Consider the following 49,523-nt stretch of genomic DNA (forward strand, 5'->3'; position numbering starts at 1 on the left):
TGCTATCTATCAATGATTGCTTTACGAGCTTCTCGCTTGCGGAGAGCGTTTTGGAACTCCTACGCGTAGGTGTCTATCAAAGAGTTCCCGTTTTTCTCATCCTGTTCTTTTACTTGCTTCATCCATCCTTCAGTCATGTCGATTGGATGTGAGAGTACCTTGCCGAGATCGATAATGTGCTGAAAGTTCAAAAGGCTGAGATTGGTTTTTCCTGAAAATTTTTTGGGGTCGTGGTCAACGAGGCTCATGATAAGCTTCGCACCTTGTCTGACCGAGCTTTTGAAGTCGACGTCGGAGTTGATGGCTCTGGTCAACCACTTCAAGTCGTCATCGCTTAGACTTTTTCCGGAGTCCAGTATTTTGATCTCCGCGTCGTCGCCAAGAGTGAAGCTGAAGCTTTTCTCTGCTAGGTCAGGCCGCGTATCTAAAATCTGTTCTTTGAAGTAGCAAAAAAATGAATATTGGTTGCTCAGTTCAATGCTAGCCTCCATGCGCGCAAAAGTTAAATACTGCTCTTTCGTCATCTCGCGCAGTTCGTTTTTTATTATGTTGTCCCCACAATTGACAAATTGTCCCTTCCAAGGCTCTTCCTCCTTTGTGTAAAACTCTTTTGCAAAAGCTTCTTTCTTTTGCTGATCCGTCATTACGTCGGATGGCACCTGTTTGGTCGTCTGAGGTATACGGTCAGGCGCTGGCATGTAAGGTTTCATGGTCATTGGAATAGCGCTGTTGATATTCATGTCTCGCTCCTTGCTGAGTGGATGACGCTTCCTTGATAACGGCAGTAGATTTAAAAGCTTGGCCTGATAACCCTGTAGGGCATTTCCGAAACGATGTTTCGTTGTGAAGCCTTTCTCAATTCAAACGTGAACATCCACCTGTGCGCCCTCCACGACCTCGCGTTTAGGGGCATTACGTTCGATCTGGTAGATGATGGTGTCCATGAAGTTGCCGATGGTGTTGCGGCTGAATACCTGGCCGTAATCGATAACCTTGCTGAAGCTTTCAAGATTGAGTGTGTGCTCGGTGCCGAATTTTTCCGGGTAATGGTCCAGCAGCGTCATGATGCTTTTGGCGTTGTTGACCAGCGCATCCTTGAGCGGCTGACGCTTGTTAAGCTCCTCGGTGAGGTAAGTATGCTCGGCGGGCGTCAATACACCGTCCGGGTCGGTCACCTTGATGTGTTCATCGAAGCCGAGTGTGAATCCATAGTGTTTTTTGGCAAGCTCCGGGTTCAGGTAGGAAAGCTGCTGCTTGAAATCGTGAAAGTCGTCGAACATTCTGCAGGCGGATTCTTGAAACCTCTTGATTTCCTCCTTCAGAAATTCTTGTCGGCTAACTTCGAAAAATTCACTGGAAATTTGCGTGAGGTAGTTGTCCATATCGCCTTGGGCGTGTTCGGTCAGCCAAGGCGCTTTTTCGTAACGGTAAAACTCCTCATTCGGGTCGCGGACAGCTTTGAGTGGCAGCATCAGATTTTCTGGGGGAATCGACATGGCGACGATATCCCGACTGATATTTCCTACCTCCCTATTCTGGAACGGTCTTTCGGACGTTAGTGTGCTTACATAGCTTGTCACGGTATTGATATTCAAGGCATTACCCTCCCGTTGAGTTCATACCGGATAACGGCCATGTCCAGAAAAACTTGGCCTGATAAAGCAGTAGGAAACTTCCGAGAGGGCTGTCGAGTGTGAGGCTGTTCTTACGTGGGCAACAGGCGGGGCGCTTTGTCGAAGCGTTTGTTGAGTTCGAGTCCGTTGGCCATGAGCATCATCAGTCCCAACCCGATCACTGCGGTGGTCAGTTGCATCGGCCAAGTATCACCCGCCAGGGCATTGGCCATGTCGGCCAGCGGTGCCAACAGTACGCCCAGGCAGAAGACTTCCAGTGAGTAGCGGCCCATGCGGCAGGTCTGGCGGGCGGGCCAGTTCTCGAGCCAGGTACTGGTGGTGGGCAGCAGGCGGGCAACCACATAGACGAGCGCCAGGAAGTGCAGCAGGCGAACCGGTGCGAGGTCGGTCTTGCTGATGGGGTAGAAGGTTTCCAGTTGCAGCGTCGAGATCAGCGTCGTATGCAGGTCCGGCCATTTTTCGCTGAAGGTCAGTGCGCCTGCGATCAGCACATAAACGGCAGATACGATGAATAACGGTTGCCGATGCAACGGGCGGCGTTTGTTGACGACGTGCGTTTCAGCCCGCAGCGCGCAGGCGCCCCCGAGCACGAACAGCAACTGCCAGGCGACCGGATTGAAGTACCAGACACCGCCGCCTTCGTAAGCGCGCAGGTTCCAGCCAAATAGCGGCACCATCATGTACAGCGCAATCGACAGCCCCACCGCCAGTTCCAGCTTGCGCAGCATCAACGGCAGAGTAAGGGGCAGGGTCAGCAGCAGGACGATGTAAAGCGGCAACGGGTCGGTCAGGTTGGGTTTGAAGCGCAGCAGAAGTTCGTCGGCCAATGCCTGTTGCGGATTGCCGACGAAATATTCGAGGCCCATTTGCTGCACCATGTCGCGGGTTTCGACGTGGTTGTTGGCGACGAACACGATGCCCATCAGCAGCGTCAGCAGAAAGATGTGCACCACATACAGCACCCAGGTGCGCCGCAGGATCCGCACGCCTGCAACCAGCAGGCCTTCGCGTCGGGCAATGCGCCCGTAGGCCAGAATGGCCGCATAGCCCGCCAGAAACACAAAGATCTCCGCTGCATCACTGAAGCCGAAATTGCGCACGGTCAGTTGGGCCAGAGGGTTGTCCGGCACGTGATCCCAGAAAATGAAGATCAGCGCCAGGCCTCGAAAGAAATCGATTCGATGATCGCGTCCGTTAGTCATAACGGTGGACTCTTGAAAGTTGCTAATAAGATGAGCCGCACAGGGCCGAGGTTCCGCGCCGCCAGTCTGTCTCTCTCGGCGGCGCGGCAGGGTGGCGTTAAATCATGCCAATTGCAAAATCAGGCTATTACAGAATGTCTCCAGATGCAGTACCTGGCCAAAGGCGAAGCCCTACGCCACTTCATCGGCCGGTTCGAAACTGTCGGCGCGGGCCATCCGCCACATCCTTGAATAGAAGCTGTCGTCTTGCACGCCGTTCAGCAACTGCCCCGGTTGCAGGAAGACGTGGGTTTGCGAGAACAGTTTGATTTCCGTGGCTGACATGCGTCGCACCAGGTGTTTGGCTTCCAGCTGTGAAGGGTTATCCAGGCCTGCGGCTGCAAGCATTTCGGCCAGCCCCTTGAGGGTGTTGCGATGGAAGTTGTACACCCGCTCGGCCTTGTCCGGCACCACCAGCGCCCGCTGACGCAGGGCGTCCTGAGTCGCAACGCCGGTCGGGCATTTGTTGGTGTGGCAACTTTGTGACTGGATGCAACCGATGGCGAACATGAAGCCTCGTGCGGAGTTTGCCCAGTCGGCGCCAATTGCCAACACGCTGGCGATGTCGAAAGCACTGACGATCTTGCCGCTGGCACCCAGACGAATCTGGCTGCGCAGGTTCAGGCCAACCAGCGTGTTATGCACGAATAACAGTGCCTCACGCATCGGTGTGCCCATGTGATCGGTGAATTCCACTGGCGCGGCGCCCGTTCCGCCCTCTGTCCCGTCGACGACGATGAAGTCCGGGTAGATTCCGGTGTCGAGCATGGCCTTGGCGATGCCCATGAACTCCCACGGATGACCCAGGCAGAACTTGAAGCCGACCGGCTTGCCGCCCGACAACTCACGCAGCTGTGCAATGAACTGCATCAGTTCGAAAGGTGTGGAGAACGCGCTGTGCCGGGACGGCGAAATGCAGTCCTCGCCCATGGGTATGCCGCGGGTATCTGCAATCTCCTGAGTCACTTTATGTTTGGGCAGGATGCCGCCATGACCGGGTTTCGCGCCCTGGCTCATCTTGATTTCGATCATGCGCACCTGCGGGTTAGTAGCCTGTGCCGCGAATTTCTCGGGGTCGAAGCGGCCATCCGCTGTGCGGCAACCGAAATAGCCGCTGCCCAGTTCCCAGGTCAGGTCGCCGCCGTGTTCGCGGTGATAAGGGCTGATGCTGCCTTCGCCGGTGTCATGGGCAAAGTTGCCCAGCTTCGCGCCTTTGTTCAGGGCGCGGATGGCGTTGGCGCTAAGTGAGCCGAAGCTCATGGCCGAGATATTGAAGATCGATGCCGAATAGGGCTGCGAGCACTGCGGACCGCCGATTGATACACGAAAGCTGTTGGGGTCGCTCAACGGAGCAGGGCGCATGGAGTGGCCGATGAATTCGAAACCGGTCTGATACACATCGATCAATGTGCCAAAGGGCTTGTCGGCCGATTCGTTCTTGGCGCGCGAGTACACCAGCGAGCGCTGGGCCCGCGAGAAGGGCAGGGCGTCGCTGTCGGACTCGAGCAGGTACTGGCGGATTTCAGGGCGTATCGCTTCGACGGCGTAGCGGATGTTGCCCAGGATCGGGTAATTGCGACGAACCGAGTGCCGCGACTGCAGCAGATCGATGATGCCCACGACACTCAGGACGGCGGTCAGCAGCGTGAACGGCCACAGCCACTCGTGGTGCCAGAGCGGCAGGCTGAACAGTGTGAAAAGTACGCATCCAACGAAAACGGCATAACGACTGAGTAGCGAGAGGCTCATACGACATCCTTGGACTAATGGCGGTTTTCTACGCTGGGCGCTCCGTCTTCGCCTGCCTGTGACGACTTGCAGGAATGCGGGGCTGCCGGAGTGTCTGCGCCCCGGCCTGCTCGCACGAGCGGGTCGACAGGGCGCACCCTTGGAATGTAGCGGATTGCCGCTATCGGTGTGAGCAGTAAATGACGTGCCGGTGATGGCTTTTGCCTGTGCCGCAGCGTTCGTTCAGCTTTCCAGCACGCGGGGTTTGAGATGTCGCAGACGTGCGTTCGCGGCATACACCTCTTCACGACCTTCAAGGCTGGTCCGGCGCAGGTGCTGGATGAGGGCCTGTTCGTTCAGGTCGAGCGCCACGAAACCTAGCTCATCTGCCTTGTGCATAAAGCGGTCGTGGGTCCGGTGGAGTGCTGGCCCTGATCACGTTCTGCAAGGCGTTCTGCAGCATCGAGACGTAACCAACAGCATCGCAGGGGTGCACAGGACGTCATTCCTGTTGACGTACCCAGCGAGCAATCGCAGTGAAACACGGGCCTTGATCAAGCCCGCCGATGCAGCGTATCGACAGGAATCATTATCATCTGTAAATATCGTTATGTTACTGTATAACGCTTGAATCACCTGCTGCCTGGAGGCATCCATGAAACCCGATATCCATCCCGCATACCGCACCGTGCTGTTCCACGACACTGCAGCCGACGCCTACTTTCTGATCGGTTCCACCGTCGACACAGAGCGCACGCAGCAGCACACCGATGGCAATACGTACCCCTACGTCGCTCTCGACGTGTCCAGTGCATCGCACCCGATGTACACCGGCCAGCAACGCAAGACCACCAGCGAAGGCCGGATCGCAGGCTTCAACAAGCGTTTTGCGACCTTTGGTTCCGGCAGCAAGAAAGACGCTTCGGCAGGTCAATGATCCATCACCCGTCCCGGTCAGGGGCCATCCGCACAGGATTGCCCTCGACCGGGATTTTTTTTGCCGGGAATGCGGGTTGCGACCACTCGTCCTCTGGACTATTGGCGGGAATTGCTTTTATCTTCGCGGCCTGAAAAACAGGAGTACCCGCTTTGAAAAAGTCAGTGGCCATCATTTTCGGTGGGCAATCCAGCGAACACGAAGTTTCGTTGCAGTCCGCGCGCAACGTGATCAACGCAATTGATCGTGAAAGCTACGCGCTGACCCTGATCGGCGTCGACAAACTGGGCAACTGGTTGCGGTTCGACGAAGGCGATTACCTGCTCAACGCGGGCGACCCTGCAAAGATCAGTCTCAGCACTGCAGGCAAGCGTCTGGCACTTCTGCCGGGCAGCACTGACGGGCAGTTCGTCGAGGTTGAGTCCGGTGAGCAACTGTCGCGTATCGACGTGGTGTTTCCGCTGATTCATGGCGCCTTTGGCGAAGATGGTTCGCTGCAAGGCCTGCTGCGCCTGTTGGCGATTCCGTTTGTAGGCCCTGACGTGCTCGGCTCGGCTGCCTGCATGGACAAGGACGTGACCAAGCGTCTGCTGCGCGATGCCGGGATTGCCGTCGCGCCGTTCGTGGTGCTGACCCGCGGTCAGACGATTCAGTTTGCTGAGGTGGCCGGTCAGTTGGGTCTGCCGATGTTTGTCAAACCGGCCAGCCAGGGCTCCTCGGTCGGTGTCAGCAAGGTCATGGACCAAGCTGGTTTCGATTCCGCGCTGGCGCTGGGTTTCCAGTTCGATCACAAACTGTTGATCGAGCAGGGCATTGTGGGCCGTGAAGTGGAATGTGCGGTGCTGGGCAACCGCGATCCGCAGGTCAGTGTGTGCGGTGAAGTGGTGGCCAACGACGAGTTCTACGCCTACGACACCAAGTACCTCAACGGCGATCAGGCACGCATCGCGATTCCGGCAGAGCTGGCCGTCGATCTGAGCGACGAGGTGCGCAATGTCGCGCTGACCGCTTACAAGGTGCTTGGTTGCGCGGGGCTGTCCCGGGTCGATTTCTTCGTTACCGAAGCGCGCGACATCATCATCAACGAGGTCAACACTATTCCAGGTTTCACCTCCATCAGCATGTACCCCAAGTTGTGGCAGGCCAGCGGTCTTTCCTACGCCGGGTTGATAGATCGTCTGATCACGCTGGCCCTGGAACGCGCCGACGAGTCGCGACTGCTGAAGACGGATATTTTTGCATGAAGATCATCACTATCGCGGCAGCTCTGCTGATCGCCCCCGATGGCAAGACCCTGCTGGTGCGCAAGCGCGGCACCCAGGCGTTCATGCAGCCGGGCGGCAAGATCGAGCCAGGCGAAGCCGCAGCCATGGCACTGGCCAGAGAACTGAAAGAAGAGCTGGGGCTGATCATTGATCCGCAACAGGCCGCGTTCCTCGGCGAGTTCACTGCGCCTGCCGCCAATGAGCCTGGCTTTGAGGTCCATTGCCATTTATTCGAGGTGATGACCGATGCGCAGACCATACCTGCTGCCGAGATCGAGGAAGTGATCTGGGTCGGCACGCAGACTGACGTGGAGCTGCATCTGGCGCCGCTGACCCGCGACCTGATTCTGCCGCTCTACAGGCAGCGGCAGGCCCAGGTCGTCTGAGTTGCAGGCAAGGTGTCAGCGAACCGCGCTGACACCGTCCAGCGTCGAGAACGACGTGTCCTTGGCGGTCAGCAGAAAATCGCGCATGTAGGGCGCGTCCAGCATGTCGGCGCGAATACCGGCATACAGCGTTGCGAACAATCCCTTCTCCCCCAGCCGCTTGCCTTTGACGTAGCCGCGCGAGCTGTACTCGTGCAGGGCCCAGTGCGGCATGCCGCATACGCCACGGCCGCTGGCGACCAGTTGCATCATCATCACGGTCAGTTCCGACGTCCTCACTTGTGCGGGCTCGATGTCGGCTGGCTCCAGAAAGCGCGTGAAGATATCCAGGCGGTCGCGCTCAACCGGATACGTGATCAGCGTTTCAGTCAGCAGGTCCTCAGGAACCACATAGGGTCTGCTCGCCAGTGCGTGTTGATTGGCCACCGCGAGCATCGCTTCGTAGGTGAACAGCGGCACGTAAGTGATGCCGGGTAACTCCAGCGGGTCCGAAGTCACCACCAGATCCAGATCGCCACGGGCCAGCGCGGGCAGCGGGGCGAACGAGAAACCCGAGGACAGATCCAGCTCCACCTCCGGCCAGGCATCACGGAACTGGTCGATGGTCGGCATCAGCCACTGAAAACAGCTGTGGCATTCGATGGCCATGTGCAGACGACCCGCCGTACCCCCCGCCAGTCGCGCAATGTCCCGCTCGGCAGCGCGAAGTTGAGGCAGCAGCGAGTCGGCCAGTTGCAGCAGGCGCAGTCCGGCACTGGTGAACCGAACGGGTTTGGTCTTGCGCACGAACAGCGGCATGCCCATGCGCTCTTCCAGTTCCTTGAACTGGTGCGAGAGCGCCGACTGGGTCAGATGCAGACGTTCCGCCGCCTCTACGAGGCTGTCGGCTTCGCGCAAGGCGTGGAGGGTTTTGAGGTGGCGTATCTCAAGCACGGTCAGTGCTCCATGAATAGTATTTGTGATCAACACGAAAAAAATGAGTTTGTCTCATGATGCTTCGGCTGTCGACAATGGCGCCATCTTTTATGGAGGACGCCTCATGGCTCTGGCACACACCCCTGACTCCCTGCGCATCGGCGCCGACCGTGAATTGCAACAGGCTCTGCAGGCGTGCTGGCAGCGTGATGAATCCTGTTCACACACGCCAGTCCAGTGGCTGGCCGAGCAGTTTTCTTCGCTGGTTCCCCACCTTATTCAGGAGCAACGTTTCCAGCCGGACTGGGAGCCGCTGCTCAAGGATGCTCAGGAAGCCGAAGCGCAGGGTCACAAAACCTCTGTCATCGGTCCGCTGACGTATCTGTGGTTCGCTCAGGCAGAACAGGGCCTCGACAAGCTCGACCTGCTGGAACGACTGCTGCCGGCCTATGGCGAGATTTTCGGTCGACTGGCTGCCAGAGGTGTCGAGTGGGTGCAGATCGATGAGCCGATCCTGACCCTGGACCTGCCGCTGGAGTGGCGCAACGCGTTCGAGCGCGCCTACCACATCCTTCAATACTCGCCGCTGAAAAAGCTGGTCGCGACCTACCGTGGCGACCTCAAGGACAATCTTGGTGTAGCCGCCTTGTTGCCGGTCACCGGCCTTCACATCGACAGCGTCAGCGTGCCTGAGCAACTGGCGCCCGTGTTTGATCGTCTGCCGACCTACAAGGTCCTGTCTCTTGGCAGCGCCAGCGATCAGCTCGAACTTGTTCAGGAGGCGCGCGCCCGGTTTGGTGACAACCTGCTGCTGGCCTGTGCCTGACCGGTTCGGTTCAGGTCCGTAAACGACCGTTGAGCACCCTTCATCAAATTGTCACGTAACTGTGGCAGCGCGCTTTGCAAAACATCATCAGACTCGTTGCCTACTGGGGATCTGTTTTTTGGTGTTTTTCATGCGGGTTTTAATTTTTCTGGCCGCGCTTTTGTGCGGCCTGCAGTCCTTTGCGGCTGATCGATGTGATGTCAATGTTCCTGTGCACGTGGCCGACCTCAAGGAAGTCCGGATTGCCTACCAGAGTATCGGCAGTGAATCCGACCCTGCCTTGCTGCTGGTCATGGGTTTGGGCGGGCAACTGATTCACTGGCCTGATGAAGTCGTGGTTGCGCTCTGTCAGCAGGGTTACCGCGTAATTCGTTACGACAACCGTGATGTCGGTCTGTCGACCTGGGTGCAACAGCCTGCCGATGCCAACCTCACGTATGAAGTGCTGCGCTACAAGCTGGGCCTGCCGGTGTCCGCGCCTTATTCGCTGACGGACATGGCCGATGACGCGCTGGGCCTGATGGATGCGTTGCAGATTCGGCAGTTCCACGTGCTCGGTGCCAGCATGGGTGGGATGATTGCCCAGCATCTGGCAGATCTTGCCCCTTCGCGGGTCGAGAGTATGACGCTGATCATGACCAGTTCCGGTGCCCAGGGGCTGCCGATGCCGAGCCCCGCCCTGATGCAGCTTCTGGCCCGCCGTGGCGCGCCGAATCGCGAGGTGGCTATCGAACAACAGGCCGATCTGCTGGCGGCGCTGGGCAGTCCGCAGGTCAAGGATGATCGTGCGCAACTGCTGCATCAGGCAGCGGTGTCCTATGATCGGGCGTTCAACCCGGAAGGGGTCAAGCGTCAGATCATGGCGATTCTGGCCGAGCCCAGCCGGGTGGAACTGCTCAACCGGCTGCGCTTGCCAGTGCTGGTCGTACACGGCACGGCCGACCCGCTGTTGCCGGTGATGCACGGTGTGCATGTGGCGGCGCATATTCAGGGTAGTCAGTTGCGATTGATTCCAGGGCTTGCGCACCGTTTTCAGGAAGCGTTCAAGGCCCCGTTGCTCGGTGCAGTGCTGCCTTACCTGAAGGCGCAGCACGAAGATGGTCGCAGCCTGGCGCAGTTGTAAAACCGGGCACGGTTGAAAGGGATGGGCAGAGGTGTATCGTGTGGCTTTTGCCGATTGAGCGAGGGCCAGCATGAGCACTGCACTGAAAATCGATTTCGTTTCCGACGTTTCCTGCCCCTGGTGCGTCATCGGCCTGCGGGCGCTGGACAAGGCGCTGGCTGAACTGGGCGATGAAGTACAGGCGCAAATCCATTTCCAGCCATTCGAGCTGAACCCGAACATGCCGGCCGAAGGGCAGGACATCAAGGAACACATCGCGGAAAAGTACGGTTCGACACCGGAACAGATCGAAGGCATTCACGACACCATCCGTGAGCGCGGCGCTGAACAGGGCTTTGTCTTTGCCCAGGGCGAGCGGCGTATCTACAACACGTTCGACGCCCACCGCCTGCTGCACTGGGCCGAGCTTGAAGGCAAGCAGCATGCCTTGAAAGACGCGCTGTTCGAAGCGTATTTCAGCGATCTGAAAGACCCTTCCAATCACCAGACCCTGGCAGATGTGGCGCAGAAAGTGGGCCTTGACCGCGTACGTGCCCAAGCCGTTCTGGACAACAACGAATACACCAACGAAGTACGCGAGGCCGAACAGCTCTGGACCTCTCGCGGCGTCAGTTCGGTGCCGACCATCGTGTTCAACGACCAGTACGCCGTCTCGGGCGGTCAGCCGGTTGACGTGTTCGTCAGTGCAATCCGGCAGATTCTCAGCGAGGCGAAGTGAGGTAAAGCCTTACGCCGTCACCCATGAACCCTGACCCACACCGTCACCAGCAGCGTCGCAGCGATCAGCCAGGCGACGGCGGCCAGCGCCAGTGAGGCTTCAAGGCGCAGGCGGTCCACCAGCAGGTAGAGCGCCGCGAGGTAGACGAAGTAAGGGATGATCGACCACATGCCGAACAGGATCGTGGTTTTCAGATCGTCCAGCGAGCGGCCCTTGCCGACGATGTAGTGGGCGATCAGTGCGAAGGTCGGAAACAGCGGCACCAGGCCTGCAATGTAATAATTGCGGGTCTTGGCCAGTGCCGCGAGTATCACCACCACCGCGCCGCCCAATAGGGCCTTGAGTACCAGATCCAATGAATTCTCCTGCTTGAAAGGCGCCATCGCGCCGCGACTGAACGGCTCAGAGCCCGTATTTCTTGACCTTGTCGAACAGCGTGGTCTTGGCCATGCCCAGTTCCTGACTGGCCTGGCTGAGGTTGCCGCCGCTGCGTTGCAGGGCCTCGCTGAGCAGGTTGCGCTCAAAGGCCTCCACCGCTTCGGCAAAGCCCAGGCTCTGATTCTCGATCACAGTGCCGGTCTGTTTGAAGGCCGGCAAACCCAGCGAAAAGCGTTCGGCAACGTTTCGCAACTCCCGCACATTGCCCGGCCAGTCATGGCTCATCAGGCTGGACACGGTCTGGCGGTCCAGTTCCGGTGGCTCGCGGTCGAAGCGCAGCGAGGACAACTGCAGGAAGTGCTCGAACAGTTGCAGAATGTCCTCACGGCGCTCGCGCAGCGGCGGAAGCTCAAGTGTCACGACGTTCAGGCGGTAATACAGGTCGCTGCGAAACTGGTTGGTCCGGCCCAGCGCATTCAGGTCGGACTTGGTGGCGGCAATGACCCGGCAATCCACCGCCACACTCTGGTTTGAACCCAGACGTTCCAGCGTGCGCTCCTGCAGGACCCGCAACAGTTTGATCTGCAGGTTGACTGGCATGCTTTCCACTTCATCGAGAAACAGCGTGCCGTTGTCGGCGTGCTCGATCTTGCCGATCCGGCGCTTGCCTGCGCCGGTGAACGCGTTGGCCTCATGGCCGAAGATTTCCGATTCGAACAGGCTTTCCGCCAGTCCTCCGCAATTGAGCGCCACGAACTGACTGGCTTTTCGCCTGCTGAAATCATGCAGGCAGCGGGCGACCAGCTCCTTGCCGGTGCCGGTTTCACCTTCGATCAGCACGTTGGCCGAGGTATCAGCCACGTTGGCGATCAGGGCACGCAGGTTCTGCATGGCGGGTGACCGGCCGATGATCTTGCCTTCCAGTGAATCGCGTTCGGCCAGTTGCCTGCGCAGCGACCACACTTCCCGCGCCAGTCCGCGCTGCTCCAGCGCGCGACGCGTGACGTCCACCAGACGCTCGGGCGAGAAGGGCTTCTCCATGAAGTCATACGCTCCATCGCGCATGGCATTGACGGCCATCGAAATGTCGCCGTGCCCGGTAATCAGCACCACGGGCAAACTGCTGTCACGCGCCTTGAGGCGGGTCAGCAATTCCAGTCCGTCGATGCCTGGCAAGCGGATATCGCTGATGACGATACCCGCAAAATTATCGCCAATGCGCAGCAAGGCTTCTTCGGCGCTCGAAACACCTTCGCTGACGATATCTTCCAGCGCCAGTGCCTGCTGACAACCCAGCAGCACGTGCGGATCGTCTTCAACGATCAGGACGGTCAGGTCATTGTTGATGTTCATGGGTGTTGCCTCATGTCGGCTCGCCCTGGCGAGGTTCGGTTGGAGCGCTTTTCAGGAACGGCAGGCAGAGGACAAAGCAGGTGCCGCCATCGCCCGGATGCTCGGCACTCAGACTGCCGCCCGCCGCAGCCGCCAGGCTTGCCGACAGGGTCAGGCCGAGCCCGAGGCCTTGCTCGCCGGGTTTGGTGGTAAAGAAGGGTTCGAAGAGATGTTTGCGCGCTTCCATGTCGATTCCGTGACCGTTGTCGCGCACCAGCAGGCGATAGCGACCCTCGGCAATCGCCCCTTCGATCCACAGTTCGGGGCTGGGCTGTGCATGCATGGCGTCGAGCGCGTTACCGATCAGGTTGACGAGGATCTGTTCCAGACGGGTCTGGTCGATGGCGAGCGTGGCATCGGCAAAATCCTGATGCACCTGAAGCGCGGATTGTTCGATGCGTACGGCAAGCAACTGCAGTGCGGCGTCCAGAGCCTTGCACAGTTGAGCCTGGCCCTTGTCGTCGCCGCGTCGGGCGAAGGCGCGCAGACTGGAGGTGATGCGACCCATGCGGTCCACCAGATCGTTGATGGTGCGCAGGTTGGCGCTTGCAGTTTCCAGCGCGCCGCGCTCCAGAAAGCGCACCGTGTTACCGGAAAGCGTACGCAACGCCGCCAGCGGCTGGTTCAACTCGTGGGCGATACTGGTAGACATCTGGCCGATGGCGGCGAGTTTGCCGGCCTGCACCAGTTCATCCTGGGCTTTGCGCAACGTGTCCTCGGCCTGTCGTCGCTCACGAATCTGCGCCTTCAAGCGTTCGTTGCTGGCGCGCAGGTGCTCGGTGCGCTCGGCAATCTTGCGCTCCAGCTCATTGTTGGCGGCTTCCAGCGCCTCGCGTGCGGCCAGTCGAGTCGCGATCACCTTGCGGCGTTCGTTCCAGGCAATCAGCAAAAGCGTCACTAGCGCACAGGCCACGGCGACCAGCATGCCCTGGCTGGCGGCTTCGCGGCGCAGGTCTTCAAGCGGGGTGAGCAAGGTCAGGTGCCAGGGGCTGTCGCTCAACGGGCGTGTCTGCGCCAGATAGCTGACCTGCGTATGTTCGCGGTCAACCGTGGCGTTGGCGGGGAAGGTGAATTTTTCGACGCTCTCGGACAGTGACTCGCGTTCCAGTGGCACCAACTCGTTCAGCGGCCACCAGTAATATTGCAGGCTGCGCGCCAGTCGTTCCTTGATGTCCGGTGTCAGCGGGCGCACCGATTTCAATCGTCGGGCCGGGTCGCTGGACAGAATGATGATGCCGTTTTCATCGCTGACGAAGGCTTCCAGGCGTGCCCGCTGCCAGCGCTCTTCAAGGGCTTCGAGTCGGACCTTGATCACCGCGACACCGATGATCCGGCCTTTCTCTTCCAGACCGTGGGCCAGGTAATAGCCGGATTCGCCGGTGGTGGTGCCGATTCCGTAGAAGCGTCCGGGCAGGCCGCGCACGGCGTCCTGAAAGTAAGCGCGAAAGGACAGGTCTTCGCCCTGATAACTGTCGCTGTCGCGCCAGTTGCTGGTGGCCAGAACCCGGCCCGTGGTGTCGAGCACGTAGATGGCACGGCTGCGACTGCGGCGGTTCAAGCCCTCAAGGTAGCGATTGACCTCTTGTTGCAGTTCGGGACTCGGTTCGTTGAGCAACTGCGACACGCTGGATTCCAGTTCCAGAACGCTGGGCAGATAGGTGTACTTGCTGATCTCGCTTTCGACGGTGCGAGCATGCAGTTCCAGCTGACGTTCGCCGCTTTCGCTCAGGCTCTTGATGCCATTGTTTTCGCTGACCAGATACGCAGCGTAACCGAGCCCGATCATCAGTACGAAGATCAGGGGCGGAAGGAACAGCTGGCGAATCAGGCGGGGTTTCACGGCGAGTGATGGCGGCGCGGCGCGATAAAGAGTGGGGTCGCATTTCATCACAGTCGTCCTGAGCCGAACAGCTGCCCGTGTGTAACGGGCAGCTGTCAGCGTAATGCTTAGTGCTGGAGGATCTTGGCGAGAAATTGCTGGGCGCGTTCGGAACGTGCGGAGACGTCACCGAAGAACTCTTCCTTGGGGCAGTCTTCGACGATCTGTCCCTTGTCCATGAAGATCACACGATTGGCGACCTTGCGAGCGAAGCCCATTTCGTGGGTCACGCACATCATGGTCATGCCTTCGTGAGCCAGCTGCACCATCACGTCGAGCACCTCGTTGACCATTTCGGGGTCGAGTGCCGAAGTCGGTTCATCGAACAGCATGACCACTGGGTCCATCGCCAGCGCACGGGCAATCGCCACACGCTGCTGCTGGCCACCGGAAAGCTGGCCCGGGTGCTTGTGGGCATGCTCGGACAGGCCGACACGGTCCAGCAGCTTCAGGCCTTTTTCGGTGGCTTCGGCCTTGCTGCGACCCAGCACCTTGATCTGGGCGATGGTCAGGTTTTCGACGATGGTCAGGTGCGGGAACAGCTCGAAGTGCTGGAACACCATGCCGACGCGCGAACGCAGTTTCGGCAGATTGGTCTTGGGGTCGGAGATCGACGTGCCGTCGACAACGATGTCGCCTTTCTGGAATGGCTCAAGAGCGTTCACACACTTGATCAGGGTCGATTTGCCGGAACCGGAAGGACCGCAGACCACGACCACTTCGCCCTTGCTGACCTCGGTGCTGCAATCGGTCAGTACCTGGAAGTCCCCATACCACTTGTTGACGTTTTTGATGGAAATCATACGGCGAACCTTTTTTGCAAACGCTTCACCAGCAACGAGGCGGCAAAGCTGATCGTGAAATACACCAGACCGGCGATGATCAGGAACTCGTTGGCGCGGCCGATGATGTCGCCGCTGGCACGCGAGGCGTTGAGGAAGTCCACAAGGCCGACGGTGTAAACCAGAGAGGTGTCCTGAAACAGGATGATGCTCTGTTGCAGCAGCAGGGGCGTCATCTTGCGAAACGCCTGCGGCAGGATGATCAGGCGCATCATCTGGCTATAGTTCATGCCCAGCGCCTGGGCCGCGCCCATCTGTCCCTTGGAAATCGACTGCACACCGGCACGCACGATTTCGCAGAAGTAGGCCGCCTCGAACATCATGAAGGCCACGACGCAGGAGGTGAACGCACCGATGGGGGTGTCTTCGCCGGTTATCCAGCGCAGCACGAACGGCACGGCCAGATAGAACCAGGTGATCACCAGCAGCAGCGGGATGGAGCGAAAGTAGTTCACGTAAGCGCCAGCAACGTTGGCCAGCAGCTTGTTCGAGGACAGTCGCATCAAGGCCAGCACGGTACCGAGCAACAGACCGCCGACCACACCCATCGCCATCAGCTTCAGGGTCATGACCATGCCGTTCCACAGGCCCGGCAGGGCCGGAACGATTCCAGTGAAGTCCATTATTTACCTCCTACGGAAATCAGGCCGGGCACGGCGACTTTCTTCTCGATCACACGCATCAGCAGCATCAGGCTCATGTTCAGCGTGAAGTAGATGAGGGTGGCCAGCGTGAAGGCTTCGAACAGGTTCGCGGAAAACTCGGCGGTCTGTTTGGTCTGTGCGAGCAACTCCATCAGGCCGATCAGCGACGCCACCGAAGAGTTCTTGAACACGTTCAGGAATTCGGAGGTGAGCGGTGGAATGATGATGCGATAGGCTTGAGGCAGCAGCACGTTCCAGTAGATCTGCGGCAGCTTGAAGCCCATGGCGCGAGCGGCCGATTCCTGGCCCTTTGGCAGCGCCTGGATGCCTGTGCGGACTTGTTCGCAGACCCGTGCAGCAGTAAACAGGCCCAGACAGACCACGACGCTCAGAAATGCCGAGGTGGTCGGGTTGAGGTCTTGCTTGTACCACTCCTGCAGGTTTGCAGGCAGCAGGTCGGGTACCAGGAAGTACCAGATGAACAGCTGCACCAGCAGTGGCACATTACGGAAGATTTCCACGTAGGTCGTGGCAATGCCTGATACCAGACGGCTCGGTACAGTGCGCATGACGCCCAGTATCGAACCCAGTATCAAGGCGATGATCCAGGCGACGACTGCAATGGCGATAGTCCAGCCCAGACCGGATATGAACCAGTCCAGATAGGTTTCGCTGCCGACGCCGGTGGACTTGAAGAACACGCCCCAGTCCCAGTTGTAATTCATCAGGGTCTCCCCCTCTTGTTCTATTGCTATCGAGATGCACGCAGTGTCGGTTCCCGAGCGGGTGATTCAGCCCGCTCGGGGTGCAGTCAGTTCAGCGAGGCTGAACCGGTTGCTCAGGCTTTCTTTTCTTCGATTGCTTTAGCGGGTTCGGCCGCCTGGTCGGTCGGATTCTTGATCAGCTCTTTGATTTTTTCGCTCATCGGGAATTCGAGGTTCAGGCCTTTTGGAGGGACCGGAGACTGGAACCACTTGTTGTAGATCGTGTTGATATCGCCCGACTTGTAGGTTGCGACGATGGCGTCGTCCACGGCCTTCTTGAACGGTGCATCGCCTTTGCGAACCATGCAGCCGTAGATTTCGTAGGACTGTGCGGTACCGGTCACTGCCCAGTCATCCGGCTTCTTGGCCTTCGCCATTTCGCCTGCCAGCAGGGCGTCGTCCATCATGAACGCGACGGCGCGGCCCGATTCCAGCATCTGGAAGGACTCGCCGTGGTCCTTGGCGGAGATGACGTTCATGCCCATCTGCTTGTCGGCGTTCATGGCCTTCAGGATGCGCTCGGACGTGGTGCCGGCGGTGGTGACGACGTTCTTGCCTTTCAGGTCATCGAAGTCCTTGTAGCTGGAATCTTTCTTGGACAGCAGACGGGTGCCGACCTCGAAGATGCCGACCGAGAAATCAACCTGCTGCTGACGCTCGACGTTGTTGGTGGTCGAGCCACATTCCACGTCAACGGTGCCGTTCTGAACCAGCGGGATACGGGTCTGGGACGTCACCAGGTTGTACTTGACCTTCAGGTCAGGCATGTCCAGTTCTTTCTTGATGCCTTCGACGATCTTCAGCTGGATGTCGTGGGAGTAGCCCATCGGCACGCCGGAAGCGTCAGCAATGTAGGAGAACGGGATGGAGGCGTCGCGGTGGCCGAGGGTGATGGTGCCGGACTCTTTGATTTTCTTCAGAGTGCCAGTCAGTTCTGCTGCGAAAACCGGAGTGCTGATCAGAGCGGCAGCGATTGCTGCGCCCAGCAGATGGGGAACGATGCGCATCGATGAATCCTCGATTTCATTTTTATTGATAGGACGCCTTGAGGGACATCCACTTCTTTGACGATGGCTTCAACGGCGTCCAGGGTAGACACACGCTAATGTCGAAGCGGTCGATGCAAAGTGTAGAGCATGAGTCGTGCCAGGCTTTCGAGGATGGTCAACTGACTGAAATTAAAGGGGTTTTATCTGGTGGCGGTGCGTTGGACGGCAGGGGCTTGTCCGGGATGCCGAATCTTGCAGCGATGGGTGTTCGGAAAACCGAATGGACTGGGGCAGAGAGGGGAAGTAATGCGGGAGGATGTGAAGGGCATCATAGGCAGCGGCGGATGCCGTCAGTATCACTCACATCGAACCGTGGGAGGCGGCTTGCCGGCGATGAACGATGACGCGATTTTTCTGATAGACCGCGTTGACTGCATCGCGGGCAGTTCCCTCCCACAGGCAAGTGTCTGCTGCGCGACAGCACTACGTCGAAGACGTGGTGTGGCCTCCCACAGAAAACCGGGTTTCTTCCGTGGTCGTGTGAGAAAAGGCGGCTGGTTTGACGCCACAGCCGCCTACACAAGTTTTCCGGTCATCGCTCGAACCAAGCGCTGCGACTGATCAGGCCGCTTCGATCGCCGCCTTGTTGCGTGCAACCGTTTCCAGGTAATTGCTTACCGCTGCCTGTTCTTCCGGCGTAGTGAACAGACCCAGCTTGGTACGGCGCCACAGGATGTCATCGATACTGGTGGCCCATTCCTGATCGCACAGGTAATCAACTTCTCGGGCATACAAGCCGCCACCCAGATGTTGACCCATGTCTTCAAGACTCTGCACGCCTTCCAGCAGGCGCCAGCTGCGGCTGCCGTAGGTAATCGCCCAACGCTTGGCGATCGGGGTTGGCAACCAGGTGTGACGGCGGGTCAGTTCGCCGGCCAGCGCTTCCGGCGTCGTCATGTCTTCGCCACCCGGCAGTGCGGATGTTGCGGTCCAGCTCGGCTTCATCTGCTTGAAGAACGGTGCCAGTTGCGCCATGGCCGATTCGGCGAGTTTGCGGTAGGTAGTCAGCTTGCCGCCGAACACCGACAGGATCGGCGCCTCGTCGGCACCACCGGACAGCGACAACGTGTAGTCACGAGTAATCGCAGACGGGTTGTCGGATTCATCGTTGCACAGCGGGCGGACACCGGAGTAGGTGTGCAGCACGTCGGCGCGGGTCAGTTGCTTCTTGAAGTGATCGTCGGCCACTTTCAGCACGTAGTCCATCTCACCGTCGGTGATCTCCACCTTGTTCGGATCGCCCTGATACTCACGGTCGGTGGTGCCGACAATAGTGAAGTGATCCATATACGGGATGGTGAATACGATGCGCTTGTCTTCGTTCTGCAGAATGAATGCATGCTCGCCTTCGTACAGCTTCGGCACGATCAGGTGGCTGCCCTGGATCAGGCGAATACCGTAGGCCGATTCAAGCTTCAGGTCTTCACGAATGAACTTGGCCACCCACGGACCGGCCGCGTTGACCAACGCCTTGGCATGAATTGAAAACAGGCTGCCGTCGCTGCGTTCCAGATGCAGGTGCCACAGACCTTTGATGCGACGGGCGCTGACGCAGCGTGTCTGGGTATGAATGTGGGCACCGTTTTCACGGGCTGACATGGCATTGAGCACGACCAGGCGGGCGTCGTCGACCCAGCAGTCGGAGTATTCGAAACCACGGGTAATACTGGAATTCAGCGGGCTGTCGGCGCCGAAACGAATCGTGCGCGAAGCAGGCAACTTCTCACGCTTGCCCAAGTGATCGTAAAGGAACATGCCGGCACGAATCATCCAGGCCGGACGCAGGTGCGGGCGGTGCGGCAGGACGAAGCGCATGGGCTTGACGATATGCGGTGCCTTGGCCAGCAGCACTTCACGCTCTGCCAGTGCTTCACGTACCAGACGGAATTCGTAGTGTTCCAGATAGCGCAGTCCACCGTGGATCAGCTTGCTGCTGGCCGACGAAGTGTGACTGGCAAGGTCGTCTTTCTCACACAGGAAGACCGACAGGCCACGCCCGGACGCGTCTGCCGCAATGCCGACGCCATTGATGCCACCACCGATTACGGCGATGTCGTAGACCTCGGAAAGAGGGGCGGCGGATGTCGCGTGGGTCTGGGGCATTGTTGGCCTCCTGAAGGATGCTTGAGCTGTGCTCGAAAGGCGAATCTGAACATTAATGTTCACTTTCGAAAATCATAGCTCAATAAAAATCCCCTCGCCAGCGACTATTGATTGAAATTACTGATGATGAACGTAGAAAAGAACAAATATGAACATTGTAGGACGGGATGGGTGGCAGTCATGGATCGGCGATCATCGCTGCGAGCGGCGGGGTAGAGAGCTCGCGAGTCAGTCGCCTTGGGCACGATCGGTCATCGTGCTTACACTGATCGTTCCGCACGCTCCGCGTGGGAATGCCTCTAAGGACGCTCCGCGTCCAGCGGTGGTGGGTCAGAAAAGTCTCTTGCGCCTGACTCAATGGGACGCGGAGCGTCCCGGGCTGCATGCCCACGCGGCGATGGGCACGATCAGTGTGGAGGCGGAACACGCTGCGCAAATGATCGTTCCCACGCTCTGCGTGGTAACGCCGCCCAGGACGCTCCGCGTCCGCTCTCGATGTGACGCAGGGCCTCACGGGATACACGCCGCCGATCAGGTCAGGTTGCGTGCTCACACCACCTCAAGCCGAATCTTGTGCTGGTTCAGCAACTGCTGCAGTGCTGGCACAGGTGGTTCATCAGTGACCAGACAGTCGATAAGGGTGATCGGCCCGAGCCTGACCATCGCGTTGCGTCCGAACTTGCTGGAGTCGGCTGCCAGCAACACCTTGCGTGCATTGGCGATGATCGCCTGCGACACGCGGACTTCCTGATAATCGAAATCCAGCAGACTGCCGTCCTCGTCGATACCGCTGATGCCGACCAGCGCGAAATCGACCTTGAACTGCGAGATGAAGTCGACACTGGCCTGGCCCACCACGCCGCCGTCACGGCGCACATTGCCGCCTGCCAGCAGCACTTCGAAATCATCCTTGGCGCTCAGGATCGATGCGACATGCAGGTTGTTGGTGATGATTTTCAGGTTGTTGTGATTGAGCAGGGCGCGAGCGATGGATTCGGTGGTGGTGCCGATATTGATGAACAGCGAGGCGTTGTCGGGAATTTGCGCTGCGATGGCTTCAGCAATCCGCTGCTTTTCATCGCGCATCTGATCCGCACGCATGGCGTAGGCGGTGTTTTCGATGCTGGAGTCATAGGCCGCGCCGCCGTGGTAGCGACGCAGCAGGTTCATTTCCGCAAGCTGGTTGATGTCTCGACGGATGGTTTGCGGGGTCACGACGAACAGCGTCGCCATTTCATCGATGCTGACGTAGCCGCGATCACGGACCAGTTCGAGGATCTGTTGTTGGCGGGGAGGCAGGTTCATTGTTTTTCCTTGGGCGCCCACTGCAAATGGCGCCCATCATGCCGCAGGGACATGGGCTCTGTCAGCCGGAAATCCTGCTCCTCGCCAGACCGGCAGGCTTACTCCTCGTTTTCGTGCGGTTCCCAGTCACGGGTGCGGGCCACGGCTTTTTGCCAGCCGGCGTACAGCTTCTCTTTATGGGCTTCTTCGCACAGTGGTTCGAAAACGCGCTCGATCACAGCCTTGTTGCGCAACTCGTCCAGGCTGCTCCAGAAACCGATGGCCAGACCCGCCAGGAACGCGGCGCCCAGTGCAGTCGTTTCGCGCATCTGAGGACGTTCTACATGAGTACCCAGGATGTCTGCCTGGAACTGCATGAGGAAGTTGTTGGCCACCGCGCCGCCGTCCACACGCAGGGATTTGAGGCGTTCGCCGGAATCCTGCTGCATGGCGTCCAGTACGTCACGGGTCTGGTAGGCGATGGATTCCAGCGCCGCACGGATGATGTGATCGACTTTCACGCCGCGGGTCAGGCCGAACAGCGCGCCACGTGCATACGGGTCCCAGTAGGGTGCGCCCAGACCGGTAAAGGCCGGCACCAGGTAAACGCCGTTGCTGTCCTTGACCTTGCTGGCGAAGTATTCGGTGTCCAGCGCGTCATTGATGATCTTCAATTCGTCACGCAGCCACTGCACGGTCGAGCCGCCGTTGAATACGGCACCTTCCAGCGCATAGGCCACTTCGCCACGCGGGCCGCAGCCGATGGTGGTGAGCATGCCGTGAGCCGATTTCACTGCTTTCTTGCCGGTGTTCATCAGCAGGAAACAGCCGGTGCCGTAGGTGTTTTTCGCCTGACCCGGCTCGACGCACATCTGGCCGAACAGTGCTGCCTGCTGGTCGCCCGCGATGCCGGCAATCGGGATGCCGCTCTTGCTGTGGCCGTAGACCTCGGACGAGGCTTTGACCTCGGGCAGGATCTCGCGCGGGATATCCAGCACGTCGAGCATGCGCTGATCCCATTCCAGGGTATGAATGTTGAACAGCATGGTGCGCGAAGCGTTGGTGTAGTCGGTGACGTGAACCTTGCCGCCGGTGAATTTCCAGATCAGCCAGGTATCGATGGTGCCGAACATCAGCTCACCCTTGCGGGCGCGCTCGCGGCTGCCTTCGACGTTGTCCAGGATCCACTTGACCTTGGAACCGGAGAAGTACGGGTCGATGACCAGACCAGTAGTGTCTTTGATGTATTCCTCAAGGCCGTCGCGCTTGAGCTGCTGGCAGATTTCAGTGCTGCGGCGGCATTGCCAGACGATTGCGTTGTAGATCGGGCGGCCTGTGTCACGCTCCCAGATCACGGTGGTTTCGCGCTGGTTGGTGATACCGATAGCGGCAATCTGGTTGTGGTGCAGATCGGCCTGGGCCAGCGCCTTGGTCATGCACGCGGTCTGGGTGGCGAAGATTTCCATCGGGTCATGCTCGACCCAGCCAGCCTGCGGATAATGCTGGACGAATTCGCTTTGGGCAGTGCTCACCACATTGGCATCGCGGTCGAAGATGATGGCCCGCGAGCTGGTGGTGCCCTGATCAAGGGCAATGATGTAGTTCTTGTTCTGTGTGTCAGTCATGTCGATTGCCTTGCGTTATTGGGGTGGAATTCAAGATGACGCTTGAGCCTTGCCGCGAACCGCGCTGGTGTCTTTTTTGAGGTCTTTTTCGTTTGCAACAAGGTCGGCGCCGGGCAGATGACGCGCAATCAGCATGCGGTAGCCGGCGGCGCCGAGGCAGGCACCCAGAATGGGCGCAAAAATCGGAACCAGGAAATAAGGTATGTCACGACCGCCGGTGAATGCTATCTCACCCCAGCCAGCAATGAACGTCATCATTTTCGGGCCGAAGTCGCGAGCAGGATTCATCGCAAACCCGGTCAGCGGACCCATGGCGCTGCCGATTACCGCGACCAGCAGCCCGATCAGCAGAGGCGCCAGTGCGCCGCGCGGCAGGCCGTTGTTGTCATCGCCCAGCGCCATGATCACGCCCATCAGAATGGTGGTGATGACCATCTCGACCAGGAAGGCCTGACCCACGGAAATGGCAGGGTTGGGGTAGGTGGAGAACACCGATGCCAGTTCAAGACTCTGTTCGGTACCACGAATGATGTGGTGCGCATGTTCGAAGTCGAAAAAGAGGCTGACGTACAGAAGGTACACAAGGCCTGCGCCGCAGAACGCACCGGCAATCTGGGAAGCGATATAAAAAGGCAGTTTTCGTTTTTCGAAACCGGCAAACAGACTCAGCGCAATGCTGACCGCCGGGTTGAGGTGTGCGCCGGAAATACCTGCGCTGAGGTAGATGCCCATGCTGACGGCCATCCCCCAGATGATGCAGATTTCCCAAAGTCCGAAAGAAGCACCCGCGACCTTGAGCGCTGCAACGCATCCGGTCCCGAAAAAAATCATCAGGGCTGTGCCCAGGAATTCAGCAGTACATTGTGCGGAAAGCGTCGGTTGTCGGGTTGCAATGGTCATGAATACCTCATTTTTGTTTTTGTCGCGGCACCGTATGCAGACACGGATGCTCGTTATTGCGGCGTGTCAGGATTCGTCGGAATGCTGGTCACGGGTGCGAGTTATACCGAAAAACAGCGTTCGTTAATATTCGTAAACGAAAAAATATAGACAAGAAAGAACCCTGTCAAAGGTCGGAACTGAACGGTCACTGAAAAATATCACGGTCAGGTCTTAGTTTGTTTCTGCATGTTTTGTAGGAAAAGTCTTGATGGTTTTAAATAGCCATCAAGGTTGCAGCCTTTATGGATCAAGGCGCTTCCCGATTATTTGGCTTAAAGTAGCGCTCACCTTGATCTGTCCGGAGTGATGAATGACCCCCGCGTTGGATTTATTGAAAAAAGTTCGGGCCGAACACCGCATCCACAGCTACGAACACGATCCCAAGGCGGCATCGTATGGTCTGGAGGCGGCTGAAAAGCTCGGTCTGGAACCAGCGCGCGTGTTCAAGACGCTGCTGGCCAGTACCGAAAAGGGTGAGTTGCTGGTCGCCGTGGTGCCGGTCGTCGGAACGCTGGACCTGAAGGCGCTGGCTCACGCTGCAGGTGCCAAGAAAACCGAGATGGCCGACCCTGCCGCAGCGCAGCGCTCGACCGGTTATCTGCTGGGAGGTATCAGTCCGCTGGGTCAGAAAAAGCGCTTGCGCACGTTCATCGACGAAACGGCTACACCCTTCGAGACCATTTTTGTCAGCGCGGGTAGGAGAGGGCTGGAAGTGGAGCTTTCGGCGCAGGTGCTGGCGGCTCACACCAGCGCGACCTTCGCTGCTATCGGCCGTGAATGATGCAGTGACTCAGCCGCTGACCGCGTTCGCAGCGACACTGCCCGGCGCAGCAAACAGAACCAGATGATCGGCGGCGACCTGAATGCCGACCTGCTCGCCGGTCAGGTGATCGGCGTGGCTGGGGAAAATCGCTTCAAGCTGGCTGCCGGTCGGCAATTGCAGGCGATACAGGGTTGATGCGCCCTGAAAGGTTCGACCGATGACCCGCGCCTTCAGCGCGCTTTGCGGTGCATGAACAATGTCGTCCGGGCGCAACAGCACGTCCACTGCGCTGCCACTGACGCCCGGATAAGCCCGGTTGCCGCGCAAAACACCCAGTTCGGTCTGTACCGATTCGTGGTCGATCATCTGACCGCGAATGAAATACCCCTGGCCAATGAAGCTGGCGACAAAGGGGGTCTGCGGCTCGTGGTACAGGTTATAGGGCGTATCCCATTGCTCCAGTCGGCCTTCCTTGAACACGCCGACGTGATCGCTGACCGCGAACGCTTCTTCCTGATCATGGGTCACCAGAATTGCGCTGGTGCCACGAGCCTTGAGGATATCGCGTACCTCGTGACTCAAGCGCCTGCGCAACTCGCCATCCAGATTGGAAAACGGCTCATCGAGCAGCAACAACTGCGGCTCCGGTGCCAGTGCCCGGGCGAGCGCTACGCGCTGCTGTTGCCCGCCAGACAGTTCGTGCGGATAGCGTTTGCCCAGTCCGGCGAGATTGACCAGTTCCAGGAGCTCAGTCGTCACCTGTTCACGGCGCGGATGCTTGCGGATGCCGAAGGCAATATTGTCAGCGACGCTCAGGTGCGGGAACAGGGCGTAGTCCTGAAACACCATGCCGATACGGCGTTTTTCCGGTGCCAGCGTCCAGCCTGGACGGGAGATCACTTCGCCCGCCAACGTGATTTCGCCCGCATGGATTGGTTCGAAACCGGCAATGGCGCGCAATGTCGTGGTCTTGCCGCAGCCTGAAGAGCCCAGCAGGCAGCCGATGTCACCAGCGTTGAGGTGCAGATTCAGATCCTGCACCACACGCTGGTTGTCATAGCCGCACGCCAGATTGCGCAGGTTCAGCAGCAAGGCCTGACTCATGCCGGCTGACAGGACGGCGCGACGAGAAATTCCAGCAGCGCCTTCTGCGCATGCAGACGGTTTTCCGCCTGATCCCACGCCACCGAGCGCTGATCGTCCAGCAGATCGACGCTGATTTCCTCACCCCGGTGAGCTGGCAGGCAATGCATGAACAGTACGTCTTTATCAGCCAGGTCGAGCAGCGCGCGCGTTACCTGGAACGGTGCGAACAGGGCCATGCGCTTGGCGGTTTCCTCTTCCTGGCCCATTGAGGTCCAGACATCGGTGCTCACCAGATGCGCGCCTTCGACCGCTGCCTTCGGGTCACGAACAATCGTCACGCGATCCCCGGCCAGGGTCATGAATTCGGGATTGGGCTCGTAACCCAGCGGGCAGGCAACGCGCAAATGGAAGTCGAACCGGATCGCCGCTTCTATATAGCTGTTGCACATGTTGTTGCCGTCACCGATCCACGCCACGGTCTTGCCCTTGATCGAGCCACGATGCTCAAGAAAGGTCTGCATGTCGGCCAGCAGCTGGCACGGGTGCAGATCATCGGACAGACCGTTGATCACCGGCACACGGGAATTGGCAGCGAACTCGACCAGATTGCTGTGGGCATAGGTACGGATCATGACCGCGTCGAGCATGCGGGACATGACCTTTGCGCTGTCGGCAATCGGCTCACCACGGCCCAGTTGTGTGTCGCGGTGGGATAAAAAGATGGCTTGGCCGCCCAGCTGGATCATGCCGGCTTCGAAGGAAAGACGGGTACGTGTCGAGGATTTTTCAAAAATCATCCCCAGTACCCGGTTCTTCAGGGGTTCAAAAAGCACGCCGCGATTTCGCAGGTCTTTGAGCTCTACGCCACGACGGATCAAGCCCAGCAGTTCGTCTGGGGTGTAATCCATCATCGAGAGAAAGTGCCTGGCGTTCATGATTAACTACCTTTTTTGCAACAGACCGCAGTGTTTCAAAGCCGGGTTTTATCGAGAAAACGGGCAAGCACTGCGGCGAAAGCCGCGCGAGGCGACGAATAAGAGAGGCGCGATAGTATAAAAAAATGTCGCGTCTTACCAATAGCATGCTTTATTTTGGATAGCGGTGTGAATCGGGGTGCCGCGCTTCAGCCTTTATATTAATCCTGCATCGCGCTGAAAACGGACTACGCTGGAGCAGGCCTTTAGCCATCGCTTCGCTATCCAAAGGCAGCATTTGTACACTGCCCAAAGCGGGATTGGCAATTAGTACCAATCCTGCAACAGTCCGGCAGCGAATGCGACGTGCTTCACGCGCCTTGAATAATGACCGTTTCCTAAACAACGGCCGTAGGTTATAAAGCCTCGTTGGTATCATCATTGATTGGGAGATCGGGAATGGATTCTAAAGAGCGTCAACTAACGGAATTGCTCGGGCTGACTGCCCGTACCTTGACCCACCTCACCGCCTCCATGACCTCCATGTCCTTTGAACTGTTGCGTAGCGAAGACGAAGTCACGCGCACCGCCGGACGCCGCATGATCGATCGCATGGCGACCATCAGCTCGGGGCTCGATGAGCACTGGCGTCTGATCGGCGACCTGACCGGCGTGCACCTGGCCCAGGAACAGATCGAAACCGTGACCGAAATCCAGCTGCAGCGCAAGGTTGTCACACCGATCGTCGGTTGACCGACGAAGCATCCGTCGGCCTGATGGCCCCTGATTCATGATGCGAAGCCGAGTGGCGAAGGCCGTCTACACGCACCATAGTGATTGTTCCGCAATCGAACGGATTGCCACGACACCACTATGAGGCTGCGATGACCCGGACCGAACACCACCGTGCCTGTCATCTGTGTGAGGCCATTTGCGGCCTGACCATCGAAACCACGCTCGAGCCTGACGCGACGCGAAGAATCACCTCGATCAAGGGGGATCCGCTCGACAGTTTCAGCCGCGGCCATATTTGCCCCAAGGCCGTCGCGCTGCAGGACATCCAGAATGACCCTGATCGCCTGCGCCAGCCCATGCTGCGTTCAGGCGATCAATGGCAGCCGATTGCCTGGCAGGATGCGTTCGAGCTGGTAGCCGAGCGGCTGTCCGCTATCCAGCAACGCTATGGTCAGAATGCCGTAGCGGTCTATCAGGGTAACCCCAGCGTTCACAACTATGGGTTGATGACCCACAGCAATTACTTTCTCGGTCTGCTCAAGACGCGCAATCGCTTCTCCGCAACGTCTGTGGACCAGTTGCCTCATCACCTGACCAGTTTTCTGATGTACGGCCACGGCATGCTGCTGCCGATTCCGGACATCGATCACACGGATTTCATGCTGATTCTGGGCGGCAATCCGTTGGCTTCGAATGGCAGCATCATGACCGTCCCCGACGTTGAGAAGCGTTTGAAAGCCATACAGACTCGCGGCGGAAAGGTTGTGGTCGTCGACCCGCGACGCAGCGAGACCGCCGCCATTGCCGATCAGCACCTGTTCGTGCGCCCCGGCGGCGACGCTGCATTGCTGTTCGGGTTGCTTCATACGCTGTTCGAAGAAGGTCTGACCCGTGACAGCCATTTGCCTGTCGATGGACTCGATCAGGTGCGGGAGGCCATTTCCGATTTCAGTGCCGAAGCCATGAGTCTGCGCTGTGGCATCGACGCGCAACAGATCCGTCAGTTGGCCAGGGATTTCGCAGCCGCCGAGACAGCTGTCTGCTACGGACGCATGGGTGTTTCGACCCAGGCATTCGGGACCCTGTGCCATTGGCTGGTGCAGCTCATCAACCTGGTGACCGGCAACCTTGACCGTGTCGGTGGGGTGCTCTGTACCCAGCCTGCGGTGGACATCGTTGGCTCTACGTCTGGCGGTCACTTCAATCGCTGGCAGAGCCGCGTGTCCGGTCTGCCTGAATACGGTGGTGAATTGCCGGTCTCGGCGCTGGCCGAGGAGATGCTGCATGAAGGGGAGGGGCGCGTGCGTGCGCTGGTGACGGTTGCAGGCAACCCAGTGTTGTCGACGCCGAACGGACGCCAACTCGAAAGAGCCCTTGAAGGGCTGGAGTTCATGGTCAGCATCGACCTGTATATCAATGAAACCACTCGCTATGCCGACCTGATTCTGCCGTCCACCTCCGCGCTGGAGAATGACCACTACGACACCACCTTCAATACTCTCGCGGTGCGTAACATCACCCGCTTCAATCGAGCGATCTTCGACAAGCCCGAAGGCGCACTGCATGACTGGGAAATCTTCGTCGGCCTGGCCAGGGCATTTGCTGCCAGGACTCAGAAAGACCTGAAGCCCACCATGCCACCCGCGCAGATGATCGATCATGGCCTGCGCAGCGGGCGTTATGGCGATGCATCGGTTCACAAGCTTTCGCTGGCGACGCTGGACAATCATCCTCACGGTCTAGATCTGGGAGCGCTGCAACCGAACCTCAGCGAGCGCCTGAAGACCGCCAACGGCCATGTTCAGGCAGCGCCCGACGTCATCATGGCCGACCTGGCCCGTTTCAGAGACGCCCCCGTGCCGCAGCCGGACCAATTGTTGTTGATTGGACGTCGCCACGTGCGCAGCAACAATTCCTGGATGCACAATTATCATCGGTTGGTGAAGGGCAAGCCGCGTCATCAGTTACTGATGCATCCCGACGACTTGAGCCGTCGAGGTTTGAACGACGGGCAGCAGGTGCGCGTCAGCTCGCGGGTCGGCATGATCGAGGTTGAGGTCGTGGGCAGTTTGGACATGATGCCCGGTGTGGTCAGCCTGCCTCACGGCTGGGGCCACGCACGTGCCGGTGTGCGCATGGAAATTGCGCAGAATCAGCCCGGTGTCAGCGCCAATGACCTGACCGACGAACGTCAGCTGGATGTGCTTTCCGGCAACGCGGCGCTGAATGGCGTACCGGTGCAGGTCGCCGCGTGTTGAGGTTCAAGACAGAGCGTCTCAGTCGGGATTCCGTTACAATGCGCCACCGTGCCGACAACTGAGTCGGAAAATTCAGCCGAGGTGCTTCATGGATATCATCGAAACGATCAAAGAGCAGATTGCCAACAACACCATTCTGCTTTACATGAAAGGCGCTCCAAACGCGCCACAGTGCGGCTTTTCGGCCAAGGCTTCCCAGGCGTTGATGGCGTGCGGCGAAAAATTCGCTTATGTCGACATCCTGCAGAACCCCGAAATCCGCGCCAATCTGCCCAAGTACGCCAACTGGCCGACGTTCCCACAGCTGTGGGTTGCCGGTGAACTGGTTGGCGGCAGCGACATCATCACCGAGATGATGGCTGACGGCTCGCTTCAAGAGCTGGTCAAGACTGCATCGGCCGCCAAGGCCGAGTAAGACGGTGATTTGATGGGTCGGTAGCAATACACGCCGGTTCATCAAGCCGTTCTACAGACAAGAAAAAGCCCGCTCTCCAATGGAGGCGGGCTTTTTTCGTATCAGCGGATCGACGTATCAGTCGCCCATCTGCGACTGCAGGTAATTTTCGATACCCACTTTGTCGATCAGACCCAGCTGGGTTTCCAGCCAGTCGATGTGCTCTTCCTTGGGCTCGAGGATGTCTTCCAGCAGCTCACGGCTGCCAAAGTCGCCAACGGTTTCAAAGTGAGCGATGGCAGCTTTCAGATCAGCCAGGCCTTTCTGTTCGATCTTGAGGTCACACTCCAGCATTTCCTTGGTGTGCTCGCCGATCAGGATCTTGCCCAGGTCCTGCAGGTTAGGCAGGCCTTCCAGAAACAGGATGCGCTTGATGACCTTGTCAGCATGCTTCATCGCGTCGATAGACTCGTGATACTCATGCGCACCGAGCTTTTTCAGACCCCAGTCTTCGTACATGCGTGCATGCAGAAAGTACTGGTTGATGGCGACCAGCTCGTTACCGAGGATCTTGTTGAGATGCTGGATGACTGTAATGTCGCCTTTCATGTTCGTGGTCCTGCCGATGGCTTGTGTATATAAGCCGCGAGTGTGAGCTGCACGCGAATGTCTGTCAAACCTAAGTTATTGAATAATAAGTGAATTTAAATAGGAATAAGAATGTTTGAGTTCCGCATCTTGACGCTAAGCGCTTGAATTACAGGCATAAAAAAACCGGACATCGAGTCCGGTTCTTTGAAATAGGGTAATCAGGCCGCAGTAAATTCTGTCGTATAGGCCAGTGCAGCGTGGCTGCTTTGAAGCTCGGTCAGGGTGTCACGCACCACTTCCTTGGCCAGGCAGGCACATTTCCCACATTTACTTGCAACACCCAGCGTCTCGCGAACTTCGCGATAACTGCAGCAGCCCTCCAGAATTGCTTCCCGGATTTGACCGTCAGTAACACCTTGGCAGAGACAAACATACATAAGCTATGGACCATCGCTGGTTTATGGCTGGGTGATCCGGAGCTTAATGGTAATGAGAATGCTTGTCAAAACTGTTTTAGGTTCGATTCAGGTAGGGCGATGAGTGGTAAATCCCGGGATCTTATTGCCTGTACTTCTGCACGGCAGGCATGAAAAAACCGGCACTGGGCCGGTCTGTTCATAAGCGGGGTGACTCAGTCGTCGAAGTCTTCCCAGCCGCCCATTTCCTTCCAGCGGTTGACGATGCCGCAGAACAGCTCTGCCGTCTTTTCCGTGTCGTAGCGGGCCGAGTGGGCTTCGCGGCCGTCGAAGTCGATACCGGCAGCCTGACAGGCTTTGGCCAGTACGGTCTGACCGTAGGCCAGGCCTGCGAGCGTTGCCGTGTCGAAGCTTGAGAACGGGTGAAACGGATTGCGTTTCATGTCCAGGCGCGCGACGGCTGCGTTCAGAAAGCCCAGATCGAAGCTGGCGTTGTGGCCGACCAGCACCGCGCGCTTGCAGCCGTTGGCCTTGAGGGCCTTGCGCACGCCGCGGAAGATATCGTTCAGGGCGGTTTCTTCGCTGACTGCCATGCGCAACGGGTGATCGAGCTTGATCCCGGTGAACTCCAGCGCAGCGGCTTCGATGTTGGCACCTTCGAAGGGCTCTACGCGGAAGAAATGAGTGTGCTCCGGGAACACGAATCCTCTTTCATCCATGCCGATGGTGACGGCCGCAATTTCCAGCAGTGCATCGGTGGCCGAATTGAAGCCGCCGGTTTCTACGTCGATGACGACCGGCAGGTAGCCGCGAAAGCGGGCCGCCATCGGGTGACGCGATCCAACACCGCCGCCACCATGACCTTCCGGTTCGTCGTCGAAATGATCTTCACTCACGCGTTTTCCTCCAGGCGCCAGTGCAGTTTTTCACCTGCACGCAGCGGTATTACGGACAACTCGCCAAACGGCAGGCTGGCAGGGGCGGTCCACTCTTCACGCACCAGCGTGATGGTGTCCTGGTTGGCAGGCAGGCCGTAGAACGCCGGACCGTGAAGGCTGGCGAAGCCCTCCAGTTTGTCCAGCGCGTTACGTTGCTCGAAGGCTTCTGCGTACATTTCGATAGCGGCGTAAGCGGTGTAGCAACCGGCGCAGCCGCATGCCGCTTCCTTGGCGTGTTGCGCATGCGGGGCGGAATCGGTACCCAGAAAGAACTTGCCGTTGCCACTGGTGGCAGCATCCAGCAGGGACGTCTGGTGGGTGTTGCGCTTGAGGATCGGCAGGCAGTAGAAGTGCGGGCGAATGCCACCGACCAGCATGTGATTGCGGTTATAGAGCAGGTGATGCGCAGTGATGGTCGCCGCGACATTGGCCGATGCTTCGTTGACGAACTGCACGGCCTCGCCAGTGGTGATGTGTTCAAACACCACTTTCAGTGCCGGGAAACGCTCGACGACGCGACGCAGGTGCTCGTCAATAAAGACTTTTTCGCGATCGAATACGTCGATCTCGCCACGTGTGACCTCGCCGTGCACCAGCAGCAGCATGCCGACTTCGGCCATGGCTTCAAGGGCAGGGAAGATCCTGTCGATGCTGGTCACGCCCGAATCGGAGTTGGTCGTGGCGCCGGCCGGATACAGCTTGGCGGCGTGGACGAAACCGCTGGCCTTGGCCGTGCGAATGTCTTCGGGCGTTGTCTGGTCGGTGAGATAAAGCACCATCAACGGCTCGAAGCGGCTGCCGGCCGGGCGTGCAGCGAGAATGCGCTGGCGATAGGCATCGGCCTGCTGCGCATTGCGAACGGGCGGCACGAGGTTGGGCATGATGATTGCGCGGCCAAAGGTGCGCGCTACGTCAGCGACGGTATGGGGCAAAACAGCTCCGTCACGGAGATGGATGTGCCAGTCGTCGGGACGCAGAAGGGTCAGGCGGTCAGACATTGGGGATTCCAGGCGGGTCAAACTCGCAGGGAATGCTACCGGAAAAGACTCTCTCAGGCACTCGCTATCAAGTTTTGTAGGAAGTTACCGATAGCCCGACATAGAAACCGTATTTCGTTTCGCGATCATTTCAAGTGGAGCCTCCCGTGCGCCAGCGATATCTAGCCCTGCTCAGCGTGTTCGCCAGCCTTCCAGCGATGGCTATCAATTTCCAGACGCGTCTGGAAAGCATCGAATGGAAAGTCGAAGGCGATCAGTTCGAGTGCCGTCTGACTCAGCCCATCACCGACTTCGGTGTGGGTGAGTTCGTGCGCCGCGCGGGTGAGCAGGCCACATTCCGGCTCAAGGCTTCCTACAACATGCTGGGCAACGGTTCCGCCACGCTGCTGGCCGCTGCGGCACCGTGGCAGCCAGGCCGTGGCGACATCAACCTGGGGTCGGTGCGCGTCAGCAATGGCGAAATACCGTTCAACACCTCTCACGCTCAGGCCGGACGTCTTATCAACGGCCTGATGGAAGGGCGCACGCCACTGATTCGTCATTATTCCCGTGACGGCGGACAGATGGAGGTGCGTCTGTTGCCGGTCAAGTTCAGCAAGGCCTTCACTGAATATCAGGCCTGCACTGCCAAGCTGCTGCCGATGAATTTCGATCAGGTCAAACAGGCCGAAGTCGGCTTCCCTGGCGGTGGTATCGAACTGGATACGGCCGCAAAGGCACGGCTCGACAATATGGTCGCCTATCTGAAGGCAGACCCGACGGTCAACCACGTCGAACTGGACGGGCATTCTGACAACAGCGGCAATCGCCTGACCAACCGCGACCTGTCACGTCGTCGTGCACTGGCGGTGATGGATTACCTGAAAGCCCAGGGCATTCCAGAGCAACAGATCACTCTGCGCTTTCATGGCGAGCGGTATCCACTCGCGCCCAACACCAACAACGCCAACCGCGCCCGCAACCGTCGTGTGAACGTGCACCTTGAACGCGTAGCGCCTGAAGAACGGCCGGTTCCAGTGGCCTCGGCGAGCGCTGCGCATACCTCCTGAGACACCTCTTCTTTCTGTCGCGAGGCTGACAAAACCTGTCGCCTCGTCGTCAGAAGCTGTCGCCCCCCTGTAAATTTCCTGCTTTGAACGGTAGAATCGTCGGTTTTCCGTACAACGCGGTGGAGTGATGGCATGGCGGACGTAAACAAGGTAGTTCTCGCGTATTCCGGTGGTCTGGATACTTCGGTAATCCTCAAGTGGCTGCAGGACACGTACAACTGCGAAGTGGTGACTTTCACCGCTGACCTGGGTCAGGGCGAGGAAGTCGAGCCTGCACGCGCCAAGGCGCAGGCCATGGGCGTCAAGGAAATCTACATCGACGACCTGCGCGAAGAGTTCGTTCGCGACTTCGTGTTCCCGATGTTCCGTGCCAACACCGTCTATGAAGGCGAGTACCTGCTGGGTACTTCCATCGCCCGTCCGCTGATCGCCAAGCGTCTGATCGAAATCGCCAACGAAACCGGCGCTGACGCCATTTCCCACGGCGCAACCGGCAAAGGCAACGACCAGGTGCGTTTCGAACTGGGTGCCTACGCACTCAAGCCAGGCGTGAAAGTGATCGCTCCATGGCGCGAATGGGATCTGCTGTCGCGCGAGAAGCTGATGGACTACGCCGAGAAGCATGGCATTCCGATCGAGCGTCACGGCAAGAAGAAGTCCCCGTACTCCATGGATGCCAACCTGCTGCACATCTCCTATGAAGGCGGCGTGCTGGAAGACACCTGGACCGAGCACGAAGAGGATATGTGGCGCTGGACCAAGTCTCCAGAGGACGCGCCGAACGTCGCGACCTATCTGGAACTGACCTACCGCAACGGCGACATCGTCGCGCTGGACGGCGTTGAAATGACCCCGGCGACCGTACTGGCCACCCTGAACCGCATCGGCGGCGAAAACGGTATAGGTCGTCTGGACATCGTGGAAAACCGTTACGTGGGCATGAAGTCCCGTGGCTGCTACGAGACGCCTGGCGGCACCATCATGCTGCGCGCCCACCGTGCGATCGAGTCGATCACCCTGGACCGCGAAGTCGCTCACCTCAAGGATGAGCTGATGGCCAAATACGCCAGCCTGATCTACACCGGCTACTGGTGGAGCCCTGAGCGTCTGATGCTGCAACAGATGATCGATGCGTCCCAGGCTCACGTGAACGGTGTTGTGCGCCTGAAGCTGTACAAGGGCAACGTGATCGTTACCGGCCGCAAGTCGGATGATTCCCTGTTCGACGCCAACATCGCGACGTTTGAAGACGACGCTGGTGCCTACGATCAGGCTGACGCTGCCGGCTTCATCAAGCTCAACGCCCTGCGGATGCGTATTGCCGCAAACAAGGGCCGCAAGCTGTTCTGATGCGGTCTCTCGCTTGAAAATGCAGCCCTTTCGGGGGCTGCATTCTGATATGTCTACCGAACCTTCAGTCGGTGCAGGCATTCAATGCCTGGCTTCTCCTGCCTTGTGCGATTTCCCGCCTTTGGTTCCATGCGCCGCTTTTTGTTCGCCTTCGCAGCTTTTCGAAAGCACATAAGGTGAGTTCAAAAAGTTGATCAACTCCTTTTTCTTCAGGCTGTAACGATTAAGCAATAGGGAAAGCTTTCTTTCCAATGCCAATTCGTCTGCCAGTCGACTGTCTTTTCTGAAACGCTCAAGTTTTTGCAGTTGCTGGTCGAGCTGTTTTTCGATGTCTCGATACTCTTTTAATTCCGACATGGTCTATGCCTCACAAGTGTCAAATTGAAATCGCTTCCAGTGCCTGAAGAATGGGTCCCACTGTCACGTGTAGCCGTTCAGTTAACAGCGTCGCTTCCAGACAGACGAGATATGACTTTCTTGAACAAGCTTGCCGACAATGCAAAACCTGTTTGAAGTCCGGTGTCCGTTTCGCCTCCTTTGCGATTCGCTGTGCGGTCTGTCAAAGTCATCAATGGGGTTGTACGGTGTGCACGCAGAGCCGACAGGTTCGTTACAACGCCTGCAGAACGGCACTCCAACAATTGGGAAGTCGGGATTGACTGAGCGGTAGGGAGGATAAAGCGCCTTGCGGTTGAAGTTGATGGTCAGAAAGAACATGACAACCAGTGACGACGGAAAGACAATCAAAAACCAGACATAAACGTGTCGGTCTTCATTATTCAGGTAAGGCAGTACGGCGGTCGCCGAGGCTTCCGATAGACCGGCAAACAATGCGATGATGCTGATAGGGTTCATGATTCGGGCAAGGTGGGGCATGGACAGTCTCCTGTAAAAAGAGGTGTACGCAAATGGATAATTGCATCATGGCAATCACTTTCTTTTCGGGGATGAGCGATCGTTTTTTGCGCCATTCAAATTAAAGAACTTCAAGTGTTTTCTACTCGATTCGGCCCGTCGGTTGCGTTACCTATGTATTGTTATTGTCTATGTCCGCTATCACCCGGGTGATGGCGTGGATGGACTCCTGACAATGAAGGCGTTCCGATCCACCGCGGGCGGGCGCCTGTCGCGTGGCCAGCGGCGTCTAGGGTATGTCCGGGTTTCGCTCCTGCCTCAATTCAAGTCGATACGCTTTACCGATGTTCAAGACCTGGCGCAGACTCAAATCAAGAACCTGCGCAATTTCGGACACGGTATAGCCAAGGCTGTAATAGTGCATGACATGACCGGCTACCACGTCGTCAATGTCTGTTGCCTCATGTCGCCTTTCACGTTCCCTGTGTTCGACGGGGCGGCTGCAGTTTATTTTAACGCCATGATCAATGGCCAACTTGCGTATGTCTTTCCTGTTCATTCTGAGTGAATACTGAAGAGAAGAAAACCCGGCGCCTTTGGCGACCAGACTTTTCAACAGCGCCACTTTGGACAGGACGTCTGCTTCAGTCTCTACGACGGGATTGTTGTCAGGCTTCACGCCGCCCGTGGTTTCTGCAGTTTCGTTGTCAGGTATCATCGCGATCACACCGCCCTTGGCGACGAATGCCTCCACTGCTGCAATCAAGTCGAGACCGGTCGGGTCTTTTGACGTGGATCGTGAAAATTTCTTGTTCATGGCAAGTCCTTTTTGAACATGGTTATACACATGACCGCACTCAGCGAGTTACAAGACGCGTGTGGGTGTCATCAAGGTGCTGATGTTGCGGGTAGGCCCTATCCATGTCGCTCAGTTGTCTTCAACTTTCGATAAACGGAATTATATATGTAGTGTGAAGTGTCATTAATGAAGGATTGTGCGACGTCTGCAGTAGTACTGCAGGGGCTTCATCATCCTTTTAATGAGTTTGCTCTTAAAAAAGTAACGACTGGTAATAAGATTTGCAAGTGAAAAAGTGGCGCTTTACATGAATACAATTGGGCGTTCAGTCAGTGTCTTACATGCGTTCTGATGCCGTCTGTGAGTTTTGTAGTATTTTTCCTCTTCGATGGTTTTGCTATGGCGTTGAGCAAAAATATAGTATTAGCTTTCTGTCGAATGAGCTATTTTCGATGTGAAAGGCAAGAGAAGTACTAAAGTTTTTGTAAGAAATGGCGATGGCATCTGTTTATGTGATTTACTGTCGGGTATTGGTAAAGGTCTGTGACGTTAAAGCAGTTGGGTCAGGGAGGCTTGGGTAGAAGGAGTAGGAGTTTGTAGGACGTTTCTGGTTTTTGTGTGAGGTCCCTCTCCAAACATATATATATACAAAAAGATCGTTTTTTTGTGTGATTTTCAACAGAGTCCGGACATTGATCTGGAGATGAGGGGAGGCCGGGCGGAGCAGGGTTCGAAGAGTAGTGTCTTGTTACATCCAGTCTCACTGCTTTCAACCAAAAGGCGCTCTGGTTCGGAAGCCGGTAACAGGTGCTATCGTCATGCTTGAAATCAACGGCCGTAAAGGGTTCGGCACGTTGCAAGCGCAAGCGTTTTCAGAAGACAAAAATCTAAGGAGAAATGCATCTGCCCCTGGATGATGGCACTGCGCTGGTTCGGGGGCATCTTACGGCGACCTGTGCGGATTGGTTTTAATTGAAGTGACGCTCAATCAGTCAGGAATCGATTAATGGTCGGGTTCGCTATACATCCTGTCCGGTACGCAGGTGCTCTATTCCGCTGCTCCGGCTAGTCATACTGTTATCGAATTCCGATAAGGAAGGCTCTGTGAAAAAGATAAGAAAGAGCTCGTTCGTCTCGAGTTTTGTAGGAATATTCCGCAGTAAATGTATGAACGGTCTTTGGGTGTTGGTACTCGGGGGGGAGCGCCATGCAAAGCACTAAACGACTAAGCTATTGTGCTGACTCTGAAAATTCGAATAGCGAAAATTGGACTGCCCATGAATAAAGTGCTGATCGTGGATGATCATCCTGTCATTCGCCTTGCTGTACGCATGCTGATGGAGCGTCATGGCTATGAGGTCATTGCGGAGACAGACAATGGAGTGGACGCACTGCAACTGGCCCGCGAGCATCTGCCTGATATTGTCATCCTCGACATAGGTATCCCCAAACTCGACGGTCTTGAAGTCATCGCCCGGCTGTCTGCCATGACCCTGCCATTCAAGGTCCTGATCCTGACGTCACAGGCTCCCGGTCACTTTTCCATGCGTTGCATGCAGGCGGGTGCCGCCGGCTATGTCTGCAAGCAGCAGGATCTGACCGAGTTGTTGAGTGCCATCAAGGCGGTGTTGTCGGGCTACAGCTATTTTCCCAACCAGGCGCTGCATACGGTTCGATCCAGCATGGGTAATGCCAGTGAGTCGGAAATGGTTGATCGCCTGTCCGGGCGCGAAATGATGGTTCTGCAGCAACTGGCGAGAGGCAAGACCAACAAGGAAATCGCCGATGGCATGTTTCTCAGCAACAAGACTGTGAGTACCTACAAGACTCGACTGCTGCTCAAGCTCAATGCGCACTCGCTTGTCGATCTGATCGAGCTGGCGCAACGGAATGGATTGGTATGAAGCGGCGCATGACAGGGATTCAGGTGATAATCCCGGCATAAATCGATTGTTGACTGCGATCGCGAATTCCCGGAAATAAAGCCTCTCTTCGCGAGGGGCTTTCACGCCATGACGTTAAACACGGTGGCCTGCCTTGCCCGCTGCGAGCGCTACAGATCGAAATCGTAGTCCGCCAACTGTTTTTGCAAGCGACGTTCTTCCAGAAGATTGTCGATGGTGCGCCGCTTGCTCAAATTGGTCTTTGCTGGCTCCACGGCCACCTGCTCGACTTCGTCCGCATCAACAGCAACGAAATCATCCTCGACGTCTAATTGCTCTTTGCCAGTACTCATGAAGTGACTCCAGGCTTCGGCTCTATTGGCGCTCCTTATATCGACAAAGCTGTGGCGGGTAAAAAAGATTTTTTCAATCGATTCACTCGCTGGAATCTATCTGTATCAATCGTCAGAGGTTTTGAATTTGTAGTCGCAGAGGTCTTCAATGCGGCAACTCCCGCAGCGGGGCTTGCGCGCCTGGCATACGTAACGGCCGTGCAGGATAAGCCAGTGATGCGCATCCAGGAGGTAACCCCTGGGCACAAACTTCATCAGTTGCTTTTCGACCTCGACGACGTTCTTGCCGGGCGCGATGCCGGTGCGGTTGCTGACCCGAAAGATGTGGGTGTCTACGGCCATCGCCACCTGACGGAATGCGGTGTTGAGCACCACGTTCGCAGTCTTGCGTCCTACACCGGGCAGCGCTTCAAGGGCTTCGCGGGTCTCGGGGACTTCACCGTTGTGCCGTTCCATGAGCAGGCGGCAGGTTTCGATGACGTTCTTGGCCTTGCTGTTATACAGGCCAATGGTCTTGATGTATTCGGACAGTCCCTCCACACCGAGTGCATGAATTGCCTCGGGCGTGTTGGCGACAGGGTACAGCCGTGCGGTCGCCTTGTTGACGCTCACGTCGGTTGCCTGCGCCGACAGAATCACCGATATCAACAACTCGAACGGCGTGGTGTAGGCCAGCTCGGTTTTGGGGTCCGGATTATCCTCGTGAAGCCTGCGGAAAATTTCCAGGCGTTTTGCGGCATTCATGGGCGGAGCGTTCCTTGGGGCAGGTCATGAGGTAAGCACGGGTGTCGGCGCAGTAAATGTGCCACTGTATCGCTCAAGTTGCCAAACCTGAGCATGGCTGTTATTTCAGGTTGATGGGTCCTGAGACCGTGCGAGTGCCTGTTCTGCTGACGCAAGCGCTTGAGCGGCCAGCGTCAAGGCTTGTTCCAGGCTTGCCAGTTGTTCTGGCAGAGCGTTGGCCGCCTGCGCTTTCTTGAGGTTTGCGTGTGCCATCGCCTGTTGGATCTTGGCACGCTTCACTGCACTTGCATCGAGCTTCGCGATCGGCCGGGTCGGTTCCACATCCTGTGTCGACAAAAGCTTTTCCAGTGTCCGCTCTGCGGCTTCATATTCCTGCTGCAGCACCACGAGGCGTGCGGCTTGTTCGGCGATAGGCGGGTGACCAAACGCCTTGAGAGATTTGTTCAATTGAGCACGGCTCATGGCAACGGCGGCTCGCGCCTTTTTGAGTGCTTCATCGCCCGTACCCGTTTTGGCCGTCTGCACCCGCAGCATTGCGGCTGAGGATGCCTCTGAGCCTGACGCAGACTTCTGCGAGCGCGCGAGCCGCTCTGCATGCCGTCGCTCCTGCTCGCGCTGCAACCTTGCATTGCGCGACTCGAATCGCTGTCGGGCATGATCGCGCTTGCGCAAACGAGCCTGTTGCTGCTGCGCATCAAGCGTCACGTCGCCCACAATTGGAATGACAGCCACAGGGATGAGCTGCGCCAAAGGCAATGGATGCATATCGATGCAGTCCACAGGGCAGGGCGCCACGCATAAATCGCAGCCTGTGCATTCGTCGATGATCACCGTGTGCATCAGTTTGGCGGCACCGACGATGGCGTCGACCGGGCAGGCCTGAATGCATTTCGTGCAGCCAATGCATTCGGCTTCGCGAATGAAGGCGACCTGGGCGGGTGCCGATCCGCGTTCGGTGTCCAGCGGCAAAACCGGAACCGCCAGCAGGCTGGCCAGCTGAGCAATGGTCTCATCACCACCGGGTGGGCATTTATTGATTGCTTCGCCACTGGCGATGCCTTGCGCATAAGGCTTGCAACCGGGGTGCCCGCACTTGCCGCACTGTGTCTGCGGAAGAAGGGCGTCAATGTGCTGGATCAGGTTCATGCGCTTGCCGATAGGACCAGGCTGTAGCCAGTAGGGATCAGGGGATCATTCTTGCGGATATGCAAAAGCCCGGCATCCGTAAACGATCAACGGATACCGGGCTTTGCGGGGTGTTACTTGATGCGCTGGCCGGGCTTGGCGCCGCTGTCCGGGCTGAGCAGGTAGATTTCTTCGCCGCCGGGACCTGCCGCCATCACCATGCCTTCCGAAATGCCGAAGCGCATTTTGCGGGGCTTGAGGTTGGCGATCATCATGGTCAGGCGACCTTCCAGCTCGCTCGGGTTCGGGTAAGCGCTCTTGATGCCGGAGAACACATTGCGCTGCTCGTCACCAATATCGAGGGTCAGGCGCAGCAGTTTGTCTGCGCCTTCCACGTGTTCGGCCTTGAGGATCAATGCGACGCGAAGGTCCACTGCCGCGAATGCATCGAAGTCGATCTCCGCGCAAAGAGGATCCTTGGCCAGTTCGCCGTTGCCCTGGGGCGCTGTATCAGTCGCGCTCGCAGTCAGATCTTCCTTGGATGCAGCTGTCATGGCTTCCACCTTGACCGGATCGATCCGGGTCATCAGGGCCGAGAACGGATTGAGCTGATGGTCGACCAGCAGTGTCTTGTGATCATCCCAGGTCAACGGTGCGACGTTGAGGAACGCCTCGGCGTCGGCAGCCAGCTTCGGCAGCACCGGTTTGAGGAAGATCACCAACTGGCGGAACAGGTTGATGCCCAATGCGCAGACGGCCTGTACTTCGTCCTGCTTGCCTTCCTGCTTGGCCAGCGCCCAGGGCGCCTTTTCGGCGATGTAGGCATTGGCGCGGTCGGCCAGGGCCATGGTCTCGCGCATGGCACGGGCGAAATCGCGGGCTTCGTAAGCATCAGCGATGCTCGGCGCGGCAGCCAGGAAGGCATCGGTCAGTTCCGGCGCTGCATTGGCAGACACCATGACACCGGCATTGCCCTTGTGAATGAAGCCGGCGCAACGGCTGGCGATGTTCACGACCTTGCCGATCAGGTCCGAGTTGACCTTCTGGATGAAGTCTTCAAGGTTGAGGTCCAGGTCATCCACGCCACGGCCCAGTTTTGAGGCGTAGTAGTAGCGCAGGTATTCAGGGGGCAGGTGATCAAGGTAGGTGCGCGCCTTGATGAATGTGCCACGGGATTTGGACATCTTCTGACCATTGACGGTCAGGTAGCCATGGACATTGATGGCGGTCGGCTTGCGCAGGCCTGCGCCTTCCAGCATGGCGGGCCAGAACAGGGCGTGGAAATTGACGATGTCCTTGCCGATGAAATGGTACAGCTCGGTAGTCGCGTCCTTGGCCCAATAGGCATCGAAGTCCAGATCCGGACGGCGTGCGCACAGGTTCTTGAAGCTGGCCATGTAGCCGATAGGTGCGTCCAGCCAGACATAGAAGTATTTGCCCGGCTCGTCAGGAATCTCGAAACCGAAGTACGGCGCATCGCGGGAGATGTCCCACTGTTGCAGGCCGCTGTCCAGCCATTCGGCGATCTTGTTGGCGACGGCGTCCTGCAGTGTTCCGCTGCGTGTCCAGCCCTTGAGCATGGCGTCGAAGGCGGGCAGGTCGAAGAAGAAGTGTTTGGAATCCTTGAGCACGGGCGTCGCGCCGGAGATCGCCGATTTCGGGTCTTTCAGGTCGGTGGGTGCATAGGTGGCACCGCACTTTTCGCAATTGTCGCCGTACTGATCTTCTGTGCCACATTTCGGACAGGTGCCCTTGATGAAGCGGTCGGCCAGGAACATCTTCTTTTCAGGATCGAAGTACTGCGTGATCGAGCGCGTGGCGATATGCCCGGCATCGCGCAGGCGGGTGTAGATCATGCTCGACAGCTCGCGGTTTTCGTCCGAGTGCGTCGAGTGGAAGTTGTCGAAATCCACCAGGAAGTCGGCGAAGTCGGCGCTGTGCTCGGCCTTGACGTTGGCGATCAGCTGTTCAGGCGTGATGCCTTCCTTTTCGGCGCGCAGCATGATTGCCGAGCCGTGGGCATCGTCTGCGCAAACATAGGTGCACTGGTTGCCGCGGTGCTTCTGGAACCGCACCCACATGTCGGTCTGGATGTACTCGAGCATGTGGCCAAGGTGGATGGAACCATTGGCATAGGGCAGGGCGCTGGTAACGAGAATCTTGCGTGGCTCGGACATTGGGCTCGGCTACTTGAATTGGAACGGAGGTCGGCCACTATAAAGGTCTGAGCAATTTTTTTCACCTCGTGCCGCTGTGGGAATGCGCCCGGATGTGCAGCGAAACCATGTCGGCACACGACAGAACAGGTAGGATAGCCGCCTGTTTTAGTCAGTCTTTTTTCGGAGCGAGCCCATGAGCGCTGTCAATCGCGCGACGGTGGAGACGATTCTTCGCCAGTACACCGACCCTTATCTGAATCAGGACCCGCTCAGTGCCGGTTGCGTGCGGGCCATCGACATCGACGGATCGCACGTCACCCTGCGGCTTGAGCTGGGCTATGCCGCTGACCTGTTCAAGAACGGCTGGGCGCATGTGTTGAAGACCGCGATCGAGAATATCGACGGGGTTTCGGCAGCGAAGGTCGAAATCGATACCGTGATCAACGCCCACAAGGCGCAGAGTCAGATCCCGGGTCTGGCCAATGTGAAGAATATTGTGGCTGTTGCCTCGGGCAAGGGCGGCGTCGGTAAATCCACCACGGCAGCCAATCTGGCGCTGGCGCTGTCTCGCGAAGGTGCTCGGGTGGGCATTCTCGATGCGGACATCTATGGCCCGAGCCAGGGCGTGATGTTCGGCATCCCTGAAGGTACGCGGCCGAAGATCAAGGACCAGAAATGGTTCGTGCCGATCGAGGCGCACGGTATCGAAGTCATGTCGATGGCGTTCCTGACGGACGACAACACGCCGATGGTGTGGCGCGGTCCGATGGTTTCGGGCGCCTTGCTGCAGCTCGTTACCCAGACTGCCTGGAATGACCTGGATTATCTGATTATCGATATGCCGCCAGGCACCGGTGACATCCAGCTGACGCTGGCGCAGAAAGTCCCGGTGGCCGGTGCCGTCATCGTTACCACCCCGCAGGACCTCGCCTTGCTGGATGCGCGCAAGGGCGTCGAGATGTTCCGCAAGGTCAATATTCCGGTGTTGGGCGTCGTGGAAAACATGGCCGTGCATATCTGCTCGAATTGCGGACACGCCGAGCATCTTTTCGGTGAAGGCGGTGGCGAGAAGCTGGCGTCGCAGTACGACGTCGAGTTGCTGGCCTCATTGCCGCTGTCGATGTTGATTCGCGAGCAGGCCGATGGTGGCAAGCCGACAGCGATTGCCGAGCCGGAGAGTCAGATTGCGATGGTGTATCAGGAATTGGCTCGCCATGTCGGCGCGCGAATCGTTCTGCAGGAAGCGGCCAGTCCGGCCATGCCGACGATCTCTGTCAGTGACGACTGATCGGTAAGAAAATATCGAGTGTGGGTCGGCTCGTTCGGCCCCATTCGAATCGACAGCCAAGCCTTGGCTTGAATCGCAGGCAATAAAAAACCCCGCTTTTGAGGGCGGGGTTTTTAAGCAAATCAGTACAAGTTAGATAACTTGAACTTCTTCAGCTTGCATGCCTTTCTGACCGCGGGTAGCGATGAAAGAAACCTGTTGGCCTTCTTTCAGGCTTTTGAAGCCGTCGGATTGGATAGCTTTGAAGTGCACGAACAGGTCGTCACCGGATTGTGGAGTGATGAAGCCGAAGCCTTTTTCATCGTTGAACCACTTAACGGTACCAGTTTGGCGATTGGACATAGTATATCTCCTTGGACAAAGTTAACTGCGGCGTAGGAAGAGCCCTGGCCGAGACTGAGTGCAAAGAGCTGGAAAATTCATGGAGATGGTTGGATCGAAATTCAACATCGTGTAGAGATTCTCAGTGACACAAGCAACACAGTGACGCCACCTTAACCCTTTTTGTCGGACGTGCCAATGGTCTATTGATGATTATTTCCATTCGCTTCGAAACGGCGGCTCAGGTCTCGCCAGCTATACATATGTTGCCTTTGAACACGTGGCGCAGGCCCGGTAAGATGCCCAACATCTTTTTCACCACGCAAATCAGGACATCGCCATGAGCATCAAATCGGACAAGTGGATTCGCCGCATGGCGCAGGAACACGGCATGATCGAGCCCTTCGTCGAGCGTCAGATGCGTGGCGAAGGTGCCAACCGGCTGATCTCCTTTGGTGTGTCGAGCTACGGCTACGATGTGCGTTGCGCCGACGAATTCAAGGTCTTCACCAACATCAATTCGGCCACTGTCGATCCGAAAAACTTCGATGAAAAAAGCTTCGTCGATATCAAGAGCGACGTTTGTATCATCCCGCCGAACTCGTTTGCGCTGGCTCGCACCGTCGAATATTTCAGGATTCCGCGCAACGTCCTGACCATCTGTCTGGGAAAAAGCACCTACGCGCGCTGCGGAATCATCGTCAATGTGACGCCGCTCGAGCCTGAGTGGGAAGGCCACGTGACGCTGGAGTTCTCCAACACCACGACATTGCCGGCGAAGATCTATGCCAACGAAGGCGTGGCGCAGATGCTGTTTCTGGAATCGGACGAAGAGTGCGAGGTTTCCTACAAGGACCGTGGCGGCAAGTACCAGGGCCAGCGTGGCGTCACACTGCCACGTACCTGATTTTGCCGTTGTTTCCTGTCCCTGAATGGAATTAATGTTCGTTTTCGCACTCTATTGCCTCACATGCATTCGTTTACAGTTGTAGGCGAAGGCCATTGATCAGGAGTGACCTATGAAGACAACGTTCAAAACCTCTGAACAGGAAACATCTCCTCCGCTCAACGAGATCGGCCTGCTCGCCTGGTCTCTGATGGCTCACACCGAATTGAACATGGTGGGGGGCGGTGTTCCGGGTCAACCGGATCCTGATACCCCGTCCCCGCAACAGCCGGAGCCCGGTGAACCTACTTTGCCGGACAAGCCACCACCCGCGCCTGTAGCCTGATTCCTGAACGCCCGCTGCCTTTCGACAGGCAGTGGGTGTTTTTGTTTTCAAGCCATTTGACTCGTCTCAGGCCACGCGCCAGATTGCGCCGTCTCCGGTCACATAAATGGTCGTGCCGATGGCTGGCTGAATATTGAAGCCCCCTGTGAACTCCCCGAACGCTGGCAGCAGACTGATGCGCTCGCCCAGGTAGAAGCACGCCAGCCGCAGGCTCTGGCGCCCCCGTCCGTGCAGCCGGTAGACCGGATGAACATGCCCGGCCAGAACGTGGTGGGTCGCGTGCGGGTCCGGTTCATGCTGCAAGGCGAAGGGGCCGAGCAGCAGCGGTTCCGGTACTACATCGATTTTCAGGCTGGATGGCGGATCTCCCGCGCGCCTGTCGTGGTTGCCGCGGATCAAGGTGATCTTCAATCCTGACCTGCGTTCTCTCCACTCGTGCAGTGTATTGAGCGTACTCAGGGCGTGTGATTCGGGGGCGTGCAGAAAGTCTCCAAGGAAGATCAGGTGCTCGCAGCGATACTCATCCAGTAATTGATCGAGACGTCGCAGGTTCTCCTGGGTCGTGCCATGCGGCACCGGCTGGCCCAGTTTGCGGTAGGCCGCTGCCTTGCCAAAGTGGGCGTCGGCGATCAGCAGGGCGCGTTCGGCCGGGTAGTAAATGGCCTTGTCTGCCAGCAACCATAATTCCTCGTCTGCCAGCGTGATGGCCATGCAGGGTTTCATCGTTCAGGCTCCGGCCCTGCGGCTTTTTCGAGGTCGCGCACCATGCGAGCAATGCGGTCGGCCAGTTTTTCCGAGCTGAGGCTTTCGCGAAAGCGCTCCACCAGCAACGGAAACGCCAGCGGGGTGGCACGCTTGATCGTATGCAGATCGAGCCTGCGGCTGTTGATCTGGCGCAGGGTCTGTTCCAGTCGGACCAGATCCAGTTCCTGGCGCAGCACTTCCTGCTCCGCTTGAGTCAACAGCATGTTGCCGGCGTCGTACTGCTTGAAAACCTCGAAAAACAGGCCGCTGGAGGCCTGCAATTGACGGTTGCTCTTGGCTGCACCGGGATAGCCTGAAAACACCAGCCCCGAGATGCGAGCGATTTCCCGAAAACGTCTCAGCGCCAGTTCGCCCGCGTTGAGGCTGGCGATAATGTCAGCCATCAGATCGACTTCCGAAAACAGATCGTCATCGAGCACCTGCGCCCAATCAAGCTCGCTGGCGCTCAGCAGTTCCAGTCCGTAATCATTGACGGCTATCGAAAACGTCAGCGGCTGGTGTCGACTCAGGCGCCAGGCCAGCAGGCTCGCCAGCCCCAGGTGCACATGGCGGCCTGCGAACGGATAGAGAAACAGATGCCAGCCTTCACGGGACTTGAGCGTCTCGGCCAGCAGCGTGTCGCGTTGCGGCAATCCGGACCATTGGCGCTGCACTTCCAGCAACGGTTTGACGGCCTGCATCTCGGGACTGTCAAAGTGGCCGCGCGCGGCGGCGTCGAATTTCTCCACCACGGCGTCCGCCAGTTCGCTGGACAAGGGCATGCGCCCACCATTCCAGCGCGGCACGGCGGCTTTCTTGCCAGTAGCGCGTTTGACGTACGCGGTCATGTTCTCGACCCTGACCAGCTCCAGCAGCCGACCGGCGAACAGAAAGCCATCGCCGGGCTTGAGGCGGGCGATGAAGCCTTCTTCGACGCTGCCAAGCGAACCGCCGCCGCCACCTTTCTTCCAGTATTTGAGGTTGATCGTGGCATCGCTGACGATAGTGCCAACGCTCATCCGGTGGCGACGCGCGAGTCGCGCATCGGGCACGCGCCAGATGCCGTGTTCGTCCGGCTCGGCGCGGCGGTAGTCGGGGTAGGCGGTGAGTGAGTGGCCGCCATTGCGCACGAAGGCTAGCGCCCATTGCCACTGCTCGTCGCTCAGGTCCCGGTACGCCCAGGCTGTGCGCACTTCCGCCAGCAGCTCATCCGGCACAAAGCCTCCGCCGAGCGCCACGCTGACCAGATGCTGCACCAGCACATCCAACGGTTGGTGAGGCGATTCTCTGGGTTCGATCATTCGCGCCGCTACGGCGTCATGGGCGGCGGCCGCTTCCACCAGCTCGAGGCTGTGGGTTGGCACCAGCGTGACGCGCGAAGGGCGGCGAGGCGCGTGCCCCGAGCGACCGGCACGTTGCATCAGACGTGCAACGCCTTTGGGTGAGCCGATCTGCAGCACGCGCTCCACGGGCAGGAAATCCACGCCCAGGTCCAGGCTGGAGGTGCAGACCACAGCCTTGAGCGAGCCTTCTTTCAAGGCCCGCTCTACCCAGTCGCGCACTTCGCGGGCCAATGAGCCATGATGCAGGGCGATCAGTCCTGCCCAGTCCGGGCGCGCTTCAAGCAACGCCTGATACCAGATTTCCGACTGTGCGCGAGTGTTGGTGAACAGCAGGCAACTGGCGCTTTTCTCCACTTCCGCCACCACCTGCGGCAGCATGCGCAGGCCCATGTGCCCGGCCCACGGAAAGCGCTCAATGGAAGGCGGCAGGAGCGTATCGACCTGCAACTGTTTGACGACCTTGCCTTGAACCGTGACGCCGCCTTCGCCCAGCAACACCTCCTGTGCGTGCTGCTGATTACCCAGCGTGGCCGAAATGCCCCACACAATCAGTTGTGGATTCCATTGGCGCAAACGGGCCAATGCCAGTTGCAGCTGGACGCCGCGTTTGTTGCCGATGAGCTCATGCCACTCGTCGACGACAACCATGCGCAACGTGGAAAGCGTCGGCTGGGCGTCGGCGCGGGTCAGCAGCAGGGTCAGGCTTTCAGGCGTGGTGATCAGTGCCGATGGCAGACGACGCCCTTGTCGGGCACGTTCGCTGCTGCTGGTGTCGCCGGTGCGCAGACCCACAGACCAGTTGATGTCCAGCTCGCCCAACGGAGCTTCCAGTGCACGTGCGGTGTCCGCAGCCAGTGCGCGCATGGGCGTGATCCACATGACGCTCAATGGTGCGGCGGGCGGCTTTTTCTTGCGGGGTTTGTCTTCGGGCGGGGTTTTGGTGGTGGCGAAGCGGTTAAGGGCCGCGAACCACACCGCATAAGTCTTGCCCGAGCCGGTGCTGGCGTGCAGCAGGCCGGACTCGCCCTGTTTCACGGCTGCCCAGACTTCCTTTTGAAACGCGAACGCCTTCCAGCCTCGGGCCCGAAACCATCGCTGAGCGAAATCGTTGGGTCTGCTCATGCGGTTGAAAATGCTCTGAAGGGCGATAATTCAGAGACAGCGGGAAAAGGGTAATAGTTTTAAACGGTTATGTATGGCGTGACGCAGCTGGACGCGGAGGGTTTCGAAAGGCGTTTCCACGCAGAGCGTTCATCGCTATGCACAAGTCCGCAAGACGCGCAAAACGGGGCCAAAACGAAAGTGTCTGACTGAATGCATACCCCGTGGGAGGCGGCTTGCCGGCGATGGCGTCAGTTCAGTCACTGATAGGTCGCTTCAGAAAAAGCATCGCCGGCAAGCCGCCTCCCACAGTCCGTGGTCGCAGCAAGACGCGGGTGTAACGCTGAGCGCAAGCATGGGCATGATCGGCGTGCTTGAGATCACGCTGATCGTTCCTACGCTCCGCGTG

The 49,523-nt window shown here is 58.1% G+C and carries 49 protein-coding genes; 16 read left to right on the forward strand and 33 right to left on the reverse strand.

The window, feature by feature from the left end:
* Positions 1-59: 59 nt before the first annotated feature.
* From AO065_RS26745 to AO065_RS27105, 5 genes are all read right to left on the reverse strand, one after another.
* Positions 60-740, reverse strand: coding sequence for a hypothetical protein (locus tag AO065_RS26745; protein WP_054540857.1), 681 nt, complete (start codon positions 738-740; stop codon positions 60-62).
* Between the two features lie 120 nt (positions 741-860).
* Positions 861-1,496 carry a hypothetical protein gene (locus AO065_RS18820; RefSeq protein ID WP_004881840.1) on the reverse strand — a complete coding sequence of 212 codons (636 nt, stop codon included), beginning with the start codon at positions 1,494-1,496 and terminating at the stop codon, positions 861-863.
* A gap of 209 nt (positions 1,497-1,705) precedes the next feature.
* Positions 1,706-2,836 (reverse strand): OpgC domain-containing protein, encoded by a 1,131-nt coding sequence (locus tag AO065_RS18825; protein WP_004881841.1) that lies wholly within the window; start codon positions 2,834-2,836, stop codon positions 1,706-1,708.
* Positions 2,837-3,007: 171 nt separating this feature from the next.
* On the reverse strand, positions 3,008-4,624 hold the full coding sequence (locus AO065_RS18830) for an FMN-binding glutamate synthase family protein (protein WP_004881842.1): 1,617 nt from the start codon (positions 4,622-4,624) through the stop codon (positions 3,008-3,010).
* Between the two features lie 222 nt (positions 4,625-4,846).
* Entirely contained in the window at positions 4,847-5,002 is a 156-nt protein-coding gene (locus tag AO065_RS27105) for a hypothetical protein (RefSeq protein ID WP_155500405.1), read from the reverse strand.
* 256 nt (positions 5,003-5,258) lie between these two features.
* Here AO065_RS27105 and AO065_RS18835 point away from each other — a divergent pair, with 256 nt between their 5' ends.
* The 3 genes from AO065_RS18835 to AO065_RS18845 all read left to right on the forward strand — a co-directional run bounded on the left by AO065_RS18835 (position 5,259) and on the right by AO065_RS18845 (position 7,191).
* The gene (locus AO065_RS18835; protein WP_004881843.1) at positions 5,259-5,540 is read left to right on the forward strand and encodes a type B 50S ribosomal protein L31; all 282 of its coding nucleotides are present in this window, start codon (positions 5,259-5,261) and stop codon (positions 5,538-5,540) included.
* A gap of 152 nt (positions 5,541-5,692) precedes the next feature.
* Positions 5,693-6,784, forward strand: coding sequence for a D-alanine--D-alanine ligase (gene ddlA, locus AO065_RS18840; RefSeq protein WP_004881844.1), 1,092 nt, complete (start codon positions 5,693-5,695; stop codon positions 6,782-6,784).
* A complete protein-coding gene (locus tag AO065_RS18845; RefSeq protein WP_004881845.1) occupies positions 6,781-7,191 on the forward strand; it encodes an NUDIX hydrolase in 411 nt (136 codons plus the stop codon). Before ddlA ends, AO065_RS18845 begins: the two co-directional genes overlap by 4 nt.
* Positions 7,192-7,206: 15 nt before the next feature.
* Here the strand turns inward: AO065_RS18845 and metR are convergent, their stop codons facing one another.
* On the reverse strand, positions 7,207-8,124 hold the full coding sequence (gene metR / locus AO065_RS18850; RefSeq protein ID WP_004881846.1) for a transcriptional regulator MetR: 918 nt from the start codon (positions 8,122-8,124) through the stop codon (positions 7,207-7,209).
* 106 nt (positions 8,125-8,230) lie between these two features.
* Between metR and AO065_RS18855 the strand changes: the two genes are divergently transcribed.
* The 3 genes from AO065_RS18855 (at position 8,231) to AO065_RS18865 (ending at position 10,773) form a co-directional block, all read left to right on the forward strand.
* Positions 8,231-8,932 carry a uroporphyrinogen decarboxylase/cobalamine-independent methonine synthase family protein gene (locus tag AO065_RS18855; RefSeq protein ID WP_004881847.1) on the forward strand — a complete coding sequence of 234 codons (702 nt, stop codon included), beginning with the start codon at positions 8,231-8,233 and terminating at the stop codon, positions 8,930-8,932.
* A gap of 130 nt (positions 8,933-9,062) precedes the next feature.
* Complete coding sequence (locus AO065_RS18860; protein ID WP_074454614.1) at positions 9,063-10,055, forward strand: alpha/beta fold hydrolase; 993 nt, start codon at positions 9,063-9,065, stop codon at positions 10,053-10,055.
* Between the two features lie 70 nt (positions 10,056-10,125).
* Positions 10,126-10,773: a DsbA family oxidoreductase gene (locus AO065_RS18865; protein WP_004881849.1), complete on the forward strand. Its 648-nt coding sequence runs from the start codon at positions 10,126-10,128 to the stop codon at positions 10,771-10,773.
* Positions 10,774-10,790: 17 nt separating this feature from the next.
* On the opposite strand, the gene AO065_RS18870 is transcribed toward AO065_RS18865, so the two are convergent.
* The 11 genes from AO065_RS18870 to AO065_RS18920 form a co-directional block, all read right to left on the reverse strand.
* Positions 10,791-11,129, reverse strand: a complete 339-nt coding sequence (locus AO065_RS18870) for a GlpM family protein (RefSeq protein WP_004881850.1) — start codon at positions 11,127-11,129, stop codon at positions 10,791-10,793.
* A gap of 46 nt (positions 11,130-11,175) precedes the next feature.
* A complete protein-coding gene (gene aauR / locus AO065_RS18875) occupies positions 11,176-12,504 on the reverse strand; it encodes a two-component response regulator AauR (protein ID WP_004881851.1) in 1,329 nt (442 codons plus the stop codon).
* Between the two features lie 10 nt (positions 12,505-12,514).
* Positions 12,515-14,431: a two-component sensor histidine kinase AauS gene (gene aauS / locus AO065_RS18880; protein WP_004881852.1), complete on the reverse strand. Its 1,917-nt coding sequence runs from the start codon at positions 14,429-14,431 to the stop codon at positions 12,515-12,517.
* A 59-nt stretch (positions 14,432-14,490) separates the two neighbouring features.
* A complete protein-coding gene (locus tag AO065_RS18885; RefSeq protein ID WP_004881853.1) occupies positions 14,491-15,225 on the reverse strand; it encodes an amino acid ABC transporter ATP-binding protein in 735 nt (244 codons plus the stop codon).
* Entirely contained in the window at positions 15,222-15,890 is a 669-nt protein-coding gene (locus AO065_RS18890) for an amino acid ABC transporter permease (protein ID WP_069144716.1), read from the reverse strand. The genes AO065_RS18885 and AO065_RS18890 overlap by 4 nt, the downstream gene beginning before the upstream one ends.
* The gene (locus AO065_RS18895; protein ID WP_004881855.1) at positions 15,887-16,633 is read right to left on the reverse strand and encodes an amino acid ABC transporter permease; all 747 of its coding nucleotides are present in this window, start codon (positions 16,631-16,633) and stop codon (positions 15,887-15,889) included. Before AO065_RS18895 ends, AO065_RS18890 begins: the two co-directional genes overlap by 4 nt.
* Positions 16,634-16,746: 113 nt before the next feature.
* Positions 16,747-17,679: a glutamate/aspartate ABC transporter substrate-binding protein gene (locus AO065_RS18900; protein WP_004881856.1), complete on the reverse strand. Its 933-nt coding sequence runs from the start codon at positions 17,677-17,679 to the stop codon at positions 16,747-16,749.
* Between the two features lie 603 nt (positions 17,680-18,282).
* On the reverse strand, positions 18,283-19,824 hold the full coding sequence (gene glpD, locus AO065_RS18905; protein ID WP_004881857.1) for a glycerol-3-phosphate dehydrogenase: 1,542 nt from the start codon (positions 19,822-19,824) through the stop codon (positions 18,283-18,285).
* Between the two features lie 549 nt (positions 19,825-20,373).
* Positions 20,374-21,129 (reverse strand): DeoR/GlpR family transcriptional regulator, encoded by a 756-nt coding sequence (locus tag AO065_RS18910; RefSeq protein ID WP_004881858.1) that lies wholly within the window; start codon positions 21,127-21,129, stop codon positions 20,374-20,376.
* A gap of 98 nt (positions 21,130-21,227) precedes the next feature.
* Positions 21,228-22,733, reverse strand: a complete 1,506-nt coding sequence (gene glpK / locus AO065_RS18915) for a glycerol kinase GlpK (protein ID WP_004881859.1) — start codon at positions 22,731-22,733, stop codon at positions 21,228-21,230.
* A 30-nt stretch (positions 22,734-22,763) separates the two neighbouring features.
* Positions 22,764-23,633 carry an MIP/aquaporin family protein gene (locus AO065_RS18920; RefSeq protein WP_004881860.1) on the reverse strand — a complete coding sequence of 290 codons (870 nt, stop codon included), beginning with the start codon at positions 23,631-23,633 and terminating at the stop codon, positions 22,764-22,766.
* 352 nt (positions 23,634-23,985) lie between these two features.
* Between AO065_RS18920 and ybaK the strand changes: the two genes are divergently transcribed.
* Complete coding sequence (gene ybaK, locus AO065_RS18925; RefSeq protein WP_004881861.1) at positions 23,986-24,456, forward strand: Cys-tRNA(Pro) deacylase; 471 nt, start codon at positions 23,986-23,988, stop codon at positions 24,454-24,456.
* A 9-nt stretch (positions 24,457-24,465) separates the two neighbouring features.
* Here the strand turns inward: ybaK and AO065_RS18930 are convergent, their stop codons facing one another.
* Together AO065_RS18930 and argF are read right to left on the reverse strand one after the other, a co-directional pair.
* On the reverse strand, positions 24,466-25,542 hold the full coding sequence (locus tag AO065_RS18930; protein WP_032650843.1) for an ABC transporter ATP-binding protein: 1,077 nt from the start codon (positions 25,540-25,542) through the stop codon (positions 24,466-24,468).
* Entirely contained in the window at positions 25,539-26,459 is a 921-nt protein-coding gene (argF, locus tag AO065_RS18935; protein ID WP_004881863.1) for an ornithine carbamoyltransferase, read from the reverse strand. The genes AO065_RS18930 and argF overlap by 4 nt, the downstream gene beginning before the upstream one ends.
* Before the next feature lie 438 nt (positions 26,460-26,897).
* Between argF and AO065_RS18940 the strand changes: the two genes are divergently transcribed.
* From AO065_RS18940 to grxD, 3 genes are all read left to right on the forward strand, one after another.
* Positions 26,898-27,191 (forward strand): hypothetical protein, encoded by a 294-nt coding sequence (locus AO065_RS18940; RefSeq protein ID WP_032650845.1) that lies wholly within the window; start codon positions 26,898-26,900, stop codon positions 27,189-27,191.
* Positions 27,192-27,322: 131 nt separating this feature from the next.
* Entirely contained in the window at positions 27,323-29,431 is a 2,109-nt protein-coding gene (locus AO065_RS18945) for a molybdopterin oxidoreductase family protein (protein ID WP_004881865.1), read from the forward strand.
* Between the two features lie 88 nt (positions 29,432-29,519).
* Complete coding sequence (gene grxD / locus AO065_RS18950) at positions 29,520-29,846, forward strand: Grx4 family monothiol glutaredoxin (RefSeq protein ID WP_004881866.1); 327 nt, start codon at positions 29,520-29,522, stop codon at positions 29,844-29,846.
* Between the two features lie 117 nt (positions 29,847-29,963).
* On the opposite strand, the gene bfr is transcribed toward grxD, so the two are convergent.
* The 4 genes from bfr to pyrC all read right to left on the reverse strand — a co-directional run bounded on the left by bfr (position 29,964) and on the right by pyrC (position 32,768).
* A complete protein-coding gene (gene bfr, locus AO065_RS18955) occupies positions 29,964-30,434 on the reverse strand; it encodes a bacterioferritin (RefSeq protein ID WP_004881867.1) in 471 nt (156 codons plus the stop codon).
* 200 nt (positions 30,435-30,634) lie between these two features.
* On the reverse strand, positions 30,635-30,853 hold the full coding sequence (locus tag AO065_RS18960) for a bacterioferritin-associated ferredoxin (protein WP_004881868.1): 219 nt from the start codon (positions 30,851-30,853) through the stop codon (positions 30,635-30,637).
* 194 nt (positions 30,854-31,047) lie between these two features.
* The gene (gene rnt, locus AO065_RS18965) at positions 31,048-31,728 is read right to left on the reverse strand and encodes a ribonuclease T (protein ID WP_004881869.1); all 681 of its coding nucleotides are present in this window, start codon (positions 31,726-31,728) and stop codon (positions 31,048-31,050) included.
* Entirely contained in the window at positions 31,725-32,768 is a 1,044-nt protein-coding gene (pyrC, locus tag AO065_RS18970) for a dihydroorotase (RefSeq protein WP_004881870.1), read from the reverse strand. The genes rnt and pyrC overlap by 4 nt, the downstream gene beginning before the upstream one ends.
* Before the next feature lie 146 nt (positions 32,769-32,914).
* Here pyrC and AO065_RS18975 point away from each other — a divergent pair, with 146 nt between their 5' ends.
* Together AO065_RS18975 and AO065_RS18980 are read left to right on the forward strand one after the other, a co-directional pair.
* Positions 32,915-33,817 carry an OmpA family protein gene (locus tag AO065_RS18975; RefSeq protein ID WP_004881871.1) on the forward strand — a complete coding sequence of 301 codons (903 nt, stop codon included), beginning with the start codon at positions 32,915-32,917 and terminating at the stop codon, positions 33,815-33,817.
* 132 nt (positions 33,818-33,949) lie between these two features.
* Positions 33,950-35,167: an argininosuccinate synthase gene (locus AO065_RS18980; protein WP_004881872.1), complete on the forward strand. Its 1,218-nt coding sequence runs from the start codon at positions 33,950-33,952 to the stop codon at positions 35,165-35,167.
* A gap of 81 nt (positions 35,168-35,248) precedes the next feature.
* On the opposite strand, the gene AO065_RS18985 is transcribed toward AO065_RS18980, so the two are convergent.
* From AO065_RS18985 to AO065_RS18995, 3 genes are all read right to left on the reverse strand, one after another.
* Positions 35,249-35,524, reverse strand: coding sequence for a hypothetical protein (locus AO065_RS18985; protein ID WP_004881873.1), 276 nt, complete (start codon positions 35,522-35,524; stop codon positions 35,249-35,251).
* An 81-nt stretch (positions 35,525-35,605) separates the two neighbouring features.
* Positions 35,606-36,043 carry a hypothetical protein gene (locus tag AO065_RS18990; RefSeq protein WP_004881874.1) on the reverse strand — a complete coding sequence of 146 codons (438 nt, stop codon included), beginning with the start codon at positions 36,041-36,043 and terminating at the stop codon, positions 35,606-35,608.
* Between the two features lie 268 nt (positions 36,044-36,311).
* Positions 36,312-36,839 carry a hypothetical protein gene (locus AO065_RS18995; RefSeq protein WP_004881875.1) on the reverse strand — a complete coding sequence of 176 codons (528 nt, stop codon included), beginning with the start codon at positions 36,837-36,839 and terminating at the stop codon, positions 36,312-36,314.
* 1,259 nt (positions 36,840-38,098) lie between these two features.
* Here AO065_RS18995 and AO065_RS19000 point away from each other — a divergent pair.
* A complete protein-coding gene (locus AO065_RS19000; protein WP_004881876.1) occupies positions 38,099-38,725 on the forward strand; it encodes a response regulator transcription factor in 627 nt (208 codons plus the stop codon).
* A 149-nt stretch (positions 38,726-38,874) separates the two neighbouring features.
* On the opposite strand, the gene AO065_RS19005 is transcribed toward AO065_RS19000, so the two are convergent.
* The 4 genes from AO065_RS19005 to metG form a co-directional block, all read right to left on the reverse strand.
* The gene (locus AO065_RS19005; protein ID WP_004881877.1) at positions 38,875-39,057 is read right to left on the reverse strand and encodes a PA3496 family putative envelope integrity protein; all 183 of its coding nucleotides are present in this window, start codon (positions 39,055-39,057) and stop codon (positions 38,875-38,877) included.
* A gap of 105 nt (positions 39,058-39,162) precedes the next feature.
* Positions 39,163-39,801, reverse strand: coding sequence for an endonuclease III (gene nth / locus AO065_RS19010; RefSeq protein WP_004881878.1), 639 nt, complete (start codon positions 39,799-39,801; stop codon positions 39,163-39,165).
* A 105-nt stretch (positions 39,802-39,906) separates the two neighbouring features.
* The gene (gene rsxB / locus AO065_RS19015) at positions 39,907-40,947 is read right to left on the reverse strand and encodes an electron transport complex subunit RsxB (RefSeq protein WP_004881879.1); all 1,041 of its coding nucleotides are present in this window, start codon (positions 40,945-40,947) and stop codon (positions 39,907-39,909) included.
* 113 nt (positions 40,948-41,060) lie between these two features.
* Positions 41,061-43,103, reverse strand: coding sequence for a methionine--tRNA ligase (gene metG, locus AO065_RS19020; RefSeq protein ID WP_004881880.1), 2,043 nt, complete (start codon positions 43,101-43,103; stop codon positions 41,061-41,063).
* Positions 43,104-43,278: 175 nt separating this feature from the next.
* Here metG and apbC point away from each other — a divergent pair, with 175 nt between their 5' ends.
* Positions 43,279-44,373: an iron-sulfur cluster carrier protein ApbC gene (gene apbC, locus AO065_RS19025; RefSeq protein ID WP_004881881.1), complete on the forward strand. Its 1,095-nt coding sequence runs from the start codon at positions 43,279-43,281 to the stop codon at positions 44,371-44,373.
* Between the two features lie 132 nt (positions 44,374-44,505).
* Here the strand turns inward: apbC and AO065_RS19030 are convergent, their stop codons facing one another.
* Positions 44,506-44,715, reverse strand: coding sequence for a cold-shock protein (locus AO065_RS19030; protein ID WP_002554837.1), 210 nt, complete (start codon positions 44,713-44,715; stop codon positions 44,506-44,508).
* Between the two features lie 319 nt (positions 44,716-45,034).
* Between AO065_RS19030 and dcd the strand changes: the two genes are divergently transcribed.
* Positions 45,035-45,601 carry a dCTP deaminase gene (gene dcd, locus AO065_RS19035; RefSeq protein WP_004881882.1) on the forward strand — a complete coding sequence of 189 codons (567 nt, stop codon included), beginning with the start codon at positions 45,035-45,037 and terminating at the stop codon, positions 45,599-45,601.
* A gap of 112 nt (positions 45,602-45,713) precedes the next feature.
* On the forward strand, positions 45,714-45,926 hold the full coding sequence (locus AO065_RS19040; protein ID WP_004881883.1) for a hypothetical protein: 213 nt from the start codon (positions 45,714-45,716) through the stop codon (positions 45,924-45,926).
* Between the two features lie 66 nt (positions 45,927-45,992).
* Here AO065_RS19040 and pdeM read toward each other — a convergent pair whose 3' ends face one another.
* Both pdeM and AO065_RS19050 read right to left on the reverse strand, forming a co-directional pair.
* Positions 45,993-46,649 (reverse strand): ligase-associated DNA damage response endonuclease PdeM, encoded by a 657-nt coding sequence (pdeM, locus tag AO065_RS19045; protein ID WP_004881884.1) that lies wholly within the window; start codon positions 46,647-46,649, stop codon positions 45,993-45,995.
* On the reverse strand, positions 46,646-49,135 hold the full coding sequence (locus AO065_RS19050; RefSeq protein ID WP_054540858.1) for a ligase-associated DNA damage response DEXH box helicase: 2,490 nt from the start codon (positions 49,133-49,135) through the stop codon (positions 46,646-46,648). The genes pdeM and AO065_RS19050 overlap by 4 nt, the downstream gene beginning before the upstream one ends.
* Positions 49,136-49,523 lie beyond the last annotated feature (388 nt).

This window comes from Pseudomonas viridiflava (genome assembly GCF_001642795.1).
In the GTDB taxonomy this organism is placed as follows: Bacteria; Pseudomonadota; Gammaproteobacteria; order Pseudomonadales; family Pseudomonadaceae; genus Aquipseudomonas; species Aquipseudomonas viridiflava.

Bases quoted from the DNA above. Each gene is read 5' to 3' on its own strand.
- AO065_RS18865 (WP_004881849.1), top strand. From the start codon at position 10,126: ATGAGCACTGCACTGAAAATCGATTTCGTTTCCGACGTTTCCTGCCCC.
- AO065_RS18945 (WP_004881865.1), top strand. From the start codon at position 27,323: ATGACCCGGACCGAACACCACCGTGCCTGTCATCTGTGTGAGGCCATT.
- AO065_RS18825 (WP_004881841.1), bottom strand. From the start codon at position 2,836: ATGACTAACGGACGCGATCATCGAATCGATTTCTTTCGAGGCCTGGCG.
- glpD (WP_004881857.1), bottom strand. From the start codon at position 19,824: ATGCCCCAGACCCACGCGACATCCGCCGCCCCTCTTTCCGAGGTCTAC.
- AO065_RS18830 (WP_004881842.1), bottom strand. From the start codon at position 4,624: ATGAGCCTCTCGCTACTCAGTCGTTATGCCGTTTTCGTTGGATGCGTA.
- AO065_RS19050 (WP_054540858.1), bottom strand. From the start codon at position 49,135: ATGAGCAGACCCAACGATTTCGCTCAGCGATGGTTTCGGGCCCGAGGC.
- aauS (WP_004881852.1), bottom strand. From the start codon at position 14,431: ATGAAATGCGACCCCACTCTTTATCGCGCCGCGCCGCCATCACTCGCC.
- grxD (WP_004881866.1), top strand. From the start codon at position 29,520: ATGGATATCATCGAAACGATCAAAGAGCAGATTGCCAACAACACCATT.
- glpK (WP_004881859.1), bottom strand. From the start codon at position 22,733: ATGACTGACACACAGAACAAGAACTACATCATTGCCCTTGATCAGGGC.
- AO065_RS18985 (WP_004881873.1), bottom strand. From the start codon at position 35,524: ATGTCGGAATTAAAAGAGTATCGAGACATCGAAAAACAGCTCGACCAG.
- AO065_RS18845 (WP_004881845.1), top strand. From the start codon at position 6,781: ATGAAGATCATCACTATCGCGGCAGCTCTGCTGATCGCCCCCGATGGC.
- AO065_RS19040 (WP_004881883.1), top strand. From the start codon at position 45,714: ATGAAGACAACGTTCAAAACCTCTGAACAGGAAACATCTCCTCCGCTC.
- argF (WP_004881863.1), bottom strand. From the start codon at position 26,459: ATGAACGCCAGGCACTTTCTCTCGATGATGGATTACACCCCAGACGAA.
- bfr (WP_004881867.1), bottom strand. From the start codon at position 30,434: ATGAAAGGCGACATTACAGTCATCCAGCATCTCAACAAGATCCTCGGT.
- rsxB (WP_004881879.1), bottom strand. From the start codon at position 40,947: ATGAACCTGATCCAGCACATTGACGCCCTTCTTCCGCAGACACAGTGC.
- apbC (WP_004881881.1), top strand. From the start codon at position 43,279: ATGAGCGCTGTCAATCGCGCGACGGTGGAGACGATTCTTCGCCAGTAC.
- AO065_RS19005 (WP_004881877.1), bottom strand. From the start codon at position 39,057: ATGAGTACTGGCAAAGAGCAATTAGACGTCGAGGATGATTTCGTTGCT.
- AO065_RS26745 (WP_054540857.1), bottom strand. From the start codon at position 740: ATGAATATCAACAGCGCTATTCCAATGACCATGAAACCTTACATGCCA.
- AO065_RS18895 (WP_004881855.1), bottom strand. From the start codon at position 16,633: ATGAATTACAACTGGGACTGGGGCGTGTTCTTCAAGTCCACCGGCGTC.
- AO065_RS27105 (WP_155500405.1), bottom strand. From the start codon at position 5,002: ATGCACAAGGCAGATGAGCTAGGTTTCGTGGCGCTCGACCTGAACGAA.
- AO065_RS18910 (WP_004881858.1), bottom strand. From the start codon at position 21,129: ATGAACCTGCCTCCCCGCCAACAACAGATCCTCGAACTGGTCCGTGAT.
- AO065_RS19030 (WP_002554837.1), bottom strand. From the start codon at position 44,715: ATGTCCAATCGCCAAACTGGTACCGTTAAGTGGTTCAACGATGAAAAA.
- metG (WP_004881880.1), bottom strand. From the start codon at position 43,103: ATGTCCGAGCCACGCAAGATTCTCGTTACCAGCGCCCTGCCCTATGCC.
- AO065_RS18820 (WP_004881840.1), bottom strand. From the start codon at position 1,496: ATGTCGATTCCCCCAGAAAATCTGATGCTGCCACTCAAAGCTGTCCGC.
- dcd (WP_004881882.1), top strand. From the start codon at position 45,035: ATGAGCATCAAATCGGACAAGTGGATTCGCCGCATGGCGCAGGAACAC.
- AO065_RS18995 (WP_004881875.1), bottom strand. From the start codon at position 36,839: ATGAACAAGAAATTTTCACGATCCACGTCAAAAGACCCGACCGGTCTC.
- AO065_RS19000 (WP_004881876.1), top strand. From the start codon at position 38,099: ATGAATAAAGTGCTGATCGTGGATGATCATCCTGTCATTCGCCTTGCT.
- AO065_RS18960 (WP_004881868.1), bottom strand. From the start codon at position 30,853: ATGTATGTTTGTCTCTGCCAAGGTGTTACTGACGGTCAAATCCGGGAA.
- AO065_RS18930 (WP_032650843.1), bottom strand. From the start codon at position 25,542: ATGAGTCAGGCCTTGCTGCTGAACCTGCGCAATCTGGCGTGCGGCTAT.
- pyrC (WP_004881870.1), bottom strand. From the start codon at position 32,768: ATGTCTGACCGCCTGACCCTTCTGCGTCCCGACGACTGGCACATCCAT.
- AO065_RS18835 (WP_004881843.1), top strand. From the start codon at position 5,259: ATGAAACCCGATATCCATCCCGCATACCGCACCGTGCTGTTCCACGAC.
- aauR (WP_004881851.1), bottom strand. From the start codon at position 12,504: ATGAACATCAACAATGACCTGACCGTCCTGATCGTTGAAGACGATCCG.
- AO065_RS18980 (WP_004881872.1), top strand. From the start codon at position 33,950: ATGGCGGACGTAAACAAGGTAGTTCTCGCGTATTCCGGTGGTCTGGAT.
- AO065_RS18900 (WP_004881856.1), bottom strand. From the start codon at position 17,679: ATGCGCATCGTTCCCCATCTGCTGGGCGCAGCAATCGCTGCCGCTCTG.
- AO065_RS18940 (WP_032650845.1), top strand. From the start codon at position 26,898: ATGGATTCTAAAGAGCGTCAACTAACGGAATTGCTCGGGCTGACTGCC.
- AO065_RS18920 (WP_004881860.1), bottom strand. From the start codon at position 23,633: ATGACCATTGCAACCCGACAACCGACGCTTTCCGCACAATGTACTGCT.
- ybaK (WP_004881861.1), top strand. From the start codon at position 23,986: ATGACCCCCGCGTTGGATTTATTGAAAAAAGTTCGGGCCGAACACCGC.
- AO065_RS18860 (WP_074454614.1), top strand. From the start codon at position 9,063: ATGCGGGTTTTAATTTTTCTGGCCGCGCTTTTGTGCGGCCTGCAGTCC.
- AO065_RS18990 (WP_004881874.1), bottom strand. From the start codon at position 36,043: ATGCCCCACCTTGCCCGAATCATGAACCCTATCAGCATCATCGCATTG.
- AO065_RS18885 (WP_004881853.1), bottom strand. From the start codon at position 15,225: ATGATTTCCATCAAAAACGTCAACAAGTGGTATGGGGACTTCCAGGTA.
- nth (WP_004881878.1), bottom strand. From the start codon at position 39,801: ATGAATGCCGCAAAACGCCTGGAAATTTTCCGCAGGCTTCACGAGGAT.
- AO065_RS18855 (WP_004881847.1), top strand. From the start codon at position 8,231: ATGGCTCTGGCACACACCCCTGACTCCCTGCGCATCGGCGCCGACCGT.
- pdeM (WP_004881884.1), bottom strand. From the start codon at position 46,649: ATGAAACCCTGCATGGCCATCACGCTGGCAGACGAGGAATTATGGTTG.